The sequence below is a fragment of the Ruegeria sp. L12 genome (assembly GCF_056531745.1).
The window spans coordinates 1-49,752 of record NZ_JBQFMH010000018.1; the positions used below are offsets into that span (position 1 = coordinate 1).

Sequence of the window (49,752 nt, forward strand, 5' to 3'; positions counted from 1 at the left end):
CAACCAAGACCATGCTGGACCGGGTAGAGGACAAGTTCGATCTGCATCCCGAACGCCTGATCGCGGACACCGCCTACGGAACCGGGCCGCTCCTGAGTTGGCTTGTAGATCGCAACATCGCCCCGCACATTCCGGTCTTCGACAAGTCCGGGCGCAACGATGGCACCTGGACGCGGGCGGATCTCGAGTGGGATACAGAGAACGATCAGTACATTTGCCCTGAGGGCCAGGAACTCAAGCAGTTCCGCCGCAACTATTCTGACCCAAACCGAGGGCCAACTGACAAGGGCACGGCCCGCTACCGCGCCCTGAAAGACGTTTGCCAGGCCTGTCCATCAAAAGCCAAATGCTGCCCTAATGCCGATGCGCGCAAAATCACCCGCGAAGAGCACGAAGACGCTCGCCAGGTCGCCCGCGAGATCGCCAAAACCCGCCAATACGACATCTCGATGAAACTCAGAAAGAAGGTCGAGATGCTCTTTGCCCACCTCAAACGCATCCTCGGTCTGGAACGGCTCCGACTACGCGGACCATGCGGCGCAAATGACGAATTCCTTCTCGCCGCCACAGCCCAGAACCTCCGCAAATTGGCCAAGATCATTCCTGCACCGCAGCAAACGCGAAAAGCCTGATCAGAAAGGCGCTCGCGCCGTGCTCAATACCGTCAATTCTGCGTCAGCAACACGTTGTTTTTCCACAGAATCGGCTCAAAACCGACATTGCATCACAATCGCCCCAACAACTCCTCCGTCGGCCACGCATCTGCTGGCAAGCCTAAACGCACCTGTTCGGCTTGTACTGCGGCCCGCGTTCCTGCGCCCAGAATGCCGTCGATCTTGCCCACGTCATATCCGCGCGCCTGCAGTTTGCTTTGCAGCTGCTTCATCTGCGCACCGGACAGTCCGGGGGCCGGATTGCCTGCGTCGTAGATCTGACCGCCCTTCAGCCTTGTGCCGAAATAGGCGGCGGTCAGGACGTAGACAAAGCTCTGGTTCCATTCGAAATAGACGTCGAAATTCGGATAGGCCAGAAACGCAGGCCCCTTGTGCCCCTGCGGCAGGATAAGCGAGGCGGGCAGGTTGGCCAGCGATCCGCTGCGCGCCTGCACGCCCATCGCCTGCCAGTCCGCGATCGACCGTGGCTTGCCGGGGCCGGACAGGGACCAGTCCATCTGTGCGGGCACCGTCACCTCCTGCAGCCACGGCTGGCCCGGTTGCCAGCCCAGATGCGACAGCATCTTGCCCGCCGACATCAGCGCATCAGGGGCCGAGGTTTTCAATGACACGGTGCCGTCACCATCGCCGTCGACGCCGTTGTCCAGAATGTCCTGCGGCAGCATCTGTACCATGCCGATCTCGCCCGCCCAGGCACCAGTGGTGCGGGCAGGGTCGAAATTGCCCTGACTGTACAGTTCGATGGCCGCAAACACCTGTGGTCGGAACAGCTCGGGGCGGCGGCAGTCATGGGCCAGCGTCACCAGCGCATTGCGGGTGTTGAAATCACCCTGAAACGCGCCGTAATCGGTCTCGAACGCCCAGAAGGCGAGCAGCACCCCACGAGAGATGCCGTATTCCTGCTCGATCCGGTTGAATACCGCATCGTATTTGCGCGACATGGCTTGGCCGCGGTCGATGCGGTTTTGCGAGATCAGGCGGCGCGAGAACTCGATGAACGGTTTCTGAAACACACCCTGCGCGCGGTCGGCTTTGAGCACCGCGCCATCCTGCTGCACGCCTTTGAAAAACGCGTTGACGGTGGATTTATCGAACCCCCGCTGCACCGCTTCGGATTTCAGGCCCTTCACAAAACCGTTGAAGCCTCCACCACATTGGGCGAAAGCGGGTGAGGTCAGCAGGGCGGCGGCCACGAGGGCAGAGAGAAAGCGCATGGAACGGGTCCGTCAGAAAATGAAGTCCAGCCCAACCCACACCGACACGAGGCCAAGCGCAAGCCCCCAGACACGCCACAGCAGGTCACATGCGCGGAAAACCTCCGGCGCGCCGATCTCTTGCCGGGCGTCACCATTGACCCAGGCCAGATCGCGCATCTGCCCGTCATAGCTGCGCGGCCCGGCCAGTGCCACGTTCAGCGCGCGCGCCATTGCGGCCTCGGGCCAGCCTGCGTTGGGCGAGATATGGCGGCGCGCATCCGCCACCATCTCGATCCAGCGCGCCCATTGACCGGACAGCGCCACGATCATCAGGAAGGTCAGCCGCGCCGGGATCAGGTTCAGCACATCGTCCAGCCGCGCGGCGGCCCAGCCGAAGGCGCGGTAGGTTTCGGTGCGGTAGCCGATCATGCTGTCGGCGGTGTTGACGGCCTTGTAGATCAGCAGCCCCTGCAGACCCGCGACCAGAAACCAGAAGGCAGGGGCAATCACCCCGTCACTCAGGTTTTCGGCGGCACTTTCGATGGCGGACCGGGCGACCTGCGCCTCGGTCATGTCCCGCGTATCGCGTGAGACGATCATGGCCACCTGCGTCCGCCCCTCGGCCAGCGAGGTGCGTAGGCCGTCACCCACGGCGCGCACATGCTCGACCAGCGATTTCTGGGCCAACAGGATCGCGCAGATCACAAGCTCGGCGACGGGTCCCAGCAGTGCAAGAGCACGGCCCAGCAAGCAGGCGCCCAGCACCAGCAGCAGGACAACGGCAACCCCCTTGATCTGCCGGTGCGCGCCATGGTTCAGGCGCTTGTCTAGCCAGCCGATCACATTGCCGATCATCACCGCCGGGTGGCGGACACGCGACCACAGCCAGCCGGGCTCGCCCAATGCGGCGTCCAGACACAGCGCGCAGACCAGCACGAACGTAGTGCTCACAGGGCCGCCTCCAAGCGCGCCCAACCCTCTGCTGGCGGCAATCCAAGGCGCAGATAGGTGTCGGAATAGGGGAAAATGCGATTCCAGACATGCGCCTGCGCCAGCCGGTCCTGCCACGCGGTAGCGTTGTCCACATCATAAAGGCGGAACAGGCTGGTACCGCCGACCAGTCGCGCACCCCTGGCCGTCACAAGCCGGTCCAATCGCGCGGCCTCGTCGACCAGACGCACGCGGGTTGCCTCGGCCCACGCGGTGTCGCGCAGCGCCTGCGCGCCGACCCGCAGGGCAGGGCCAGACACCGCCCATGGGCCGGTCAGGTCGTTCAGCCGTGCGATAAGATCCGGCTGGCCAATGGCAAAGCCCAGCCGGAGACCGGCCAGACCCCAGAATTTTCCGAAACTCTTCAGCACGATCACGCCGGGCCTTTCGGCGAGATGGATCAGAGAGGCTTCGGGCGCGATATCGCAGAAGCTTTCGTCGATCACAGTCAGCGGGGCATCGACGTCGGCCTCCTGCCAGATGTGCCCATCGGGGTTGTTGGGATGCACGATCACCTGCGCCTCGGCCGGACCATCGTCCTGCACCTGCCAGCCCTGAGCGGTAAAGGCTGCGGCGTGTTCATTATAGGTGGGCGTGGTGATCCGCACCCGGCCCACTGCCGCCAATGCGGGAATGCGCGCAATCACCGCCGATGCGCCGGGCGCGGGCAGGATATCGGCGCCGTCCGGCACGTTCCAAAAGCCGCGCGCGGCCTCGGACAGCCGCGTAAACGCTCCATGATCGGGCAGTTCCATCCAATCTGCGGGCTGCAGCCCGGACACCTTGTAGGGATGCGGGTTGATTCCGGTCGACAGGTCGATCCAGTCAACCCGCGCCCCGCCATAGCGCGCCATAGCCCCGTCCAGCCCGCCGCCATGATCGCGCGCGGCCCGCGGGTTCAATCTGTCATCCTGTCCAACCATGTGCCCCTGCCGGAATCGCCGTGTTGCGCTGCTTCAAGCGGATTTTTGCCTCTCATACAAGCGAATCCGCCGGATAACGGCTCTGTGCGGCTGTCGTTAACACTTTGTTAAGGAAATCGCGTGATCACGGACTACGGGGGTCGGCACCACTCACCCATATCACGTGCCGAGGTTGTTGCAAATGAAAGTACTGATTGTTGAGAGTAACCCCGACCTTGGTCGGGTCTGGCAACGGCATCTGCAAAGGCAGGGTGCCGAAGTCACACTGGTCGAAACGCAAGAGGCCGCGATCCTGGCGCTCTATGGGACCGACTTTGAAATTATCGTGTTGGATCTGGTTCTGGAAACCGGCAGCGCGCTGGCAGTGGCGGATTTCGCCAGCTACCGTCGGCCTGACGCGCGGGTGATCTTTGTCACCAACACCACCTTCTTCTCGGACGGGTCCATCTTTGCCCACAGCGCCAATGCCTGCGCCTATGTCCAAAGCTCGACCCCGCCCGAGGATCTGGCGGCGATGGTCGAACATTACGCAGCCGGGCGCTGATCCCGCCCATGCGGTTCTGAATAATCCAGCACCGGGTTTGTCGGAATGATCCGGTGCGGATTGATGCTGTCATGGCTAAAGTGATAGTGGCGCACGATGTGGTTCATGTTCACCGTCCCCGCCACGCCGGGCCACTGATACAGCTCGCGCGTATAGGCCCAGAGGTTGGGGTAATCCACCAGCCGCCGCCGGTTGCATTTGAAATGCAGGTGATAGACCGGATCGAACCGGATCAGGGTGGTGAATAGCCGCCAGTCGGCCTCGGTGATGCGATCACCCATCAGGTAACGGTTATGGGCCAGACGACCCTCGAGCCAGTCCAGCGTGTCGAACAGTGGGCCAATGGCGGCGTCATAGGCCTCTTGCGAGGTGGCAAAACCGCATTTGTAGACGCCATTGTTGATGTCGGAATAAATGCGCGCGTTGACCTCTTCGATCTCATCGCGCATTGCCTCAGGCCAGTAATCGTCCGAATTGCCGGTGATCCCGTTGAAGGCCGAATTGAACATGCGGATGATTTCCGAGCTTTCGTTCGACACGATGGTCTTTTCCACCTTGTCCCACAGGATCGGCACGGTGACGCGGCCTGAATAGCTGGGGTCGGCCCGGGTATAAATCTGGTGGGCAAACTCTGACCCGAACAGCCGGTCCCCCGTCGCGCCATGGGCATCCGCCTCAAAGGTCCAGCCCTTGTCCAGCATGTCAGGATGCACGACCGAGACCGCGATATGGTCGCTCAGACCCTTCAGCTCGCGAAAAATCAAAGTGCGATGCGCCCACGGGCAGGCATGCGAGACATAGAGATGATAACGCCCGCTTTCCGCCTGAAACCCGCCGCGCCCCGACGGGCCGGGGGCACCATCGGCGGTGATCCAGTTGCGAAACTGCGCGGCCGAGCGTTTGAAGGCCCCGCCGGTGGATTTGGTGTCATACCAGGTGTCGTGCCAGACGCCGTCGACAAGCAGGCCCATCGTCATTCCTCCGCATTGCGATTGCGCCAAAGATAGGCTGCGTTGTGCCGCCTGCCTATTTCAGCGCGCGCGCATCTGGTCTGCATGCGTGCACAGTGCTGAAGGTTATGTGACGCTGTTCACTGGATTTTTACACAACATCCGCCAGAATAGAGGGTGTTAAGGGGGGAAATTGATTATGAGTACCTATGTTTCCAAGGAAATTCGCGCCGAATTGGACGCCGCCCGAATCGCCACGTTGAAGAAATCCAGCCGTTTGCGGGTGGAGGTTGGCGACAATAGCTTCAAAATTCTCACATTGTGGAGGGATGGGTTCACCGTCGAGGCCGCGACCACGCCGCGCTTGCGTGGGCTGGTCGATATCTATGATGGTGCGAACCACATGTACCAATGCCTGATCATCGCGGATGAGGAAGCGGTGGGCGAGATGCGCTATGAGTTCAAGCGCAACACCGTCGCCGCCGACAAGGCGCCGCTGGATTTTTACCGCCCGCCGGATGCACCGATCGCGCTGCTCGAATCCCCCGACTGACGCGCGCAACGCTTGACCCATGATGCGAACGCCCCGCTGCGCCTTCGGCGTTCCGCAGGCATTGGTGTCGCAAGATTTTCAGGCACTGGACGGGGCGGTTCAGCCCGGGGCTGTCAGGGTCAGGTTCACGGGGGCCAGACCATCGATAGCCCCTTCGATTTGATCCCCCGCGACCACGGGTCCGACCCCGGCGGGCGTTCCGGTCAGGATCAGATCACCGGGGCGCAAATGATAGAAACCCGACAGATGGCAGATCAGTTCATCTATCTTCCAGACCAGCTCCGACAATGTGGCGTCCTGTGCCATCCGCCCATTGACGCTCAGACAGATGCGCTTGTCATCCGATGGGCTCCAGTCATCGGCGCGGGTCAGCGGAGCGAAGACCGCGCCGTTTTCCACATCCTTGCCCAGATCCCAGGGGCGCTGTTTGTTGCGTTCGCGGATCTGCAGGTCGCGGCGCGTCATGTCCAGCGCGCACCCATAGCCAAAAATCGCCGCGCGAGCCTCAGCGACTGTGGCGTGGAACACAGGCTTGCAGATGGCAACGGCCAGTTCCATTTCGTGATGATAATCCTCGGTGCCTGCCGGATAAGGCACTTGTGCCCCGGTCAAAACCGCGTTGGGCGCGGATTTGGTGAAGTAAAACGGTGTCTGGCGATCCACCTCATGCCCCATTTCGGCAGCGTGGGCAGCATAGTTGCGGCCCACGCAGAAAATCCGCCCGATCGGATAGGTCGCCTGCTCCCCTTGAACCGGGATGCCTGGGATGTCCGGAAGCGCAAAAAGATGGTTGGGCATGACGGGCCTCCGTTTGTTCTTGGACGGGGTTTATTGCAAATCGCCAAACGCGGCCTTTAAGCGCGCACAGGCTTCTTCCACCCGCGCGCGTTGTGTGGCCAGATTGAACCGTTCGAACGTCTCGCCGCCGGTGCCGAACCCGGGGCCCGAGGATGTCGCGATCCGTGCATCCTCGCGCAGACGGCGGACAAACTCTTCGTGGCTCATACCGGTGCCCGAGAAATCGACCCAGGCCAGATAGGTTGCCTGCAGCGGCATCGACCACAGGCCGGGAATGTCGGCAATGGTGGCATCGAACAGTTTCCGGTTTGCGTCTAGGTGCGCGATCTGTGCGTCGACCCATTTCGCCCCTTCCGGGGAATAGGCGGCGGTGATCATCGCCACACCCAAGGCGCCGGGGTCATAATCCAGCGTTTGCAACCGGTGCTTCATCTCAGCCCGCAGCTTGGCATCCGGAATGATCATGTTACCGGTGCGCTGGCCTGCGATGTTGAAGGTTTTCGACGGGGCGCTCAAGGTCAGGGCCCATGGCCTTGAATCAGGCGCGGCCACATCCATTGGCACGAATGTGTTGCCCGAATAGATCAGGTCACTGTGAACCTCATCCGAGACCAGGATCAGCCCGTTTCGCTCGGCAAATGCCGCCACCGCACGCAGCTCATCCGGCGTCCACACCCGGCCCGAGGGGTTCTGCGGCGAGCACCACAGCAGCAATTTCTCGGACCCGTCGAGCCGCGACTGCGCATCCTCCAGATCCAGCCCATAGCTGTCGCCCTGCCGCACCAGCGGGCATTCCACCACCCGGCGGCCTGCCTTGTTCACCTTGTGCGCAAACTCATGATAGACGGGCGAGAAGATGACGACGCCATCGCCCGGCTCGCTCCAGACATCCAGACACAGGGCGATGGCGTTGCCCAATCCCTGCGAGGTCAAAATCCAGTCGGTGTCGATCTGCCAGTCATGCCGGGTCTTCATCCACCACTGGATCGCGTTCAGATAATCCGGGTGCATCCACGAATAGCCAAACGCGCCATGATCGGCGGCCGCGCGCACCGCCTCGATCACGCAAGGGGCTGTGGCATAGTCGGAATCGGCCGTCCACATGGCCAGCCCATCCTCGGGCGAGACGCCATACAGACGCTCCATCTTGTCCCATTTCGAAGCATTGGTGCCCCGGCGGTCGATCAGGTCGTTGAAAGTCATGTCATCTCCATCTGTCGAGGCGAAAGCTAACCACAAATCCATCAGGTGCAAGGGGGCCGTTGCGGTGGCGGGCGCGATGGCCTAAATCAGCCTCATGAAACGCAATATCCTGATCCATCCCGACCCCCGCCTGAAAAAGGTCTGCGCGCCGGTAGCCGACATCACCGACGATCTGCGCAAACTGGCCGATGACATGCTGGAGACGATGTATGACGCGCCCGGCATTGGCCTTGCCGCGCCGCAGATCGGCGTGCTGGACCGGCTGATCGTGGTGGATTGCGTCAAGGAAGAGGGCGAAGCACCGCGTCCGCTGGTGATGTTCAACCCCGAGGTCATCGCGTCGTCGGACGAGACCAGTGTTTACGAGGAAGGCTGCCTGTCGATCCCTGACCAATATGCCGAGGTGACGCGTCCCAAGGTGGTGGATGTCACTTGGCTGGACCGTGACGGCAACCTGCAACAGGAAACCTTCGACGATCTGTGGGCCACCTGCGTTCAGCATGAGATCGACCATCTGAACGGCAAGCTGTTTATCGACTATCTCAAACCGCTCAAACGTCAGATGATCACCCGCAAGATGCAGAAGCTGAAACGCGAAAAGGCCCGCACATGAGCGTGCGCACTTGCCTGCCATGGCCTGATAAACGCCTGCGCACCAAGGCTGATGACGTCACCGAGATCACGGACGAAATCCGCGCCATCTGGGACGACATGATCGACACGATGGAGGCGATGCCCGGCGTCGGCCTTGCCGCGACCCAGATCGGCGTGATGCTGCGGCTGGCGGTCGTCGATGGCTCGACCCAGCGGGGCAAGGCGGTGCGTCTGGCCAACCCGGAAATCCTGCACGCCTCGGTCGAACTGCGCGAGCATGAAGAGGCCAGCCCGAACCTGCCCGGTGTCTCTGCCACGGTCAAACGTCCCCGCGCGGTGACGGTCAAGTTCCTCAACGAACAGGGCCAGATCGACCGCCGCGATTTCGTCGGCATCGAGGCCACCAGCGTTCAACATCAGATCGACCATCTGAACGGGCGGATGTATTTCGACCGGCTCAGCAAGGTCAAACGCGACATGCTGCTGCGCAAGGCGAAGAAGATGGGGTGAAACCCCATCCTACGGAGGGACGGATGCGTATCATCTTCATGGGAACACCCGATTTCTCGGTGCCGGTACTGGATGCGCTGGTCCGTGCCGGGCACGAAATCGCCGCCGTCTATTGCCAACCGCCACGCCCCGCCGGTCGCGGCAAGAAAGACCGCCCGACCCCGGTGCACGCCCGCGCCGAGGCGCTGGGTCTGGAGGTGCGCTATCCCACCTCGCTGAAATCCCCTGAAGAGCAGGACGGCTTTGCCGCGCTGAATGCCGATGTGGCGGTGGTCGTGGCCTATGGTCTGATCCTGCCGCAACCCATTCTGGACGCGCCGACCCATGGCTGCCTGAACATCCACGCCAGCCTGCTGCCACGCTGGCGCGGGGCCGCGCCGATCCATCGTGCGATCATGGCAGGCGACGCGCAGACTGGCATCTGCATCATGCAGATGGAGGCCGGGCTGGACACCGGCCCCGTTCTGCTGCGCGAAGCCACTGAAATCGGGATCGAGGAAACCACAGCCCAACTCCATGACCGGCTGTCGGACATGGGCGCGGCGCTGATCGTTGAAGCGCTGGCAAAACTGCCCGATCTGATCCCCGATCCGCAGCCCGAGGATGGCGTGACCTATGCCGCCAAGATCGACAAATCCGAGGCGCGCATCGACTGGTCAGCGCCCGCCGCCGAAGTCGACCGGAAAATCCGCGGCCTCTCGCCGTTCCCCGGCGCTTGGACCGAGGTTGAAGGTGACCGGATCAAACTGCTTGCCTCCCGGTTGGCGGAAGGGCAGGGCACTCCGGGCGAGGTTCTGAACGATACACTGCGCGTCGCCTGCGGCGACGGCGCTGTAGAACTGCTGCGCTTGCAACGGGCGGGCAAAGGCGCGCAGGATAGAGAAACCTTTCTGCGGGGCTGGCCCATCCCGGTCGGCACCCGCCTGTCATCGGAGTAAGCCATGTTCATGATCCTGATGGGCACCGTCGTGATCGCCGGGATCGTCGGTTATCTGTCAGAAAAGACCGGCTTTACCCATAACGGCTATCTGCAATCCATCATCATCTGCGTGGGCGGTGCCTTCCTGTTCTATTTCCTCCGCATCATGTTCGGCATCAGTTTTGGCCCGCCGGGCCTGGACGCGGTGCTGTCATCCATCGGCGCGCTGATCATCGTGCCGACGCATTGGAGGAAATGACATGCCCATCGTCGTTCTGATCATCATTGGCGCCGCCGCAGGCTTCCTCGCCACCCGCCTGATGCGGATCGAGGCCGACATCCCAACCACGATGCTGATCGGTATCGTCGGCGCTCTGATCGGCGGGCTGATCCTGCGCACGCTTGTCACGGTGATGGGCTGGCTGTCGGGCTTTGTCGGGGCGGTGCTGGGGGCGCTGTTGGTGATCTGGCTCTGGCAGACCTACTTCCGCCGCTGAGCGCTTGACCATCCCCTGGTCTGCGACCAGTGTCCCGGGAAAACACTATCGAAAGGTCTCTCATGTCGCACGATCTGACCACGGGTGACGTCGCCCTGATGGGGGTCCCTCTGGACCTGCATTCCTCGTTCCTGCAAGGCCCCGCCTTCGCGCCGGGTCGCATCCGCGAGGCGTTGCATTCCGGTGCCGCCAACCTGACCGCCGAGGATGGCACCGATCTGGGCGCGACCGAGCGTTTCAAGGATACCGGCGATCTGGATGTGTTCGAGATGATGGGGCAGGAGCCCATCGACCGGATCGAGACAGGCGCCGCCGCCCGGATCGAAACCGGCGCGCGGGTCCTGTCGCTGGGCGGTGATCACTCGGTTGCCTATCCGCTGATCAAGGCCCATGCCGACCGGTATGAGGGGTTGAACGTCCTGCATATCGACAGCCACCCCGACCTCTATGACAGCCAGCAGATCGGCCCGCTGGGCCACGGCTGCCCGTTTGCGCGGGTGATGGAGACCGGCAAGATCAACCGCCTGGTGCAGGTCGGCATCCGCACCATGAACGCGCATCAGCAGGAACAGGCCGACAAATTCGGGGTCGAGGTGATCGACATGCGCAACTGGCGCCCCGATCTCGAGATCAGCTTTGACGGCCCGGTCTACCTGTCGCTGGACCTCGACGCGCTGGATCCGGCCTTTGCTCCCGGCGTCTCGCATCACGAACCCGGCGGGCTGAGCACGCGAGAGGTGATCGACCTGATCCACCGGTTCAAGGGCCAGTTGGTCGGCGCGGATATTGTCGAGCTGAACCCGCACCGCGACCCCTATGGCATGACCGCCATGGTGGCGGCGAAATTCGTCAAGGAAATCGGCGCGCGGCTGCTCAGCTGTTAACGTGCGTCGCAGATCGCAGCGGCCCCAAGTCCAGGGGCCGCGCGTGTCGTCATGCCGAACCGGTTGGCCTCGGATGCGGTCATCCAGTGCATCTCATCTTCCGAGGCAACATCCAGCGTGAACCAATAGAACGCGGGGTCGACGCCGATATCCTCGAAATAGTCGAGGTATCGGTGATGCTCATGATGATCTTCGGGCAGCTCTGCCGCGATATACCCGCCGCCGCCCCAACTGTGGACACCGACGCAGGCACCGGGCTCCAGCACGCGCCGTTTGCCGGCCAGAAACAGATCAGTCCCGCCCGAGGCCACCAGCCCATTGGACGGCACCACCGTATCGAACCCTTCTTCCCGCACCATCCGGCTGAAGACCACATTGGCATAATCATCCACCGAGCCTGAGATATTCTGCAGCACCAGCGTCCTGATGTCAGGGTTTTCGGCGATGGCCTGTTCAAACGCGCTGAGCGTTGTGTGGTCGATCGTTCCGCTCGCCACAATCCGATCACCCTCGGCGGTGAAGCGGACCGGGTTGTACGTGTCCGCACATGCCGCCAGCAGCGGTAATGCGGCGACCAGATAACGAAGCCGGGGGGTCACGGAAGCTGCCTCATTGCCGGGGTGGTCGGGTTTTGTAGACCGGCAATTGCCAGCCAAACAACAGCGACCCGGCCCGCAGCGCCCAGCAGGTCAGCGCGCATAATCCCAGCGCGGGCAGGCCCGACAGCCCAAAGCGCGTCACCAACACCGCCATCAGCGCCCCGGCAAACGCGCACGAGACATAGAGCTGCCCCTGTTTCAGCACCAGCGGCACCTCGTTGCAGACCACATCGCGCATCAGCCCGCCCAGACACCCGGTGGTCACGCCCATCAGCACCACGATGACGCCGGACTGGCCCAGTGCCAGCGCCGCGCCGGTGCCCGCCGCGACGGCGATGGACAGGGCGAAACTGTCCAGCCAGACCAGCCAGTTGTACCGGCTTTCCACCAGATGCGCGGTGAAGAACACCAGCACCGCCGCGCCGCAGGCGATCAGGATGTAGTCGGGCTGGCCGACCCAGAAGACGGGATGCCGGTTCAGCAACAGGTCGCGCACGGTGCCGCCGCCCACTGCGGTGAGGCAGGCGATGAAGGCAAACCCCACCAGATCCAGCTGCGCCCGGCTGGCCACCAGCGCCCCGGTCAGCGCAAAGACCAGTACCGAGGCATAGTCCAGCAGGGCCAGCCCGTTCACGCCTGTTCCTTCTTGGGTTTGAACGGGGCCATGCCCGCGCGCGCCAACTCGTCGGCGCGTTCATTCTCGGGGTGACCCGCATGGCCCTTGACCCATTCCCAGGTCACCTGATGTCGCTCTTGCGCCGCATCCAGCCGCTGCCACAGATCGACATTCTTGACCGGTTTCTTGTTCGACGTCTTCCAGCCGTTCCGCTTCCAGCCGAAAATCCAGCCGGTGACACCGTTTTTCACATAGGCGCTGTCGGTGACGATGGTGATGGCCGAAGCGCGCTCCAGCGCCTCAAGCGCGTTGATCGCCGCCAGCAGTTCCATTCGGTTGTTGGTGGTTTCGGCCTCGCCACCCTTCAACTCGCGTTCCTTCAGAACGGTCTCACCCTCCATCGCGCGCAGCAGCACGCCCCAGCCGCCGGGGCCGGGATTGCCGGAACAGGCGCCATCGGTATACGCAAACAAATCAGGCATGGGCAAACACCAGAATGAACCCGTCATAGGACCCCGCCAGACCCTTGCCCATGCCCTTCACGGAACGGTCTACGGTGAACCCGGCAGCGATCAGGGCGTTCGTGATCTCGGTTTCGGAATAATAGGTATAGTAGCGGTCAAGATCGTCGCGATGCTCACCTGTGCCCAGTTTCATACCCAGAAACAACTGGCCGCCGGGCTTCAAGGCCCTGTGGATCGCGGCCAGATGACGGGGGAAATCGGCGCGTGGGGCGTGCAGCAGCGAGAAGCTGGCATAGACCCCGTCATATTCCGCCACCTCGGTGACATCATCGAAACTGCCCAGATGCGCATCCACGCCGTTTTCACGCGCGTGTTCGACAAAGGCGGGCGTGGCGTCCAGCGCCCGCACCGTCAGCCCTTGCCGCATCAGAAACGTGCTGTCCGATCCGGGACCCGAGCCCAGATCCAGCACATGGCCCGTGCCGACGGCATCGGCAAAGGCCTGCCGCGCCTGCACCTGCTCGGGCGGCAGCGGAATTCTCAGATAATCCGCGATCCGTGCCGTATAGGCGTTGATCGTGCGTTCATCACTCACAGGTATACTCCCACCGCAAGACAGGCCAGCACGACGGCGGTCAGCAGGATGCGCAGCCGCATCCACCAGACCGGGGTCAGCCGCCAGTATGAGAACACGGCGTCCAGCAAAAGCAACCCGGCAAAGCCATACATAAGGTTCGTGCCCGCCGTGACCGGCCCGCCGCCGGTCATAAAAAACGCCCACAGCGCGGGCAGGATCGACAGCGTGTAGCAGGTCGTCGCCTTGCTGCCCGAGGTCTTGGTGGCAAAGCCCCACAACACGCCGGACATGAAGCTCAGAATGACCGAGCCATAGAACAGCTGGATATACGGCCCCACGAACCGCGACCCCAGCGCCTGTCGGCCCCAGTCGTTCAGATCACCGCTCAGATAGGTCAGCGCGCCCCAGACAAACGGGATCAACCCCGCCAGCCCAAGAAACAGCGGCGCGCGGGGGATGCCGCTCATGCCGGTTGCCGCAACACGCGGGGCACCTTGAACTCGACGTTTTCGACGGCGGTCTCGACCAGTTCGACCGTCACGTCATAGCGGTCGCGGAAGGCGTCGATCACCTCGTTCACCAGCACTTCGGGTGCCGAGGCTCCGGCGCTAAGCGCGATGCTGGAGATTCCCTCCAGCGCGCGCCAGTCGATCTCGGTGGCGCGCTGTACCAGCTGCGCATAGGTGCAGCCCGCGCGCGACGCCACTTCGACCAGACGGCGCGAGTTTGACGAGTTCGGTGCGCCCACCACCAGCAGCGCATCGGATTTCGGTGCGACCGCCTTCACCGCCTTTTGCCGGTTGGTGGTGGCATAGCAGATGTCTTCCTTATGCGGGCTGACGATAGCCGGGAACCGGGCCTTAAGCGCTGCAATGATATCCTTGGTGTCATCCACCGACAGGGTGGTCTGGGTGACAAAGGCCAGCTTTTCGGGGTTGCGCACGGCAACCTGCGCCACATCCTCGACCGTTTCGACCAGCAGCACCTCACCTTCGGGCAGTTGCCCCATGGTGCCGATGGTTTCGGGATGCCCCTTGTGGCCGATCATGATCATCTGCAGGCCCTGATCGGCGTGACGCTGCGCCTCGACATGCACCTTGGACACCAGCGGGCAGGTGGCGTCGACATAGATCATCTCGCGCTGGGCTGCCGCCGCAGGCACCGATTTCGGCACCCCATGCGCCGAGAAAATGACAGGCCGGTCATCGGGGCATTCGTCCAGTTCCTCGACAAACACCGCACCCTTGGCGCGCAGCCCGTCGACGACGAATTTGTTGTGCACGATCTCATGGCGCACATAGACCGGCGCGCCCCATTTCTGCAGCGCCATTTCGACGATCTTGATGGCGCGGTCGACACCGGCGCAGAACCCGCGCGGGGCGGCCAGATAAAGTGTCAGCGGTGGCTTGGTCATTGGGCGATCTCCTGGACCGAACACCTAGGTCTTTTCATCGCCATGGTCCAGACAGCAGAGCGTCATTTCCCTGACATGAATCGCTGCTAGCAAAGGGGCGTTTTCAGCACCTATCCCTTTAAAATAAGTGCGGCCAGGGCTTCTGGCCCTGGCCGCACATAGTCTTGTCCCCATGAGTGTGTGAGTGGTGGGGCTTGTTGGTCTTCAGTGTCCGCCGGCAGCCGCAACGCTGCGCGGCTCGGACGGCATTTCACGCGGAGGGCGCCCGATCACGTCACGCAGGTCCTCCAGCTCGATGAAATTGTCGGCCTGGCGGCGCAACTCGTCCGAGATCATCGGCGGCTGGCTGCGGATGGTCGAGACGACCGAAACGCGCACGCCCTGACGCTGCAGGCTGGCAATCAGCGGGCGGAAATCCCCATCGCCCGAAAACAGCACGATATGATCGACGCGCGGCGCCAGTTCCATGGCATCGACGGTCAGCTCGATATCCATGTTTCCTTTGACTTTCCGACGCCCCATGCTGTCGGTGTATTCCTTGGCCGGTTTGGTGACCATGGTGAAGCCGTTGTAATGCAGCCAGTCCACCAGCGGTCGGATCGGGGAATACTCGTCATTTTCCAGTAGCGCTGTGTAGTAGAAAGCTCTAAGCAGTTTGCCTCTGCGCATGAATTCCTGGCGCAGCAACTTGTAGTCGATGTCAAACCCCAGCGCTTTGGCGGCTGCATAAAGATTCGAGCCGTCGATGAACAGCGCTAGCCGTTCGTCCTTGTAAAACATAAAAATGGTCCTTCCGGTATAAGCCACCGCACCGTGAGTTCCGTGAGTGTAAAGTAATTGGTCAGTGCAATGGTGACCCTAAAATAGGTCTTTTTGCCTGCATCGCAAGCATTCTCTGTATGGAATATGGGGTTAAAAGTGGTCAAATCCTTGTCAAAAGCCGTCATCGCGCTGGGCGCAAATCTCAGTCTGAGAGATAATGGACCCAAGGTGACACTTGAGCAATCGCTGATGGCGATGGCGGGTGCGGGTCTGGTGATTCGCGCCACCAGCCGGTTTTTCGCCACGCCGTGCTTTCCGGCAGGGGCAGGGCCGGATTACGTCAATGCCGCGGCTTTGATCGAAACGGACCACACGCCGCAGCAGGTGCTGGAGCGGCTGCATCGTATCGAACACGACTTTGGCCGTGCCCGCGAACAGCGCTGGAGCATGCGCACGCTCGACCTTGATCTGGTCTGCTGGGGTGACCGGGTTTTGCCGGACCGTGCGGAATACGACCGCTGGCGCACCCTGCCGCTTGAGGATCAGATCAAAGCCGCACCTGATCGGTTGATCCTGCCGCATCCGCGTCTGCAGGACCGCGCGTTTGTGCTGGTTCCGATGGCCGATGTCGCCCCCGATTGGCGCCATCCTGTGCTGGGGCGCACGGTGACGCAGATGGTTGCCGCGCTGCCGCCCGGGGACGCGGCAGCGGTCACGCCGCTGTGATCCTCGCATTTGCGGTATTTCCTGCTTGTCAAGGCGGGGATTCGCGCTTAGATAAACTCCTTCCTGCCACGGATTCATTTACGGAGAGCGCCCCATGGCCCGCGTTACGGTCGAAGATTGTGTAGACAAGGTCCCGAACCGGTTCGAACTGGTGATGCTTGCAGCCCACCGGGCGCGCGAGATTTCCGCTGGTTCCGCGATCACCGTTGACCGCGATAACGACAAGAACCCCGTCGTTTCGCTGCGCGAAATTGCGGACGAGATGCAAAGCGCGGACGACCTGCGCGAACGCCTGATCGAAGCCAACCAGACCCAGATCGAAGTTGACGAGCCGGAAGAAGATCAGATGGCGCTGCTGATGGGTGCGGAATCCGACAAACCGGCGGATGACGACATGTCCGAAGAAAAGCTCCTGCGCGCGCTGATGGAGGCTCAGGGCCAGGGGTAAGCCCCAAGACGAAGGTGCGGACCGGATGATTTCTGCAGAAGACCTGATTGCGCTGGTCCGCAATTACAATCCCAAGACAAATGCTGAACGCATCGCCCGGGCTTATGAGTTCGGCCAGCAGATGCATGACGGGCAGTTCCGCCATTCCGGCGAGCCCTATTTTTCGCACCCCGTTGCCGTTGCAGCCATCCTGACCGAACAGCGTCTGGATGATGCCACCATAATCACCGCCCTGCTGCACGACACGATCGAGGACACCAAGGCGAATTACGGCAAGGTATCCGAACTGTTCGGGGATGAGGTCGCCAAGCTGGTCGATGGCGTCACCAAACTGACCAACCTGCAACTGTCCAGCCGCGAGACCAAGCAGGCCGAAAACTTCCGCAAGCTGTTCATGGCCATGTCCAAGGACCTGCGGGTTATCCTCGTCAAACTGGCCGACCGTCTGCACAACATGCGCACCATCAAGGCGATGCGCCCCGAAAAGCAGGTACAGAAGGCGCGCGAAACGATGGATATCTACGCGCCGCTTGCGGGCCGCATGGGGATGCAATGGATGCGCGAGGAGCTGGAAGACCTCGCTTTTCGCGTCCTCAACCCTGAAGGCCGCCAGTCGATCATCCGCCGCTTTATCACCTTGCAACGTGAAACTGGCGACGTGATCCACCGCATCACCGGCGACATGCGGCACGAGCTGGAAAAGGCCGGGATCGAGGCCGAGGTGTTCGGCCGCGCCAAAAAACCCTATTCGATCTGGCGCAAGATGCAGGAAAAGGATCAGGGCTTTTCGCGCCTCTCCGACATTTACGGCTTCCGCATCATCACAAGGACCGAAGAAGACTGCTATCGCACCCTCGGCGCGATCCACCAGCGCTGGCGCGCGGTGCCGGGACGGTTCAAGGATTATATCAGCCAGCCGAAATCGAACGGCTACCGCTCGATCCACACCACGGTGTCGGGCCGTGACGGCAAGCGGGTCGAGGTTCAGATCCGCACCCGTCAGATGCACGACGTGGCCGAAACCGGCGTGGCGGCGCACTGGTCGTATCGCGACGGTGTCCGGTCCGAGAACCCCTTCGCCGTCGACCCGGCCAAGTGGATTTCCAATCTCACCGAACAGTTCGACAGTGAAGAGGATCACGAGGATTTCCTCGAAGCCGTCAAGCTCGAGATGTATTCGGACCAGGTGTTCTGCTTCACCCCTAAGGGCGACGTGGTGAAACTGCCGCGCGGGGCAACACCGATCGACTTTGCCTATGCCATCCACACCCGCATCGGCCACTCGTGTGTCGGGGCCAAGGTTGACGGCATTCGCGTGCCGCTCTGGACGCGGCTGAAAAACGGGCAATCGGTCGACATCATCGCCGCCGATGGCCAGACGCCGCAGGTGACGTGGCTGGAAATTGCGGTCACCGGCAAGGCCCGCACTGCCATTCGCCGCGCGCTGCGCGAGGTCGACCGCGAGCGGTTCATCAAGCTGGGCAAGGAACTGGCCCGCGCCGGGTTCGAGAATCTGGGCCGCAAATCCACCGACAAGGCGCTGGATACCGCCGCCAAACACCTGCGCCTGAAGGACCGCCACGAATTGCTGGCCCGTCTGGGCAGCGCCGAGCTGACCGCCCATGAGGTGGTCGAGGCCGTCTATCCCGAGCTGACCAAGGATGACGGCGACGCCATCTCGCCCCGCCGCGCGGTGATCGGGCTTGAACCGGGGCAGAAATTTGAACGCGCGCCCTGCTGTCAGCCGCTGCCGGGCGAACGCATCGTCGGCATCACCTATCGCGGCAAGGGCGTGGTGGTGCATGCCATCGATTGCGACCGTCTGACCGATTACGAAAATGAACCGGACCGCTGGGTCGACCTGCACTGGCAGGCAGGCACGCACCCTGCCGTCTACGGGGCGACGCTTGATCTGACCATCGGCAACGATGCCGGTGTGCTGGGGCGTATTTGCACATTGATCGGCGAGAAAAAGGCCAATATCTCGAACCTTGAATTCGTTGACCGCAAACCGGATTTTTACCGCCTGATGATCAATGTCGAGCTGCGCGACCTTGAACAGTTGCACTCGCTGATGCTGATGCTCGAGGCGGAAAGCGATGTGGCTGCGGTTGAACGGTACCGGGAAAGTGCGAAACCCGCCGTCGCGGCTGGCTGAGAAGGGGTGATCACGAGTGGTTTTCAAGCGCCGAGATCGCCGCTCAGCCGTTCAGATCGCGTCAGAGTTCGTCTATCCGCGTGGCGGCTGGACCCGCGCCTTTCACTACGTCAAACACCGGGTGCGCCGCCTGCCTGACAGCCCCGAACGCATCGCGCGCGGTATCGGGGCAGGGGTGTTCGCCTCGTTCACGCCATTCTATGGTCTGCATTTCGTGGTCGCTGCCGTACTGGCGCGCCTGCTGAACGGCAACATTCTGGCCGCGCTCAGCGGCACGTTCTTCGGCAACCCGCTGACTTATGTGCCGATCGGCGTGGTCAGCCTGCAAACCGGGCATTTCCTGCTGGGCACTAAGTTCCGCAAGGATGACACCGACGGGCTGATGGGCAAGTTTGCCGATGCGATGGGCGATCTCAAGGACAATTGCATCGCCATGTTCACCGACCGTCAGGCCGACTGGCACGGGCTCAGCCGGTTTTATGACGATGTATTCTTTCCCTATATGGTGGGCGGTGTCATCCCCGGCATCGTGGCGGGGGTGATTTGCAGCTATCTCAGCCTGCCGCTGATCCGCACCTACCAACAACGCCGCCGGGCCCGGATCAAGGCGAAGTTCGAACAAATCAAACGTCTGGCACAGGCAGAGGCTGACGTTCCCCCGACAAAACCACTAGGCTCGGCCTCAGGGACAATGAAGGATTCGAAAGATGTCTGACAACCGTTTGCGTCTGGGCGTGAATATCGACCACGTGGCCACCGTGCGGAATGCGCGCGGCGGCGCCTATCCCGACCCGCTGCGCGCCGCCCGGATCGCGGAAGAGGCTGGGGCCGACGGCATCACAGCGCATCTGCGCGAAGACCGCCGTCACATCTCGGATGCCGATATCGACGGGCTGATGGAGATCCTGTCGGTGCCGCTGAACTTTGAAATGGCCGCGACGGACGAGATGCAGAAAATCGCCTTGCGCCACAAGCCGCACGCCGTCTGCATCGTCCCCGAAAAGCGCGAGGAGCGTACCACCGAAGGCGGGCTAGAGGTCGCGCGCGAAGAAAACAAGCTGGCCCATTTCATCGCGCCTTTGCGCGAAGCAGGCTGCCGCGTGTCGATCTTCATCGCCGCCGACCAGCGCCAGATCGACGCCGCCCATCGCATCGGGGCCGAAGTGATCGAACTGCACACCGGCGCCTATTGCGACTTCCACGCCGAGGGCAAACCGGACGATGCCGCGCGTGAGCTGGAAGCCCTGCGCGAGATGTCCGCCTATGCCCATTCGCTGGGGCTCGAGGTGCACGCGGGCCACGGCCTGACCTATGACACCGTGCGGCCTGTGGCCGCCTTCCCCGAGGTGCGCGAGCTGAATATCGGCCATTTCCTGATCGGCGAGTCCATCTTCCGCGGCCTCACCCCGGCAGTCCACGAAATGCGCCGCCTGATGGACGAGGCGCGGGCATGATCACCACGGGTTTTGTGGCAATCTGGCTCGCCTGGCTGATGGCCGGCGGCTCTCCCGGACCTGCCACCATGGGCATCGCCGGAACCGCCATGAACGAAGGCCGCACCGCCGGTCTGGCCTTCGCGCTGGGCATCTGCGCCGGATCCGCCGCGTGGGGCATTGCCGCCGCGCTGGGACTGTCGGCGATCATGCTGGCCAATGTCTGGGTGTTCGAGGTGATCCGCTATGTCGGCGTCGCCTATCTGGGCTGGCTGGCCTTCAAGGCCCTGCGCCGCGCGCTCAGCTCGGATGAGGTGGCGCTGGGCAACTCGGTTACCGGTTCACTGAACACCATCTTTGCCAAAGGGGCGGCGATTCACCTGACCAACCCCAAGGCCATTCTCAGCTGGGGCTCGATCTACGCCATCGTCGCCCCAAACGACGCCAGCCTGTCGATGCTATTGGGTTACTTCGCCATGCTTTACGCGGGCTCCCTGCTGATCTTCATCGGTTACGCTTTCCTGTTCTCGTCCGCACGCATGGTCAACGCCTATCGCCGCGCCCGCCGTTGGTTCGATTTCGCCTTTGCCGGGTTCTTCAGCGTCGCCAGCTACAAAATCCTCACGGTGAGGGTGTCATGAAAGCAATCACCTATCGCGGTTTTGGCGCGGCAGCGGATGTTCTCGACCTGATCGACCTGCCCACACCAGACCCTGCCCCGGGCGAGGTGCTGGTGCGCGTCCACGCCAGCGGCATCAACCCCTCTGACGTCAAGCTGCGCGGCGGCGCGCGGCCCGGTGCGGTGATGCAATATCCGATGGTCATTCCCCATTCCGACGGGGCCGGGGTGATCGAGGCGGTTGGCGCTGGTGTCGATCCCACCCGCGTGGGTCAACGTGTCTGGATCTGGAACGGCCAGTGGCAGCGTGCCTTTGGCACGGGGGCGGAATATATCGCCTTGCCCGCTGAACAGGCCGTCCATCTGCCCGACAGCACCAGCTTCGCCGAGGGTGCCTGCTTTGGCATCCCCGCGATGACCGCGTGGTACGCGCTCTATCGCGACGGGCCGATCACCGACCAGACCGTGCTGGTCACCGGCGGTGCGGGCACGGTCGGTCGCTATGCCTGCCAGATGGCCGCGCTGGGTGGCGCGCGGGTGATCACAACCGTCAGTTCTGATGAAAAAGCCGCCCATTCCGGCGCGCCCGAATGGATCAACTACCGCACGCAGGACGTGACACCGGTGGTGATGGATATGACCAATGGCGCAGGCGTCGACCGCATCGTTGAGGTCGATTTCGCTGCCAACCAAGCCGAATCCCTGTCGCTGATCCGGCCCGGCGGCACCATCGCCAGCTACGCCTCGGTCTCGCAAATGAAGCCCGAACTGGATTTCTACGGCTTCATGTTCAAGAACATCCGCCTGCATATGCTGATTGTCTACCAACTCGACCCCGCCGCCCGGCGCCGTGGCGAGGCGCAACTGGCCGCATGGCTGGAGCAAGGCGCACTGTCCCACACCGTCATTCCCGGAGGCGGGCTGCAGGACGCCGCGACCGCCCACCAGATGGTCGAGGCCGGGCAAAAGTTGGGTACAGTGGTGTTGGAGGTTTAAGATGATCCTCGGCATCGGCACCGACCTCGCAAATATCGACCGCATTCAGGGCACGCTCGATCGCTTCGGCGACCGGTTCCGCAATCGTGTCTTCACCGAAACCGAACAGCGCAAAGCCGAACGCCGCGCTGACACGGCGGGCACCTACGCCAAGCGCTGGGCCGCAAAAGAGGCGTGTTCCAAGGCGCTGGGCACCGGCCTGCGCATGGGTATCGCGTGGAAGGATATGGCGGTGACCAACCTGCGCACAGGACAGCCCGTCATGCATGTCACCGGCTGGGCTGCCGAGCGTCTGCGCGAAATGACCCCCGAGGGCCACGAGGCGATCATCCACGTCACACTTACCGATGACCACCCCTGGGCGCAGGCCTTTGTGGTGATCGAGGCGCGCCCGCTTCAAGAACCCGCCACACAGCCTTGACTTGCCCCCAACCGACCCGCATGTAGCACCCCAACAACGCAAGGACCGGAGAGCAGCATGGCCGAGGAAGCCAAATCAGGAAACGCCGTCTGGGAGACGATCAAAACCATCGTCTACGCCCTGCTGATCGCGGGCGTTTTCCGCACCCTGTTCTTTCAGCCGTTCTGGATCCCCTCGGGTTCGATGAAGCAGACCCTGCTGATCGGCGATTTCCTGTTCGTCAACAAGATGGCCTATGGCTATTCCTACGCCTCGTGTCCCAGCCTGATCATCCCCAGCTTCGGCCTGAACATCGACGCCGAGGATATCTGCGGCTGGATGCAGGGCGACGGCGACACCCGCATCCTGGGCGGTGAGCCTGAACGCGGCGATGTCATCGTCTTCCGCCACCCGGTCACGGGCCGCGACTATATCAAGCGCCTGATCGGTATGCCGGGCGACCGGATTCAAGTCCGTCAGGGTCAGATCATTCTGAACGGTACGCCAGTGCCTCAGCAACCCGATGGAGTGTTCACCGAGATCGCTGAACCGCAAGGCCCGCAACGCCTGCGCCCGCGCTGCGAAAACGGCCCCGTCGGGATCGGCGGCACCTGTGAAAAGACCCGCCTGATCGAAACCCTGCCCAATGGCGTGTCCTATGACGTGCTCAATATCGGCAATCAGGGCTCGGACAATACCGGCGTCTATACAGTGCCCGAGGGCCACTATTTCTTCATGGGCGACAACCGCGACAACTCGGCCGACAGTCGTCTGCCGCAATCTGCCGGCGGCGTGGGCTTTGTGCCCTACGAAAACCTGATCGGGCGCGCTGACCGGATCATGTTCTCTTCCGCGGGTCGGTCGATGCTGTTCTTCTGGACCTGGCGCAGTGATCGTTTCTTCAAGGCGGTCAATTGAAGCTATCGTCTGAGATAAAGGTGTTCCAGCAGCGGTTGGGGTATGAATTCTCCAACCCCGAACTGCTGCTGCGCGCGCTGACGCACGGCTCGGTCTCATCGCCCACGCGGCCCGACAATCAGCGGCTCGAGTTTCTGGGCGACCGGGTGCTGGGCCTTGTCATGGCCACCGCGCTGCTCGAGGCTGACAAGAAAGCCTCCGAAGGCCAGCTTGCCCCCCGCTTCAACGCGCTGGTCCGCAAAGAGGCATGCGCTGACGTTGCCCGGCAAATCGATCTTGGCGCAGTGCTGAAACTGGGCCGGTCCGAGATGCTGTCGGGCGGGCGCCGCAAACAGGCCCTGTTGGGCGACGCGATGGAGGCGGTGATTGCCGCCATCTACCGCGATGCCGGGTTCGAGGCTGCCAGTACGGTCATCCTGGCCCTGTGGGGCGATCGCATCCACAAGGTCGAGGCCGACGCACGTGACGCCAAAACCGCGCTGCAGGAATGGGCGCAGGCCCGCGGCCAGAAACCACCCAGCTATGTCGAGGTCAAACGCAGCGGTCCCGACCACGCCCCCGTGTTCACCATCGCCGCCCGCCTGCAGGACGGGACCGAGGCGCAGGCCACCGCAGGCTCCAAGCGTCAGGCCGAACAGGCGGCAGCCAAGGCCCTGCTGGACCGGCTGTCTTGACGCCGCCCGCGGTCCGAGGTTCCCGATGACGATCAGACCGGTGCGCCGGTCGGACGCGGCCAGCCTGGCGGCCCTGTCGATCGAAGTCTGGATCGGAACCTATCTGCGGCAGGGCGTGAATGCCTTTTTTGCCGACTACGTTCTGTCAGAATTCACCAGATCCCGGTTCGAAGCCTTGATCGCCGATTCCGACCAATATCTAGTGGTGTCCGAAAACACAGACGGGATCGACGGCTTTCTGCGCCTGACCCGGGGCAGCCCGGCCCCGATCACCGGCCTGTCCGGGCTCGAGATCTCCACGCTTTACATCCAACCGCGCCACCATGGCAAAGGTATCGGCAAGGCCCTGTTGCAGATCGCCAGAGAGCATTGCCGAACACACGGCGAGCCCTCCGTCTGGCTGACCACAAATTCCGAAAACACGCCGGCGATCCGGTTTTACCTTTCTCAAGGATTCAGGCAGGTCGGGGTCACCGAATTTCGCATTCAGAATCAGTCCTACCCGAACCACGTCCTGTCGCTGACGGTAAACACGTCATCCCAATAGCGGCATCAAACCGGATCCACACTTCATCTGGCCAAAAATAACTCGGGGGTGAGCCCGGATAATATCCGGGCGAGGGGGCTGGCCCCCTCCCGGTCGGATTGGCGCAGCCAATCCGATCCTCGTACTACCCGCGGGCGCATCAGCCCGGCGCTTGTGCCACAATGCGACAAATCCCTCTGGCCCGAGCGTGCTTTCTGCGATAGGGGTGCGCACCTGCAAACAGGATCGCAACACACATGACCACACGCGCCGGATTCATCGCACTGATCGGAGAGCCCAACGCAGGCAAATCCACCCTTCTGAACCGCATGGTCGGGGCCAAGGTCTCGATCGTGACCCACAAGGTGCAAACCACCCGCGCCCGCATCCGCGGCGTCGCAATGGAAGGTGACGCGCAACTGGTCTTTGTCGACACGCCGGGCCTATTCAAACCCCGCCGCCGCCTCGACCGCGCCATGGTCGCCGCCGCCTGGGGCGGGGCCGCCGATGCAGATGTGGTGGTGCTGATGGTCGAGGCCCATCGCGGCATCACCGAAGGGGTGGAACGCATCCTTGAAGGTCTGGCGGAGATCGGGCAGGGCCGCACCATCGCGCTGGCCATCAACAAGATCGACAAGGTGCCCTCCGAGAAGCTACTGGTCCTGACAAGCGACCTGAACGCGCGGTATCCCTTTGCCGAAACCTTCATGATCTCGGCTGAAAAAGGCCACGGCGTCGACGATCTGCGCAGATGGCTCGCCTCTGAACTGCCCGAAGGTCCATGGCTCTACCCCGAAGATCAGATCGCCGACCTGCCCATGCGCATGATCGCGGCTGAGATGACGCGCGAGAAACTGACCCTGCGCCTGCATCAGGAACTGCCCTACCAACTGACCGTCGAGACCGAGAACTGGGAGGAACGCAAGGACGGGTCCGCCAAGATCGATCAGGTCATCTATGTCATGCGCGACGGCCATAAGGGCATCGTGCTGGGCAAACGCGGCGAGACCATCAAGGCCGTCAGTCAGGCGGCGCGGGCGGAGCTGGAAGAATTCCTCGACCGCAAGATCCACCTGTTCCTGCAAGTCAAGGTACGCCCCAACTGGCTGGAGGAATCCGAGCGCTATTCCGAGATGGGTCTGGATTTCAAAGACGGCAACGCATGACCCGCCTGACCGCTGAATTCTGGGTCCACGCCTATCTGGCGCGGCTGCGGTTTCAGGACATCCCCGCCTTTGTCGTGTCCCATGGCGACAACACGGCAGGCGCAGTGCTGGTCAAGCTGAACACACTGGACGGTCAGGCAGTGGCACTCCAGCGCAGTTTCGACTTGCTCAGCGGCGAGCGCACATGGGTCGAGCTGTCCAGCGGCCCCGAGGCAGACGTGGACGCCGCAATCGCCAGACAACGCACCTTTGATCCCGACCTCTGGGTGATCGAGGTCGAAGACCGGCTGGGGCGGCATCTGCTGGGCGAAGAGGGCCTTGAATAAGGGTCTTTGACGCGCCGATCAAAGCGACTATTTTACCACCGTAATCGACGGGTGCCGACGGGGCTATCCGGGGAACATCAACAGGATGAGGGTTTTGCGTGGCTGAAACGCTTGCTGAAAAGCTGGAAAAATCCGAACTCGGCCACTGGATGCAGCGGTTTGAGGGTTTCATGGTCTTTGTCGGCATCGTCGGCCCCTTCGCCACGCTGCCGCAGCTGATCAAGCTCTACTTCACCCATTCCCAGCACGCGACCGGCCAGTCGCTGCTTTCGTGGTCGCTCTATGCCGCGCTGTCGTTTCTGTGGTTCGCCTATGGTTTGGTGGTGGGCAAGCTGCCCATCTATGTGGGCAACGGTATCTCGATGGTACTGAACCTGCTGATGGTCATCGGCATCCTGATCCACGCCGGTGTGACGTTCTGAACGGTTAATCAGCCCGCATCGCCCAAATAAACAAAGCTCATCTTGTTGCCATCGGGGTCGCGCGCATAGGCGCCAAAGAAGTTGGGACCATATTGCGGCCGTTCACCGGGTTCGCCTTCGTTCGTTCCACCATTGGCAAGGGCCGTTGCATGTGCTTCGCGAACTTCCGCTTCGCTTTCGCACAGCAGACCCACCATGTTGCCGTTTCCAACGGTCGCAGCCTCTTTATCAAACGGCATTGCGACCCAAATGGATCCGCCACCGCGCAGCTCATAGCAGACTGCGTGGGGCATGTATTCTGCGATGATCTTGCCACCGATTTTGGGCACAACCGCATCGTAATAGGCGCGGGCCTTGGGTACATCATTTGAACCGATCATGACATAGTTAAGAGACATTCTTGGACTCTCCCCGGCAAGAACATAAAGCGAACATTAACGCCCAGTCCGATTTCACGCAACGTGTTTTTTGGGTTTGTCACAAAACCGACCAGACCTGTTTGTGCCTTGAACCTGCAACGGCCATAAGATTTCCTGCGGACATATCTGATGACTGAACGAGGCCAATAGGTGGACTGGCGTGATCACGGCATACTTCTGACTTCTCGCCGCCACGGCGAGACAGCGGCGATCATCGAGGTGTTCACCGAAGCCCATGGCCGTCACGCTGGCATTGTGCGTGGCGGCACCAGCCGCAAGATTGCACCGATCCTGCAACCCGGTGCGCAGCTCGACGTGCTCTGGCGCGCCCGACTTGAGGAGCATCTGGGCACCTTTCAGGTTGAACCCCTGCGCTCGCGTGCCGCGGCAGCATTTTCTGGACGGCTGGCGCTGGCAGGATTGAATGCGGTGGTGGCGCTGCTGTCCTTCTGCCTGCCCGAACGCGAACCGCACCCGGCCATCTACAAGCAGACCGAACAGCTGATGGACCTGCTTGGGCAGGATGAGGTCTGGCCGCTCGCCTATCTGCGCTGGGAACTGGCGCTGCTGGAGGAGCTGGGCTTTGGCCTCGACCTGTCGGCCTGCGCGGTGACCGGCACGCGTGAGGGGCTGGTCTATGTCTCGCCGAAAACCGGTCGCGCGGTCAGCGCGGCAGGGGCAGGGGAATGGGCCGACAAGCTGCTGCCGCTCCCCCCCTGTTTGCGCGGCGAAGGCGCGGCCCCGGATGTCGAGATTGCCGATGCCCTGCGCACCACCGGGTATTTTCTGGAAAATCATCTGGCCCCATCGCTGGGCCATACACCTTTACCGGACGCCCGCGCGCGGTTCGTGGCGCAGTTTACTCGACGTCTTTGAACACCATCTCGTGCCCGTCCTCATTGCGCAGGATCAGCACATCGCCTGAAACTTCGGATTGCGTCATCGCCATCAGCGCGGCGAAATAGAACCCCTCGGCCTCAAGCCCGGCACAAGCCGCACGAGTGGCGGCCAGATCGGCGACCTCGAACCACGGATAAGGCGCGTTCAGCGTGCCCGAATAGGTGTTGCAAGGGGCATTGCCTGCGATCCGCCCTTCCTCGGGAAACCGCAGCAGGGCAGTGGCCTCAAAGGGCTGCCCATCAATTTCCTGCAGCGCCCATGTCTGATCCGCCGCACCATAGGCGGCGACGGTTTCGTCCTTGTCACATTGGAACAGCGTAAGCAGAGGCAGGATCAGGGCAAGTCGCATCATCGCAGCATCCTATCAGTAAGGGTTCACACCGCTGATCAGCTCTTCGCGCACCTCAAGCCGGGGTCGCCAGTTGTATTTGGTGTCCTCGCGCACCGGAGCCCAGTGCAGCACACCGCTGTTCCGCCACGGGTCGAGGATGATGCCATCATACATCGAATCGCCCTTGGCACTGATCAGGGCCGAATGGTGGATGATCCGGAACGCGGTCGGCGGCGAGGTGGCCCAATGCAGGTCCAGCGTGCGGAAATTTTCCTGCTTCAGACGTGTGGTCATCGCCTGTGCCCAGTCGTTGCACAGACCCTTTTCGCGAAAGCCGTTGATGACCTTGGCGTTGTGAATGATGGCCGGGTCGTTGACGTTCCACTGCTGCTTCAACTGACTGGAATAGGCATAGGATATCTGGGCGGCGCGCCGCGCCTCGGCCGGGTCGACTTCGGGGCCGAGTTGCTGGATCGCCTGCGCCAACTGGTCTACATCGTTGGGCCCGGTACTCGGGGCCATGGCACATCCGGCGAGGGCCAGACAGGTGGCCAAAACTGCGATGATGGATTTCACGCTCGATTCTCCTCTGGCCAGCTTGGGCGCTGGTTTCGATTGATGCCCTTTACCCGATTTCCGCAGCCGATCCGAGGGGGAAGTTTAGCCCTCAGGATCACAAAACAATGTTGTACAACTCGGAAGATCGAGGCCTGCCGGTCTGTACAACACGGAAGAAAAAGAAAACCCGGCGCAGGGCCGGGTTCAGTTGGGGAAACCGCATCGAACCGGGCGTCAGCCCAGCAATCGACGCGCGATGACCTGCGCCTGAATTTCAGCAGCGCCTTCAAAGATGTTCAGGATGCGTGCGTCACACAGCACACGGCTGATCTTGTACTCCAGCGCGAAACCGTTGCCGCCATGGATTTGCAACCCGTTATCCGCCGCCGCCCAGGCAACCCGCGCGCCCAGCAACTTGGCCATCCCGGCCTCAAGGTCGCATCGCTGACCGTGGTCTTTTTCCCAAGCAGAATAATAGGTTAGCTGCCGTGCGATCATGATCTCGACCGCCATCATCGCCAGCTTTCCCGAGACGCGCGGGAAGTTGATCAGAGATTTGCCGAACTGCTTGCGGTCCTGCGCGTATTGCATGGCAATGTCCAAAGCGCTCTGCGCCACGCCAATGGCGCGGGCGGCAGTCTGGATGCGGGCAGACTCGAAGGTTTCCATTAATTGCTTGAAACCTTTGCCTTCTTCGCCGCCCAGCAGGTTCTCGCCCTTGACCTCGAAACCGTCAAAACCCAGCTCGTATTCCTTCATCCCGCGGTAGCCAAGCACCTCAATTTCCCCGCCGGTCATGCCCGGAGTGGGGAAGGGGTTCTCATCGGTTCCGGGCGTCTTTTCGGCCAGGAACATCGACAGCCCACGGTGATCGGTGCTGTCGGGATTGGTCCGCGCAAGCAGGGTCATCACATGGGTGCGCGCGGCGTGCGTGATCCATGTTTTATTGCCTGTTATCTTATAGTTACCATCTTCTCCCTTGACGGCCCGGGTGCGCAGGCTGCCCAGATCCGAGCCGGTATTGGGTTCAGTAAACACCGCTGTCGGCAAGATCTCGGCGCTGGCCAGCTTGGGCAGCCAGTTGGCCTTTTGTTCATCCGTGCCGCCCGCGATAATCAGCTCTGCCGCGATCTCGGACCGGGTACCCAGCGAACCCACACCGATATAGCCGCGCGACAGCTCTTCGGACACCACGCACATCGAGGCTTTGGACAGGCCGAACCCGCCATACTCCTCGGGGATAGTCAGGCCGAATACGCCCATTTCGGCCAGCTCTTCGATGATCTCGATCGGGATCAATTCGTCTTTCAGGTGCCAGTCATGCGCATTTGGTTCAACCTTTTCAACGGCATAGCGGCGGAACTGGTCGCGGATCATCTCAAGTTCGTCGTCCAGACCGGAGGCGCCGAACATGGTGGCGCCGGGCTGATCCTGCATCAGCTCAACCAGACGCGTGCGCGCGGCCTGAGAGTTGGCCTGCGCCATCAGGGTCTGCACTTCGCTGCACTGGAACCCTGACAATGCGTCCCAGCCAAGGTCAAGGTCCTGTAAACGCAGGATTTCCCCCTGGTTCATCGGAATGCCGCCGGCGATCTGGTGTAGGTATTCTCCGAATGCGATCTGGTGCAGCAATTGCTCCATCTCACCGAATTTTCCTTCGGCCTGAAGCGCCTCGGCCCAGCGTTGCATCTGCTGCAGCGACTGGTGATAGGTCGCCAGCCACGCCAGCCCATGCGCCGCCGTCTGATGCGCTTCGATCAACGCGCCCGAGACACGCCCCTCGCTTGTCACCATCGCGCGCACGGATGCGCGCGCTTTTTCGAAAACAGCCTCGACAGCGGGCAAAGCCGCCGCACTGAGTGTCAGAAGGTCGGGCAATACCGCTGGCTGCGTCATGTTCGTCACATCCTGTCCGTCATGGGCCATGAATCACGTCCTCTGCTGGGTTGTCTGGTCATACCATGCTGCACGTGCAGCGCAACAAAAATACGCAAAAAGGCCTAAAATAGTTCAAAAATTGCCCGACCAATTTTGCAGTGCAGAATAATCCCGGGGTGATATGAAGGCCGAATGGAACTGTTTTCGCTCATGACACCGCAGGAATTTTACCTGTCTTTGCTTGTGGCCTTTATTGCTGGCTGGGTCAAAGGCATGGTCGGCTTTGCCATGCCGATGGTACTGGTTTCGGGCCTCAGCATGATGTTGCCCCCCGAGTTGGCGCTGGCGGGTCTGATCCTGCCCACCATGGTCACTAACGGCGTTCAGGCACTGCGCGAGGGGGCGTCCGCTGCAGTCGCCTCGGTGCGCCAGTTCCGCGTGTTTCTCGGGGTTGGACTGGTTTGTCTTCTGGCCAGCGCGCAGCTGATCAACGTATTGTCGCCAAAGGCTTTTCTTCTGATCCTCGGTGCGCCTGTCTCGTTCTTTGCCTTGGTGCAACTGTTGGGCTTGAAGTTGACGCTGCAAGCACCTTCGACCCGGGTTGAGGCCATGGCGGGCGCGGTGGCCGGGGCTGTCGGAGGTATCTCGGGCGTGTGGGGCCCACCGACTGTGGCCTATCTGACCGCGCTGAATACACCGAAGAAGGATCAGATGCGGGTGCAGGGGGTGATCTATGGCCTGGGGGCTGTGGCGCTGGTGGTGGCGCATCTGGGCTCGGGCATTCTGCGGGCCGAGACCGCGGTGTTTTCTGCGCTGCTGGTTATTCCGGCGCTGGCCGGTATGCGCGGCGGGCAGTTTCTGCAGGACCGCATCGATCAGGCGCAGTTCCGCAAGCTCACGCTGCTGGTGCTGCTGGTTGCCGGTCTGAACCTGCTCAGACGCGGCATCATGGGTTAACTGCGGCTTTCGGCAAAGCGAAAGGCATAATGCAAACCCAGCATCAGGAAAAACAGGCCCGAGATATCACCGATCAGATAGGCGACATATTCGACGGTTGCGCTGCCGAACGCCATGTTGGTCAGGCCCGCAACCAACAGCGAAGTCACGATTCCGACCCCCATGATACAGGCCCAGCACGGGTTTCGGTCGGCGCGTGGGAACAGATCCCAACCAAGCGCTTTGCAGGCATAAAACACAATCGGGACTGTCGTGACCGCAATGGCCATGGCCAGCAACCGGCTGGGTAGAAAGACATCCCAGCCGCCAACCATGGCGAAGACGATAAAGACGCCCGGAAGCAGCGCGAAGATTGCCCGCCATCCCAGCAGCCATGCCGTCAGAACACGTACCCCGTGGGGCAGGAACAGCAGGCTGGCCCGGCTGGGATATTCCGGAAAGAACATATTCTGCAGGGGCATCAGCACTTCAAACGTGAAGAGTGATGCCGCCACATAGGCCAAAGAGGCGAAAAAAGTGTCAGAGGCCCATCTTCGCACGGAGATTAGCCGATTCCATTAGACAGGCAAAAATCACCTGGGCGCATGAACCACATAGCGCCCACGGTTGGCGCTGCCGCTTTGCGAAAGATATCCTTTCTGCACCAGCGATTTCAGGGCGCGAAAAAATGTCGGGCGCGAAACGCTTTGAACCAGAGTGTGTTCGATCAGACCGAAAGTGCGTACTTCAGTGTCAGCTTTGGAAAGCTCTTCCGCGGCGTAATAAATGTCACGCTCAACCGGCGAAAGCTCTTCCAGCCCCAGGGTGCGCTCCATACTTTGCATCAATTTGCGCAGTTCCGTCAGTTTTGAAATTTCGGTCATGGTCTACCTGTCGTGTTCCATGTCTGACCGATGCATGTTGTCAGGCCAATTCCTTTGCAACTCATCAATCCGACACCCATCCCCATAGGAAATAATAGTTACTTTGAAAGACGTCCCGAAGCGTTGTTGAGTGAGTGATATGCTCGGAGCGCCCAATTTCAGATGAGGGAATGAAATAGCTCAAGTTGCGCATTCTCGCAACGCACTTGTCTGTGTGTTTGCTGTTTCCGCTACGTAAGCAGGGGGTGATCTGGGGGCCGAAACGGCCCCCAATCCCGATCAGCCGATGGCGACGGCTTTGATATCTTCGTCGATAAAGGGCAGATACTGCTCGAAGTTCTCGGCGAACATCTGCACCAGCTTTTCCGCCTGCTTGTCAAAGGCCGCCTGATCGTCCCAGGTGCGGCGCGGGTCCAGCAGGACCTCGGGCACGCCGGGCACAGACACAGGTACGTCAAAGCCGAAATTGGCGTCCTTGCGGTATTCCGCGTCAGCCAACGAGCCTTCCAGCGCGGCGGTCAGCAGCGCGCGGGTGGCCTTGATCGGCATCCGGCTGCCCACGCCATAGGCACCGCCGGTCCAGCCGGTGTTGACCAGCCAGCAGGTGGCGCCGTGCTGGGCGATTTTGTCACGCAGCAGGTTGCCATAGGCTTCGGGGCGGCGCGGCATGAAGGGTGCCCCAAAGCAGGTCGAGAAGGTGGGCTGCGGCTCGGTCACGCCACGTTCGGTCCCGGCTACTTTCGAGGTGAAGCCCGACAGGAAGTGATACATCGCCTGTGCGGGCGTCAGCCGCGCGATCGGAGGCAGAACACCGAACGCGTCACAGGTCAGCATGATGATGTTCTTCGGATGCCCGCCCAACGCGCTGCTGGATGCGTTCGAGATGTATTCCAGCGGATAGGCGCAGCGCATGTTGGCGGTCAGCGAGTCGTCGTTGAAATCCAGTTCCTTGGTCTCGGGGTCGAAGACCATGTTCTCGATCACGGTGCCGAATTTCGAAGTGGTCGCGTAGATTTCAGGCTCGGCTTCGGCGTTCAGATTGATCGTCTTGGCATAGCAGCCGCCCTCAAAGTTGAAGGTGCCGCGATCCGACCAGCCATGTTCGTCATCACCGATCAGCACGCGGGCCGGGTCGGCGGACAGGGTGGTCTTGCCGGTGCCCGACAGGCCGAAGAAGACGGCGGTGTCGACCGGATTGCCAACGGCGTGGTTGGCCGAGCAGTGCATCGGCATCACGCCTTTTTCCGGCAGCATGTAGTTCAGCAGGGTGAACACGGATTTCTTGTTTTCGCCCGCATATTCCGTGCCGCCGATCAGGATCAGTTTGCGGTCGAAGTTCAGCGCAATCACGGTCTCGCTGCGGCAGCCGTGTTTGGCGGGATCGGCCTGGAAGCTGGGGCAGTTGATGACGGTGAAGTCCGCTGTGAACTCATCCAGATCCTCACGATCCGGGCGGCGCAGCAGATGGCGGATGAACAGGTTGTGCCAGGCTAGCTCGGTGACCATGCGCACGTTGATCGAATAGCTGGGATCAGCCCCGCCGACGAGGTCCTGCACGAAATAGTCGCGGCCTTTCATATGGGCCAGCATGTCTTCATACAGCGCGTCAAAGCCCTCAGGGCTCATTTCAGCATTGTTTTCCCACCAGATGCTTTCGGCAACACTGTCGGTTTTGACGACATGCTTGTCCTTGGGCGACCGGCCGGTGAATTTGCCGGTGGTGACCAGAAAGGCGCCACCATTGCCAAGGGTGCCTTCGCCGCGCTTCAGCGCCTCTTCGATCAGCGCCGGTTCCATGAAGTTGTAATAGACATTGCCCAGACCCTCGATGCCCTGATCTTCGAGGCGGAATTGCGGGTTAACCCGTCCAGATGTCATGTGTGTCTTCTCCTGTGGCGGCGCCTTGGCGGTTGAACCGAAAGTGCCATTGGGGGCGGAAACCGGAAAGAATCCGGCGGTCAGGCGCCTCTTATCATGGTATTTTAGAACATGAACAGGAGGGTTGGGAGGAGTTAGCGCAACCAAGTTCAGGTTTAGCGCCATCACCAATTGCCTGCCTCAAATCAAGGCAGCAATTAGAAGCCAGAAAGGCAAATTTGCCGCAGACCTGCCGCAAGAATGGCACGTTTCGCGGTTACGAGTTGATTCGGTGGCTCAAAACCGCCAACAATGCCTTACAAAAAAGCGTATTATTGCGCAGTGAGCAGGAATAGGGGTGAACCCGATGTCAAAGATTGCACTAGTGGACGACGACAGAAATATCCTGACGTCCGTGTCTATGACACTCGAAGCCGAAGGGTTCGAGGTCGAAACATATAACGATGGTCAGGCTGCGCTGGACGCTTTCAACAAGAAGCTGCCGGACATGGCCGTGCTGGATATCAAGATGCCGCGTATGGATGGCATGGATCTGTTGCAGAGACTGCGGCAGAAAACACAGATGCCGGTGATTTTCCTGACCTCCAAGGATGACGAGATCGACGAGGTACTGGGCCTGCGTATGGGCGCGGATGACTACGTCAAAAAGCCGTTCTCGCAACGATTGCTGGTCGAACGCATTCGCGCCCTGCTGCGCCGTCAGGAAGCTGTTGAAGGTGACGCAGGCAGTGTTGCCACCGGCGACACCAAGGTGATGGAGCGCGGAGATCTGCGGATGGACCCGCTACGTCACGCCGTGAGCTGGAAAGGCAATGATGTCTCGCTGACCGTGACAGAATTCCTGTTGCTGCAGGCGCTGGCACAGCGTCCGGGTTTTGTCAAAAGCCGTGATCAGCTGATGGATGTGGCCTATGACGATCAGGTCTATGTGGATGATCGGACCATCGACAGCCATATCAAGCGACTGCGCAAGAAAATGCGGGCCGCGGATTCAGAGTTCTCGGCCATCGAAACGCTTTATGGTATCGGATATCGGTATAACGAAGAATAGGCGCGGCCGTTTTTAGGGGGTGAAAGGGTCTCGTGCGCGATACGGAACACTCTGATCAAGTGCGCGACGCGGATGTCGTAATTGGGGATGACTGGGTCATTCCCCAAGACCCTCAGGCTGCCGAGCTCAGCGCCAAGCGATCGCGCCGCAACCTGTTCTCGCTGCGCCATTCGGCGCTGGCACGCCGGATTATCACCTTCAACCTGATCGCGTTGGTCATTCTTGTGGCCGGGCTTCTTTATCTCGATGACTCGCGAAAGGAACGCGTGCAGCAGACCGCGCGCAATCTGGTTGGCGATGTCCAGCTTGTCAGCAACGTATTCGAAACGCAGCTGCGCCGACCTGCCCCCGGCGGCGCAGCTGCGCTGGACGTGCGCGATACGCTGGCGGGTCTCAGCCTGCCAGAGGGCGGTGAAGTTTTCGTCTATGATGGCACCGGTACGCTGATCGGCTGGACGCGCGGCGCGGCGGGTGCTGCGGAATTGCCCAGCCTGTTGCGCCAAAACATCGACAGCTCGACCGGCAGCACGCTTATCAGCGATGCGCTGAACGCAGTCTGGACTGGTATTTCTGCCATTTTCAGTGGCTCTTCCGATATTGATCCGCCCACTTTGGCGCAGCGCGTGCAAGAGATGATTCCGCAGGCTCTGGACGGTGGTATGCAGGTGCAGGCGGTCAAGGATGATATGGGTCAAACCGTGATCGTGTCTGTGGCGCCGATCATGCTGGACGGCGCGCCGGTGGGCGCAGTCGCAATGGCCGGTCCGTCGGGTGAGATCGACGCGTTGGCCCGCAAAGAGCAAGAGCGGATTCTGCAGATGTTCATCGTGGCGCTGCTGGTTTCAATCGGTCTGAGCCTGGTTCTGGCTTCGACCATCGCCAACCCCCTGGCGGATCTGGCCGCAGCAGCCGAGACGGGTAAGGATCGCGGGGCCGGGGTCAATCCCGGGCGCATCCGCATTCCGGATCTGAGCGCCCGCCCGGATGAGATCGGGCGCCTCAGTCAGGCGCTGCGCGGTATGGTGACTGCGCTTTACAACCGTATCGATGCCAATGAGCAGTTCGCGGCGGATGTAGCGCATGAGATCAAAAACCCTCTGGCCAGTTTGCAATCGGCTGTCGGCACCATGCGCATGGTCAAGCGCGAGGATCAGCGTGAAAAACTGCTGGGTGTGATTGAACATGACGTAAGGCGGCTGGACCGGCTGGTCAGCGATATCTCAAACGCCTCAAGGCTGGATGCAGAGCTGGTGAAAGAGGAAGAACAACCTTTCGATCTTCTCAACCTGCTGAACAATATCGGCCAGTTTCTTGGGGAAGACGCGCGTTCGCAGGGGATTGATTATATCACTGATCTGCCCTCTGAGCCCATCGTGATCAACGGGCTCGAGGCGCGTTTGGCACAGGTTTTCGTCAATTTGATCACCAACGCCATTTCGTTCTGCGAGGACAAGGACGCGATCCGCGTCTGGGTGCGCCGCAGGGACAACCGTGTGTTGGTTGTGGTCGAGGATACCGGCCCCGGCATTCCCGATCAGGCGCTGACCAAAATTTTCAAACGCTTTTATTCTCAGCGCCCCGAGGAGCATTTCGGCAACAATTCTGGCCTCGGACTGGCGATCTCGAAACAGATCGTCGAAGCGCATGGCGGGGTGATCTGGGCCGAGAATATTCGCCCGACCGAGGCCGATGTCACCTCGGAGCCGCTGGGGGCGCGGTTCGTGGTCGGGCTGCCCGTCTAGGCCATGGGGGCAGCGCTTTTCTCTGACATTGCAGATCAGGACGAGGCGTGTGTTCACGCCACCTGTGTGTCCGTTGAGGATGCTGGTTTACTGATCATCGGCGCATCCGGCACCGGCAAATCGGCGCTGGCGTTGCAGATGATGGCACTGGGCGCTCGGCTGGTGGCGGATGATCGCGTCACGTTGACCGCACACGGAATGCGGGTCGTGGCCGAAGCGGTTCCGCATTTGCGCGGCCTGATCGAAGCGCGCGGAGTGGGCCTGTTGCGGGCCAAAGCGGTCGAGGCCGTTCCGCTGGCCTATGTGGTCGATCTGGATCAGACTGAGCCGGCGCGTCTGCCTGATCCCATCGACGTGAAGGTGCTGGGGCAAACTGTTCCCTTGCTTCGCGCCGCGACCGTACCAAATCTACCGGCAGCATTGCTGCAACTTCTGAAAATGGGACGCGTAAGCCCCGAATGGCCGATCTCATGACCGCGCAACGTCGCACCGTTTTGGTAACCGGACCTTCGGGCGCGGGCCGGTCGACCGCGATCCACGTCCTTGAAGACCTTGGGTTCGAGGCCATCGACAACCTGCCAATGGGCCTGCTGTCGCGCCTGATGGACAGCTCCGAACCGGGCAGCCCGATGGCGCTGGGCATCGATGCGCGCAACCGCGATTTTTCGACCATCGGGTTCATCGAGCTGGCGGCGAAACTGGGCAGGATGGCGCAGGTCGATCTGACCATCCTCTATCTGGATTGCAGCGACGAGGTGCTGCTGCGCCGATTTTCGGAAACCCGCCGCCGCCACCCAGTGGCAGCCGATGCCAGCCCCGAAACCGGAATACGTCAGGAAAAGGAACTGCTGGCTCCGATCCGCGAGATCGCCGATACCCTGATCGATACGACCGCACTGAACGTCCACCAGCTGCGCGAAGAGGTCGAGCGCTGGTTCGCCCCCGAAGGCGGACGGCATCTGGCGGTTTCGATCGATTCCTTCTCGTACAAACGCGGCTTGCCGCGCGGCCTGGATATGGTTTTCGACTGCCGCTTTCTGACCAATCCCTATTGGCGGCCCGAATTCCGCGCCGCAGATGGTCGAAACCCGGAGGTGGCGGCCTATGTTCAATCCGATATGAACTATCGTGCGTTCTTCGACCGGGTCGTGGACCTGCTGATCGAGCTGCTTCCGGCATTCCGGGCCGAGGGCAAGGCGCATCTGTCGGTGGCTTTCGGATGCACCGGCGGCCAGCACCGCTCGGTCGCGGTGGCGGAAGCCGTTGCAAAGGCCCTTGCAGAAGCGGGCCAGCAGGTGTCAATAAGGCATCGCGAAATAGAACGTCGTTCTTTGAATGTGAGGCCGGGTTGATCGGGATCGTAATCGTTGCACATGGCGGGTTGGCGCAGGAATACCTGTCTGCCACGCAGCATGTGGTTGGTAAACAGCCCGGGCTGCTCGCCATCCCGATCGCGGCTGATCATAATCGCGAAGAAAAGCAGGCCGAGATTTGCCGCGCCGCTGATGAGGTTGATCAGGGCGATGGTGTTGTCGTGGTAACCGATCTTTATGGCGGCAGCCCGTCGAATCTCAGCCTGCGGGCCTGCGCACCGCAGGACCGGCGAATCCTTTATGGCGCCAACTTGCCCATGCTGATCAAATTGGCCAAAAGCCGCCACCTGCCGCTGGCCGAGGCGGTGCGTTTGGCACTGGAAGCTGGACGAAAATACATCAATGCGCAAAATGTGACGCTGGATTGATACCGGATAGATTCATATGACGACCAAGAGTTTGAAAATTATCAACGAAAAGGGCCTGCACGCCCGCGCCTCGGCGAAGCTGGTCGAGGTGGTCGAAGGCTTTGACGCCCGCGCCGAGGTGTCGCGCGAGGGGCTTTCCGCCTCGGGCGACAGTATCATGGGCCTTTTGATGTTGGCAGCGTCGCGCGGAACCACTATTGACGTCGAGACGTCCGGCCCGGATGCTGAGGCGTTGGCAGAAGCGTTGGAAACCCTGGTGAACGACAAGTTCGGCGAAGGGTTCTGACTGCCGCGACATCAAGGACGGAAAGACCAGGCAATTGGCGGAAACCACGCACGATACCAAGACAGGTCCTGTAGTGGATCAGGACACCGATCAGGGTGAGATTTACGACCGCAGAACCCTGACCTACGCCAACTCGTTTGACGATGCCTGGACGTCGACCGCCATCCGGGCCATCGAATGGTGCACCGGCAAGCTGACCATTCTGCGTATGGTCAATAAGTTCGAAAAGCGGAACGAGCATTACCGGGGCCAGAAATTCTGGGGCGGCGCGCTCAGGACCATGGGGATCGAGCTGACCACCCCGGCCGAGCAGATCGCCCGAATTCCCAAGGATGGCCCGGTTGTGGTTGTCGCCAACCATCCTCACGGCATGGTCGATGGTATGATTTTTGCCGAGCTCATAGGCCGGGTCCGCAGCGATTATCGCATCCTGACCCGTTCGGTTCTGACCGGTCTGGATGAGGCCGCGACCTCTTTCATGATCCCTGTGCCGTTTCCGCACGACCCCGAAGCGCAGGCGAAAATGCTGGAAATGCGCAGCAAGGCGATGAACCATCTGGCTGATGGCGGTGTCGTGGCGCTGTTTCCGTCGGGCGTTGTGATGTCGTCGGATGACTGGTTTGGTCCTGCAATCGAACGCGAATGGAATGTCTTCACCGCCAAGATGATCCGCCGCTCGGGTGCCAAGGTGGTGCCGATTTTCTTCCCGGGCAGCAATTCGCGTTGGTACCAGATCGCCAACCGGATTTCACCGATCCTGCGTCAGGGCCTGCTGCTGCACGAGATCGTCCGATCCTGCAACAAGCCGCAATCCCCGGTTATCGGCGAGCCGATCCCGGACGAAGACATGGCGCTGCTGGAACGCGACCCGCGTGGTTTCATGGCCTGGCTCCGCGATCATACACTCGCCCTTGGCAAGCGCTGATCCGCTCTTCATCTGGCCAAAAATATCTCGGGAGTGAATTGAGCCGCAGGCTCAAGAGAGGGCTGGCCCTCTCAATTCCTACCGTGTTGGCACCGGAACCTCGCCGCGATAATCGTAGAACCCGCGCTCGGTCTTGCGCCCCAGCCAACCGGCCTCGACATATTTCGTCAACAGCGGGCAGGGGCGGTATTTGGTGTCGGCCAACCCGTCATGAAGCACGTTCATGATCGCAAGACAGGTGTCCAGGCCGATGAAATCCGCCAATTCCAGCGGCCCCATCGGATGATTCGCACCCAGCTTCATCGACTGGTCGATGGATTGCACATTCCCGACGCCTTCATAGAGCGTATAAACCGCCTCGTTGATCATTGGCATCAGGATACGGTTTACGATAAAGGCGGGGAAATCTTCGGCGCTGGCCGCTGTTTTGCCCAACCGGTCCACCACCGTTTTGCAGGCACTGAAGGTCTCTTCATCGGTGGCAATGCCCCGGATCAGTTCCACCAGTTGCATCACCGGTACTGGGTTCATGAAATGGAACCCCATGAACCGCTCGGGCCGATCCGTGCGGCTGGCCAGGCGTGTGATCGAGATCGATGAGGTGTTCGAGGTCAGAATCGTATGCGGCTGCAGATGTGGCAGCAGGTCTTCGAAAATGGCCTGTTTGACCGTTTCCCGTTCGGTTGCGGCCTCGATCACCAGATCGGTCTGCCCGATATCCGGCAAGTTGAGCGTGGTCGTGATCCGTCCCAGCGCGGCCTGAAGTGCGGCATCGGTGATTTTCCCGCGCGAGGCCTGCCGCGCCAGATTGGCCTCAATCGTCGCCACCGCACTGTCCAGCGCCTCTTGGCTGATGTCATTGAGCAGAACATCATATTCCGCCAGGGCCATGACATGGGCGATGCCGTTGCCCATCTGCCCGGCGCCGATCACTCCGACTGATTTTACATCCATGTTCCGGTGCCTTTGCTCGCAGGTTACGCGCGACATTATCGGCAGTTCCGGGCAGGCGGCAAGGGGATCGGACCGATCAAATTCGCTTCAAATGCGCGCATTAGGGTTTTCTCAACATCTGCGGCGGCAAGATGGCAACCGGGTGAAAATTTGGGTGAGTGATATGTGCTATCAAACGATCGGCGTGGGGGGCCCCGCTGAGCTTACGTGCAGCTATGCTGCGTCGAAACTGCGCTTTCGGGGCCCTGAACGGGCTTTGGACCGGCCATATGTGGCCTGTTTGGGCGGCAAAGAGACGTTTGGCCGATTCGTGGATCGCCCTTATCCGGCGATCCTGCAACAGAGCCTCAACCAGCGCTGCATAAACTTTGGCAGCCTTTATTGCGGGGCCGAAGCTCTGGTGCAGGATCCCGGTCTGCTGGCCCTTGCCAACGCGTCAGAGCTGTGTGTGCTGCAGCTTCCCGATCTGGGCGGGCACTCCAACCGGTTCTATCGCGTGCATCCCCGTCGCAACGATCGTTTCGTGGCTCCGACACCCGAATTGGTGCAGCTCTATTCCGAAGAGGATTTTACAGATGTGCATTTCATCGGACATCTGCTCGGGCGTTTGCAATCGCATCGGGACACGCGGTTCGAAACCGTTCTTCAGGAACTACGCCAGAGCTGGCTTGGCCATCTCAAGTCGTTTCTCGAACAGATCGTTCCACCAGTCGTGATACTGGCGCTTGAGGTTGAAGAAGGCGAAACGGGTCATGTCGCGTTGCCGGTTGGGGCAGCACTGCTCAAATCTCTCGGGCCTCTTTGCGCGCAGATCGTGCAAATGCGTGCTCAGATATCTGGCGTGTCCGATGATCTTGAGGATGTGCTGTTCGGCACATTACAGCAGCCGATAGCGGAACACATGCTTGGCCCGGCCACCCATCGCCGGATCGCCGGTATACTATCCCGTGCAATTCAGGAATTGACGGTCTGACGAAAAAGGCCCGCCAATGGCGGGCCTTCCAAGGGAATATCGACGAAAGCCGTCGTCAGATCAGCCGAGTTTCTCGGTCAGTTCCGGTACCGCCTGGAACAGGTCGGCAACCAGTCCGAAATCGGCAACCTGGAAGATCGGCGCTTCTTCGTCTTTGTTGATCGCAACGATGACCTTCGAGTCCTTCATACCCGCCAGGTGCTGGATCGCGCCCGAGATGCCGACAGCGACATACAGGTCGGGGGCAACAACCTTACCGGTCTGACCGACCTGCCAGTCGTTCGGAGCATAGCCCGAATCCACGGCGGCGCGCGATGCGCCAACGGCAGCGCCCAGCTTGTCGGCCAGAGTTTCGATCAGTTTGAAATCGTCTTCCGAGCCGACACCACGGCCGCCCGAAACAACAACGCCAGCCGAGGTCAGCTCGGGGCGGTCGCTTTCGGCAACCTTGTCTTCGACCCACGACGACAGGCCAGGGTTGTCGCCGACCGAGATGGTCTCGACCGCTGCCGAACCACCTTCGCCCGCCGCGTCAAAGCTGGCGGTCCGGATGGTGACGACTTTCTTGGCGTCGTTCGATTTCACGGTCTGGATCGCGTTGCCCGCATAGATCGGGCGTTCAAAGGTCGATCCGTCAACCACACCCGACGCATCCGAGATCACCATCACGTCCAGCAGCGCGGCAACGCGCGGCATCACGTTCTTGGCGTCGGTGGTGGCGGGGGCAACGATATGTTCGTAGCCATCGGCCAGGCCCACGATCAGGGCTGCGGTCGATTCCGCAAGGCGGTGCCCCAGCGAGGCATCTTCGGCGACCAGAACCTTGGACACACCATCGATCTTGGCTGCGGCTTCACCAGCGGCGGCGGCAGAACCGCCGGCGGCCAGAACGGTGATGTCGCCCAGCGATTTGACGGCGGCAACGGTCTTGGCGGTGGCGTCAACCGACAGCTCGCCGTTGTTAACCTCTGCGAGAAGAAGAACAGCCATTACACAGCCCCCGCTTCTTTGAGTTTCTCGACCAGCTCATCAACCGAGCCCACGATGATACCAGCAGCGCGCGCCGGCGGCTCATCGGTCTTGACGATTTCCAGACGCGGGGTGACGTCGACGCCGTAATCGGCGGCGGTTTTCTCATCCAGCGGCTTTTTCTTCGCCTTCATGATGTTGGGCAGCGACGCATAGCGCGGCTCGTTCAGGCGCAGGTCAACGGTCACGATGGTCGGCATCTTGACGCTGATGGTCTGCAGGCCGCCATCCACCTCGCGGGTGATCTTGGCGGTGTCGCCTTCGATGTCCAGTTCGGACGCGAAGGTGCCTTGCGACCAGCCCAGCAGTGCCGACAGCATCTGGCCGGTGGCGTTCATGTCGTTGTCGATCGCCTGCTTGCCCGCCAGAACGATGCCCGGCTGCTCTTCCTCGACCACTTTGGCCAGGATTTTCGCAACGGCCAGAGGCTCGATATCGGTGTGCACGTCGTCGGCCGCAACCACCAGAATGGCGCGGTCCGCACCCATGGCTAGTGCGGTACGCAGAGTTTCCTGCGCCTGCTTGACGCCGATCGAAACGGCAACGACTTCGTCAGCCTTGCCCGCTTCTTTCAGGCGGATCGCCTCTTCCACTGCAATCTCGTCGAACGGGTTCATCGACATTTTGACATTGGCGAGATCAACACCGCTGCCATCCGCTTTGACGCGAACTTTCACGTTGTAGTCGATCACGCGCTTGACAGGCACAAGTACCTTCATTTTTGCGTATGCTCCTTACAAAAACGGCAAGCCGCGTCGCGACTCCACCAATGCTCTCGCTGGCCTAGATAACGGGTCGCGATGGCCTGCAACAGAGCAAAATCGTCACGTCATGGTTTCGGGACGTCGCGTTTCGTCATTTTTCGACAAGAAACGAAATTTTGTTTCCCTGAGGCGGGCGCAATCAGCGGTTCGTGCCGCCTTTCGGGCCGGGGCTTCGCCCTTTCGGTCGCCATCACGTCCGCAGGACGTGCTGCCGCTTTCAGCGGTTCGCGCCCGGAACCCACAATACATCGTCGCGACCGCCGTTATTGGCGCAGCGGGCTGCGACAAAGAACCAGTCGCTGAGACGGTTCAGGTATTTCACCGCCGTTTCGTTCACAGGTTCCATGTTGGTCAGTTCCACAGCCAACCGCTCGGCCCGGCGCGAGACGGTGCGGCACACATGCAGATGCGCCGCCAGCCGCGACCCGCCGGGCAGAATGAAGCTGCGCAGCGGCTCCAGCGTTTCGTTCATCGCGTCGATCTCGGCCTCCAGCCGGTCGATCTGGGCCGGTACGATGCGCAGCGGCGGATAGTCGGCTTCGGCATCCTTGTCCATGTCCGGGCGGCAGAAATCGGCGCCCAGATCGAACAGATCGTTCTGGATGCGCGCCAGCGCGGCCTCGACCTCTCCTTCGGCTTCGGTCCGCGCCACGCCGACAAAGGAATTCAGCTCGTCCACCGTGCCATAGGCGGCAACGCGTCCGGAGTATTTGGCCACACGTTCGCCGTTGCCCAATGCGGTTTTGCCGTCATCCCCGGTGCGTGTGTAGATTTTGTTGAGTACGACCATCGCTTACCCTCCCTGTCCGCGCAGGTAGACGTAGAGCACGATCAAAACCACGGCAATGAACTGAAACAGGATACGCAGGCGCATCATCTTGTTGCTTTTCATCGCGGCGTCCTTGCCGGGTTTTCCGAAGTTGGCAATGCCCATCACCAGCACAGCGACAACCGCCGCCATGGCCAGAAGCAATATGACCATCAACAGGTCCATAAGATCACCGTCCGTGTTTTCTGTCTCTTTGGCCTTCATCTAGCGCCGATGGGGGCAAAAGCGAACGGGTAATTTCGCCTCAGACGTCCGACAGGATGCGGTCGATGGTGCGGGTTGGAAGGATCCGGCGCAGATAACCGGCGATATAGGTGGGTGTTGTCACATAATACCGGCTGCGCGGCCGCCTTGCCTCGACCGCATGAGCCAGCTTGGCGGTCACCGCAGATGCGGGCAGCTCGAACGTGTCGGGGCCCGAGGATTCGTAGAGCCGTTTGAGCAGGTTATCCTCGTACCGTTTGCGCAGGGCCGAGTTTTGCCAGTCGATAAACCGTTCGAACATCGGAATGGCGTTTTCGCGGATTTTCGAGGTGATAGGACCGGGTTCGATCAATATGACCTTGATGTCGGTGTCCCGCAGTTCCAGCCGCAAAGTGTCCGAAAGCCCCTCGATGGCGTATTTGGTCGCCACGTAAGCGCCGCGCCACGGATAGGCCACCAGCCCCAGAACGGACGAGTTCTGTACAATCCGCCCGTGCCCTTGCGCCCGCATGACCGGAATCACCTGACGGGTCAGTTCGTGCCAGCCGAAAACGTTGGTTTCGAAGATCTGTCGCAACCCGTCAGTCGGGACATCTTCGACCGCGCCGGGCAGACCGTGGGCACCGTTGTTGAACAGCGCATCCAGCGTGCCACCCGTCGCCTCAAGCACCTGGTGCAGGCCCGAGGTGATGCTGTCGGCATCGGTGTAATCGATCAGCGGGCTGTCGAAACCCTGCGCGCGCAGCCTGTCACAGTCGCGCTGCTGTCGGCACGAAGCAAAGACGCGCCAGCCGCGCGCGCGCATCCCATGCGCCGCATCCAGCCCTATTCCGGATGAACAGCCTGTGATCAGAATCGATTTCTGCATATCGCCCCCGCCTGTGTACCTCGCCCATAGCTATGGCGTGGTTCTGGTCAGGACAATGACACAGTTGCGTCAGTTTGTGGGCTTTCGCACCAGCGATGCGGCGATCCATCCCACTCGCTGGTCCGGCAGCAGGCGCAAGCGCAGCCAGCCGGTGCCCGAATCGCCCAGCACCTCGACCCGCTGGCCGATCACGCCTTTGGCGATGATTGGATAGATCGTGCCGGGGCCGTCGCGCATGTTTACGCGGGTGCCCGAAATCTCGCGGATGTCCTTCTCGGGTTCGATCACCTGAGATGTGGGTGTCACATCATCCTGAACTTCGACCGGAACCTGACTGAGCCCGGCAAGACCATCTTCCAGCGATGCCAGCGTGAAGCTCGCGCCCTGATTGTCAAATGCGGTGGGTTGCGTCAGCGGATCGTTGGCGACCTGCGTCAGCAGGACGACGGCATCCGCCTCGGCCTTGGGTTCGGGCTGCACACGCGCAGGCACAGCGCGGGCTGCGACATTGGTCACCAGCTCTTCGGCCTGCGGTGCGGGGGCAGGCGCGGGGGCTGAGGCAACGCGGGCAGGCTGTTCGGCGCGGGTTCCGCGCGGCTCGAATTCGGGGCCTCCGCTCATCACGTAGAAGCTCCAGCCGAGCATGGCGAAAGTGATAACAATAACGCGCGTCATGGCGCACCCCCTGGCAATCGTAACATCAATAAAAGGCAGCAGACTTAATGTTCGGAAGCTTACCATAGATTGGGTGCCGAGTCGAAAAACCGGGGAATTCCGATACTTGTCTCCCCCTGTTGCAAAAAGCCCGACTTGTCCCCAGCAAAATATGCGCCGATTGCTTTACCCGCGCGCGCTTGCGTCGTATCACATCATGTATGAACGACACGATCGACGACCCCAACATGGAGACCCCCGAGGGTGGGGGCGAGATAGCCGAACCGCTGCGCCGCGCGATTGGCGAGCGTTATCTGACCTATGCGCTGTCCACCATCATGCACCGCGCCCTGCCGGATGCGCGCGACGGTCTGAAGCCGGTTCACAGGCGAATCCTTTACGCCATGCGCGAACTGCGGCTGAGCGCATCTGGCGGCTTCCGTAAGTCTGCGAAAATCTCGGGCGACGTGATGGGCAACTATCACCCGCATGGCGACGCCGCGATCTATGACGCGATGGCGCGTCTGGCGCAGGAATTCAACGTCCGATACCCGCTGGTCGACGGGCAGGGGAATTTCGGCAATATCGACGGCGACAACCCGGCGGCCTCGCGCTACACCGAGGCGCGGATGACCATCGTGGCCGAAGCGCTGCTTGAGGGTCTGAACGAGGACGCTGTTGATTTCCGCGACAATTATGACGGCACGCTGACCGAACCGGTTGTGCTGCCCGCGCAGTTTCCAAACCTGCTGGCCAACGGTGCCAGTGGTATCGCCGTGGGCATGGCGACGAACATCCCGCCGCATAACATATCGGAACTCTGCGACGCTTGTCTGCATCTGATCAAGACACCGGATGCGCGCGACGATACGCTGCTGAACTACGTGCCGGGCCCGGACTTCCCGACCGGCGGTGTGATCGTCGAGCCGCCTGAGAATATCGCGCAGGCCTATCGCACCGGGCGCGGCTCGTTCCGGCTACGCTGCAAGTTCGAGGTCGAGGATCTGGGTCGCGGTCAATGGCAGATCGTTGTTACCGAGATTCCCTATCAGGTTCAGAAATCCAAGCTGATCGAAAAGATCGCCGAGCTGATCCAGACCAAGAAAATCCCGATCCTCGCCGATGTCCGCGACGAATCCGCCGATGACATCCGCCTGATCCTTGAGCCGCGTTCCAAGAACGTGGACCCCGAAGTTCTGATGGGGATGCTCTATCGCAACTCGGACCTTGAGGTGCGGTTCAGCCTGAACATGAACGTGCTGATCGACGGGGTGACGCCCAAGGTCTGTTCGATGAAGGAAGTGTTGCGCGCCTTCCTCGATCACCGGCAAGAGGTGCTGATCCGCCGGTCGCGTCACCGTCTGGGCAAGATCGACCATCGTCTGGAGGTGTTGGAGGGCTTTATCGTCGCCTTCCTGAACCTCGACCGCGTCATCGACATCATCCGCTATGACGACGACCCCAAGGCCGCGCTGATGCGCGAAGACTGGGGCATCGACCATGTCCGCGCCACAGATGAATCCGACTACGTCACGCCCAAACCGGGCGAGGGCGAGTTGTCCGAGGTTCAGGTCGACGCCATCCTCAACATGCGCCTGCGCAGCTTGCGCCGTCTGGAAGAGATGGAGCTGGTCCGCGAACGTGACGAGCTGATGCTGGAACGCGCCAACCTCGAAGATTTGCTTGCCGATCCCGCCCTGCAATGGGCCAAGATCGCCGAACAGTTGAAAGAGACCAAAAAAACCTTCGGCAAGGACTATGAAGGTGGTGCGCGGCGCACCCGATTTGCCGAAGCCGGGCAAGTCGAAGAGGTCCCGCTTGAGGCGATGATCGACCGCGAGCCGATCACGGTTGTCTGCTCTCAGATGGGCTGGATTCGCGCCATGACTGGTCATATCGACCTGAAGCGTGAGTTGAAGTTCAAGGATGGCGACGGCCCGCGTTTCATTTTCCATGCAGAAACCACCGACCGCCTGCTGGTCTTTGCCTCCAACGGGCGTTTCTACACCGTCAGCGCCGCCAACCTGCCCGGCGGGCGCGGCATGGGCGAACCGCTGCGCCTGATGGTCGACCTGCCGAACGAGGCGCAGATCATCGACATCCTGATCCATAAGCCGGGGCGCAAGCTGCTGGTGGCCTCGGATGCGGGTAACGGCTTTATGGTGCCCGAGGATGACGTTCTGGCGCAGACCCGCAACGGCAAACAGGTACTGAACGTCAAGGGCGATGAAACGGCGATGATCTGTAAGCCGGTTGAAGGGGACCACGTGGCCGTCGTCTCGCAGAACGGCAAGTTCCTCGTGTTCCCGACCGAGGAACTGCCCGAGATGACGCGCGGCAAGGGCGTGCGCCTGCAGAAATACAACATGGCGCGCGGGCGCCAGGGCACTCTGGAACTGGATGGCGGGCTGTCAGACATCACCACCTTCAATTGGGAAGAGGGCCTGAAATGGTCCATGGGCGGCGACAAGACCCGGCATGAGGCCGATATGTCCCAGTGGCTGGCCAAGCGTGCAGGGGTTGGTAAAAAGCCCCCATATGGCTTCCCGCGGGATTATAAGTTCTCGTGATCGGGGCGCGTGTTAGGTGAAAATCTGCCGATACGGCTTGGCACAACCCGTATCGGTGCGCTACATCCAAAGAAAAACAGGCCTATCGAGACGAGAGACATGCTGCGCATTCTGACCCTGATCACCGGACTGGCCCTGATGGGCGCGTGTACGCAAACACAGGTTTATGAGGAACCCGAAAGCCTGGGTGAATTCAAGCTGCGTGTGAATTATGCGTTTGCGGAAAAAGCCAAACAGGGGCCGGTTTCCCGCGATGCGACGCCCCAGGAATGGGAAGAGGCCATCCAGAACGCGGTTGATATTCGTCTGGGCCGTTACGAGGGCGCGCAGGAATACGACATCGGCATCAGCCTCGAAGGCTATATGTTGGCCCCTCCGGGCATTCCGGTGATCTACAACCCCAAAAGCACCGCGATCGTTCTGGTGAATGTCTATGACGTCGAGAAGAAAGAGTTCCTTGCCAAGGGCAAGCAGTTCCAGGTGCTCGAAGATACCACCGGTGAAAGTGCCCTGACCGGGTCCGGAAATGTACGCACCAGAGAAGAGCAGATGAACGGTCTGGCCCTGAAAGTTGCCGACCGGGTAGAGGAGTGGCTGGCCGAGGAACACAAGGACGATGGCTGGTTCGACAAGCGCCCCGACCTGATCCAGCCGCTCGATTCCGAGGCCGTCACGCAAAATCCGGCGTCCTGATCCGCATTTCCCTCAGGATGTGCTTGATTTTCCCCCCTGAACCAAATATCTTGCGCGCGCAGATGTAACCTACGGGACCACGGGTCCCCCAAATTGCAAAAAGGGCGCCTGAGGAATGGCAAAGGAAAAGTTTGAGCGTAATAAGCCGCACGTCAACATTGGTACAGTTGGCCACGTTGACCACGGCAAGACCACGCTGACCGCAG

63 protein-coding genes are annotated in these 49,752 nt (G+C 61.1%); 36 read left to right on the forward strand and 27 right to left on the reverse strand.

The window, feature by feature from the left end; translation table 11 throughout:
- On the forward strand, positions 1–632 hold a 632-nt coding region (locus ACR0K9_RS19175), incomplete at its 5' end, for a transposase (protein ID WP_480825571.1).
- Between the two features lie 92 nt (positions 633–724).
- Here the strand turns inward: ACR0K9_RS19175 and ACR0K9_RS19180 are convergent.
- From ACR0K9_RS19180 to ACR0K9_RS19190, 3 genes are read right to left on the reverse strand one after another with little or no spacing between them, the layout of a single operon-like run.
- On the reverse strand, positions 725–1,888 hold the full coding sequence (locus ACR0K9_RS19180; protein WP_480825573.1) for a lytic murein transglycosylase: 1,164 nt from the start codon (positions 1,886–1,888) through the stop codon (positions 725–727).
- Between the two features lie 12 nt (positions 1,889–1,900).
- Complete coding sequence (gene cbiB, locus ACR0K9_RS19185) at positions 1,901–2,821, reverse strand: adenosylcobinamide-phosphate synthase CbiB (protein ID WP_480825575.1); 921 nt, start codon at positions 2,819–2,821, stop codon at positions 1,901–1,903.
- On the reverse strand, positions 2,818–3,783 hold the full coding sequence (locus tag ACR0K9_RS19190; protein ID WP_480825577.1) for a threonine-phosphate decarboxylase: 966 nt from the start codon (positions 3,781–3,783) through the stop codon (positions 2,818–2,820). Before ACR0K9_RS19190 ends, cbiB begins: the two co-directional genes overlap by 4 nt.
- A gap of 181 nt (positions 3,784–3,964) precedes the next feature.
- On the opposite strand from ACR0K9_RS19190, the gene ACR0K9_RS19195 reads away from it, so the two are divergent.
- Positions 3,965–4,327: a response regulator transcription factor gene (locus ACR0K9_RS19195; protein ID WP_480534714.1), complete on the forward strand. Its 363-nt coding sequence runs from the start codon at positions 3,965–3,967 to the stop codon at positions 4,325–4,327.
- Here the strand turns inward: ACR0K9_RS19195 and ACR0K9_RS19200 are convergent.
- Positions 4,309–5,298: a glutathione S-transferase family protein gene (locus ACR0K9_RS19200; protein WP_480825579.1), complete on the reverse strand. Its 990-nt coding sequence runs from the start codon at positions 5,296–5,298 to the stop codon at positions 4,309–4,311. The two genes, ACR0K9_RS19195 and ACR0K9_RS19200, sit on opposite strands and share 19 nt — an antisense overlap.
- A gap of 178 nt (positions 5,299–5,476) precedes the next feature.
- On the opposite strand from ACR0K9_RS19200, the gene ACR0K9_RS19205 reads away from it, so the two are divergent.
- Entirely contained in the window at positions 5,477–5,830 is a 354-nt protein-coding gene (locus ACR0K9_RS19205; RefSeq protein WP_480534718.1) for a hypothetical protein, read from the forward strand.
- Between the two features lie 99 nt (positions 5,831–5,929).
- Here ACR0K9_RS19205 and ACR0K9_RS19210 read toward each other — a convergent pair whose 3' ends face one another.
- Positions 5,930–6,628, reverse strand: a complete 699-nt coding sequence (locus ACR0K9_RS19210) for a fumarylacetoacetate hydrolase family protein (protein ID WP_480825581.1) — start codon at positions 6,626–6,628, stop codon at positions 5,930–5,932.
- 30 nt (positions 6,629–6,658) lie between these two features.
- Positions 6,659–7,831: a MalY/PatB family protein gene (locus tag ACR0K9_RS19215; protein ID WP_480825583.1), complete on the reverse strand. Its 1,173-nt coding sequence runs from the start codon at positions 7,829–7,831 to the stop codon at positions 6,659–6,661.
- A gap of 94 nt (positions 7,832–7,925) precedes the next feature.
- On the opposite strand from ACR0K9_RS19215, the gene def (ACR0K9_RS19220) reads away from it, so the two are divergent.
- The 6 genes from def (ACR0K9_RS19220) (at position 7,926) to speB (ending at position 11,235) form a co-directional block, all read left to right on the forward strand.
- The gene (gene def / locus ACR0K9_RS19220; protein ID WP_480534724.1) at positions 7,926–8,444 is read left to right on the forward strand and encodes a peptide deformylase; all 519 of its coding nucleotides are present in this window, start codon (positions 7,926–7,928) and stop codon (positions 8,442–8,444) included.
- A complete protein-coding gene (gene def, locus ACR0K9_RS19225) occupies positions 8,441–8,935 on the forward strand; it encodes a peptide deformylase (RefSeq protein WP_480534726.1) in 495 nt (164 codons plus the stop codon). Before def (ACR0K9_RS19220) ends, def (ACR0K9_RS19225) begins: the two co-directional genes overlap by 4 nt.
- Positions 8,936–8,958: 23 nt before the next feature.
- Positions 8,959–9,873: a methionyl-tRNA formyltransferase gene (fmt, locus tag ACR0K9_RS19230; RefSeq protein ID WP_480825585.1), complete on the forward strand. Its 915-nt coding sequence runs from the start codon at positions 8,959–8,961 to the stop codon at positions 9,871–9,873.
- Between the two features lie 3 nt (positions 9,874–9,876).
- Complete coding sequence (locus tag ACR0K9_RS19235; RefSeq protein ID WP_170781080.1) at positions 9,877–10,113, forward strand: hypothetical protein; 237 nt, start codon at positions 9,877–9,879, stop codon at positions 10,111–10,113.
- 1 nt (position 10,114) lies between these two features.
- On the forward strand, positions 10,115–10,351 hold the full coding sequence (locus ACR0K9_RS19240) for a GlsB/YeaQ/YmgE family stress response membrane protein (protein ID WP_480825587.1): 237 nt from the start codon (positions 10,115–10,117) through the stop codon (positions 10,349–10,351).
- 62 nt (positions 10,352–10,413) lie between these two features.
- Positions 10,414–11,235 (forward strand): agmatinase, encoded by an 822-nt coding sequence (gene speB / locus ACR0K9_RS19245; RefSeq protein WP_480825589.1) that lies wholly within the window; start codon positions 10,414–10,416, stop codon positions 11,233–11,235.
- Here the strand turns inward: speB and ACR0K9_RS19250 are convergent.
- From ACR0K9_RS19250 to ACR0K9_RS19280, 7 genes are all read right to left on the reverse strand, one after another.
- Positions 11,232–11,834, reverse strand: coding sequence for a COG3904 family protein (locus ACR0K9_RS19250; RefSeq protein ID WP_480825590.1), 603 nt, complete (start codon positions 11,832–11,834; stop codon positions 11,232–11,234). The two genes, speB and ACR0K9_RS19250, sit on opposite strands and share 4 nt — an antisense overlap.
- A 10-nt stretch (positions 11,835–11,844) precedes the next feature.
- Positions 11,845–12,468, reverse strand: a complete 624-nt coding sequence (locus tag ACR0K9_RS19255) for a trimeric intracellular cation channel family protein (RefSeq protein WP_480825592.1) — start codon at positions 12,466–12,468, stop codon at positions 11,845–11,847.
- Positions 12,465–12,932 carry a ribonuclease HI gene (rnhA, locus tag ACR0K9_RS19260; RefSeq protein WP_480534738.1) on the reverse strand — a complete coding sequence of 156 codons (468 nt, stop codon included), beginning with the start codon at positions 12,930–12,932 and terminating at the stop codon, positions 12,465–12,467. Before rnhA ends, ACR0K9_RS19255 begins: the two co-directional genes overlap by 4 nt.
- Positions 12,925–13,509, reverse strand: coding sequence for a class I SAM-dependent methyltransferase (locus ACR0K9_RS19265; RefSeq protein WP_480825594.1), 585 nt, complete (start codon positions 13,507–13,509; stop codon positions 12,925–12,927). The genes rnhA and ACR0K9_RS19265 overlap by 8 nt, the downstream gene beginning before the upstream one ends.
- Positions 13,506–13,958, reverse strand: a complete 453-nt coding sequence (locus tag ACR0K9_RS19270; protein WP_480825596.1) for a DUF3429 domain-containing protein — start codon at positions 13,956–13,958, stop codon at positions 13,506–13,508. Before ACR0K9_RS19270 ends, ACR0K9_RS19265 begins: the two co-directional genes overlap by 4 nt.
- Positions 13,955–14,905, reverse strand: a complete 951-nt coding sequence (gene ispH, locus ACR0K9_RS19275) for a 4-hydroxy-3-methylbut-2-enyl diphosphate reductase (protein ID WP_480825598.1) — start codon at positions 14,903–14,905, stop codon at positions 13,955–13,957. The genes ACR0K9_RS19270 and ispH overlap by 4 nt, the downstream gene beginning before the upstream one ends.
- Positions 14,906–15,109: 204 nt before the next feature.
- Entirely contained in the window at positions 15,110–15,685 is a 576-nt protein-coding gene (locus ACR0K9_RS19280) for a LabA-like NYN domain-containing protein (RefSeq protein ID WP_298388428.1), read from the reverse strand.
- A 126-nt stretch (positions 15,686–15,811) separates the two neighbouring features.
- Here ACR0K9_RS19280 and folK point away from each other — a divergent pair, with 126 nt between their 5' ends.
- The 14 genes from folK to ACR0K9_RS19350 all read left to right on the forward strand — a co-directional run bounded on the left by folK (position 15,812) and on the right by ACR0K9_RS19350 (position 26,479).
- Positions 15,812–16,393, forward strand: a complete 582-nt coding sequence (folK, locus tag ACR0K9_RS19285) for a 2-amino-4-hydroxy-6-hydroxymethyldihydropteridine diphosphokinase (RefSeq protein WP_480825600.1) — start codon at positions 15,812–15,814, stop codon at positions 16,391–16,393.
- Positions 16,394–16,487: 94 nt separating this feature from the next.
- Positions 16,488–16,841, forward strand: a complete 354-nt coding sequence (gene rpoZ / locus ACR0K9_RS19290) for a DNA-directed RNA polymerase subunit omega (protein WP_480534749.1) — start codon at positions 16,488–16,490, stop codon at positions 16,839–16,841.
- Between the two features lie 25 nt (positions 16,842–16,866).
- Positions 16,867–18,999, forward strand: coding sequence for a RelA/SpoT family protein (locus ACR0K9_RS19295; RefSeq protein ID WP_480534751.1), 2,133 nt, complete (start codon positions 16,867–16,869; stop codon positions 18,997–18,999).
- Positions 19,000–19,015: 16 nt separating this feature from the next.
- Positions 19,016–19,714 (forward strand): DUF2062 domain-containing protein, encoded by a 699-nt coding sequence (locus ACR0K9_RS19300; protein WP_480534752.1) that lies wholly within the window; start codon positions 19,016–19,018, stop codon positions 19,712–19,714.
- Positions 19,707–20,453, forward strand: a complete 747-nt coding sequence (locus ACR0K9_RS19305) for a pyridoxine 5'-phosphate synthase (RefSeq protein ID WP_480825602.1) — start codon at positions 19,707–19,709, stop codon at positions 20,451–20,453. Before ACR0K9_RS19300 ends, ACR0K9_RS19305 begins: the two co-directional genes overlap by 8 nt.
- Positions 20,450–21,073, forward strand: coding sequence for a LysE family translocator (locus tag ACR0K9_RS19310; protein WP_480825604.1), 624 nt, complete (start codon positions 20,450–20,452; stop codon positions 21,071–21,073). Before ACR0K9_RS19305 ends, ACR0K9_RS19310 begins: the two co-directional genes overlap by 4 nt.
- Positions 21,070–22,047 (forward strand): NADPH:quinone reductase, encoded by a 978-nt coding sequence (locus tag ACR0K9_RS19315; RefSeq protein WP_480825606.1) that lies wholly within the window; start codon positions 21,070–21,072, stop codon positions 22,045–22,047. The genes ACR0K9_RS19310 and ACR0K9_RS19315 overlap by 4 nt, the downstream gene beginning before the upstream one ends.
- 1 nt (position 22,048) lies before the next feature.
- On the forward strand, positions 22,049–22,468 hold the full coding sequence (gene acpS, locus ACR0K9_RS19320) for a holo-ACP synthase (protein ID WP_480534761.1): 420 nt from the start codon (positions 22,049–22,051) through the stop codon (positions 22,466–22,468).
- Positions 22,469–22,525: 57 nt separating this feature from the next.
- A complete protein-coding gene (lepB, locus tag ACR0K9_RS19325; RefSeq protein ID WP_480534763.1) occupies positions 22,526–23,365 on the forward strand; it encodes a signal peptidase I in 840 nt (279 codons plus the stop codon).
- The gene (gene rnc, locus ACR0K9_RS19330) at positions 23,362–24,039 is read left to right on the forward strand and encodes a ribonuclease III (RefSeq protein WP_480825608.1); all 678 of its coding nucleotides are present in this window, start codon (positions 23,362–23,364) and stop codon (positions 24,037–24,039) included. The genes lepB and rnc overlap by 4 nt, the downstream gene beginning before the upstream one ends.
- A 25-nt stretch (positions 24,040–24,064) precedes the next feature.
- Positions 24,065–24,586, forward strand: coding sequence for an N-acetyltransferase family protein (locus ACR0K9_RS19335; protein ID WP_480825610.1), 522 nt, complete (start codon positions 24,065–24,067; stop codon positions 24,584–24,586).
- Positions 24,587–24,822: 236 nt separating this feature from the next.
- Positions 24,823–25,731, forward strand: a complete 909-nt coding sequence (era, locus tag ACR0K9_RS19340; protein ID WP_480825612.1) for a GTPase Era — start codon at positions 24,823–24,825, stop codon at positions 25,729–25,731.
- Positions 25,728–26,057, forward strand: a complete 330-nt coding sequence (locus ACR0K9_RS19345; protein ID WP_480534771.1) for a DUF1491 family protein — start codon at positions 25,728–25,730, stop codon at positions 26,055–26,057. Before era ends, ACR0K9_RS19345 begins: the two co-directional genes overlap by 4 nt.
- Positions 26,058–26,155: 98 nt before the next feature.
- Positions 26,156–26,479 (forward strand): SemiSWEET transporter, encoded by a 324-nt coding sequence (locus ACR0K9_RS19350; protein WP_480534773.1) that lies wholly within the window; start codon positions 26,156–26,158, stop codon positions 26,477–26,479.
- Between the two features lie 8 nt (positions 26,480–26,487).
- On the opposite strand, the gene ACR0K9_RS19355 is transcribed toward ACR0K9_RS19350, so the two are convergent.
- Complete coding sequence (locus ACR0K9_RS19355) at positions 26,488–26,877, reverse strand: VOC family protein (protein ID WP_480534775.1); 390 nt, start codon at positions 26,875–26,877, stop codon at positions 26,488–26,490.
- Between the two features lie 171 nt (positions 26,878–27,048).
- On the opposite strand from ACR0K9_RS19355, the gene recO reads away from it, so the two are divergent.
- Positions 27,049–27,774 (forward strand): DNA repair protein RecO, encoded by a 726-nt coding sequence (gene recO / locus ACR0K9_RS19360; protein WP_480825614.1) that lies wholly within the window; start codon positions 27,049–27,051, stop codon positions 27,772–27,774.
- Here the strand turns inward: recO and ACR0K9_RS19365 are convergent.
- From ACR0K9_RS19365 to ACR0K9_RS19375, 3 genes are all read right to left on the reverse strand, one after another.
- Entirely contained in the window at positions 27,758–28,150 is a 393-nt protein-coding gene (locus ACR0K9_RS19365; protein ID WP_480534779.1) for an META domain-containing protein, read from the reverse strand. The two genes, recO and ACR0K9_RS19365, sit on opposite strands and share 17 nt — an antisense overlap.
- A 12-nt stretch (positions 28,151–28,162) precedes the next feature.
- A complete protein-coding gene (locus tag ACR0K9_RS19370; protein ID WP_480825616.1) occupies positions 28,163–28,705 on the reverse strand; it encodes a hypothetical protein in 543 nt (180 codons plus the stop codon).
- Between the two features lie 216 nt (positions 28,706–28,921).
- Positions 28,922–30,613, reverse strand: coding sequence for an acyl-CoA dehydrogenase family protein (locus ACR0K9_RS19375; RefSeq protein WP_480825618.1), 1,692 nt, complete (start codon positions 30,611–30,613; stop codon positions 28,922–28,924).
- 144 nt (positions 30,614–30,757) lie between these two features.
- Here ACR0K9_RS19375 and ACR0K9_RS19380 point away from each other — a divergent pair, with 144 nt between their 5' ends.
- Positions 30,758–31,522 carry a sulfite exporter TauE/SafE family protein gene (locus tag ACR0K9_RS19380; protein ID WP_480825619.1) on the forward strand — a complete coding sequence of 255 codons (765 nt, stop codon included), beginning with the start codon at positions 30,758–30,760 and terminating at the stop codon, positions 31,520–31,522.
- On the opposite strand, the gene ACR0K9_RS19385 is transcribed toward ACR0K9_RS19380, so the two are convergent.
- The 3 genes from ACR0K9_RS19385 to ACR0K9_RS19395 form a co-directional block, all read right to left on the reverse strand.
- Positions 31,519–31,983 carry a hypothetical protein gene (locus ACR0K9_RS19385; RefSeq protein ID WP_480825621.1) on the reverse strand — a complete coding sequence of 155 codons (465 nt, stop codon included), beginning with the start codon at positions 31,981–31,983 and terminating at the stop codon, positions 31,519–31,521. The genes ACR0K9_RS19380 and ACR0K9_RS19385 overlap by 4 nt on opposite strands.
- Before the next feature lie 111 nt (positions 31,984–32,094).
- Positions 32,095–32,385 carry a hypothetical protein gene (locus ACR0K9_RS19390; protein ID WP_480534789.1) on the reverse strand — a complete coding sequence of 97 codons (291 nt, stop codon included), beginning with the start codon at positions 32,383–32,385 and terminating at the stop codon, positions 32,095–32,097.
- Between the two features lie 279 nt (positions 32,386–32,664).
- Positions 32,665–34,263 (reverse strand): phosphoenolpyruvate carboxykinase, encoded by a 1,599-nt coding sequence (locus ACR0K9_RS19395; RefSeq protein ID WP_480534791.1) that lies wholly within the window; start codon positions 34,261–34,263, stop codon positions 32,665–32,667.
- Positions 34,264–34,609: 346 nt separating this feature from the next.
- On the opposite strand from ACR0K9_RS19395, the gene ACR0K9_RS19400 reads away from it, so the two are divergent.
- Genes ACR0K9_RS19400 through ACR0K9_RS19430 form a run of 7 tightly spaced genes read left to right on the forward strand, consistent with a single transcriptional unit; the run spans position 34,610 to position 40,008 of the window.
- On the forward strand, positions 34,610–35,314 hold the full coding sequence (locus ACR0K9_RS19400) for a response regulator transcription factor (RefSeq protein ID WP_480534793.1): 705 nt from the start codon (positions 34,610–34,612) through the stop codon (positions 35,312–35,314).
- A gap of 32 nt (positions 35,315–35,346) precedes the next feature.
- Positions 35,347–37,056: a sensor histidine kinase gene (locus ACR0K9_RS19405; protein WP_480825623.1), complete on the forward strand. Its 1,710-nt coding sequence runs from the start codon at positions 35,347–35,349 to the stop codon at positions 37,054–37,056.
- Between the two features lie 3 nt (positions 37,057–37,059).
- Positions 37,060–37,530: an HPr kinase/phosphorylase gene (locus ACR0K9_RS19410; protein WP_480825625.1), complete on the forward strand. Its 471-nt coding sequence runs from the start codon at positions 37,060–37,062 to the stop codon at positions 37,528–37,530.
- Complete coding sequence (gene rapZ, locus ACR0K9_RS19415; RefSeq protein ID WP_480825627.1) at positions 37,527–38,408, forward strand: RNase adapter RapZ; 882 nt, start codon at positions 37,527–37,529, stop codon at positions 38,406–38,408. Before ACR0K9_RS19410 ends, rapZ begins: the two co-directional genes overlap by 4 nt.
- Positions 38,405–38,797, forward strand: coding sequence for a PTS sugar transporter subunit IIA (locus ACR0K9_RS19420; RefSeq protein ID WP_480534801.1), 393 nt, complete (start codon positions 38,405–38,407; stop codon positions 38,795–38,797). Before rapZ ends, ACR0K9_RS19420 begins: the two co-directional genes overlap by 4 nt.
- Positions 38,798–38,813: 16 nt before the next feature.
- The gene (locus ACR0K9_RS19425) at positions 38,814–39,083 is read left to right on the forward strand and encodes an HPr family phosphocarrier protein (RefSeq protein ID WP_480534803.1); all 270 of its coding nucleotides are present in this window, start codon (positions 38,814–38,816) and stop codon (positions 39,081–39,083) included.
- A gap of 34 nt (positions 39,084–39,117) precedes the next feature.
- Positions 39,118–40,008, forward strand: coding sequence for a lysophospholipid acyltransferase family protein (locus ACR0K9_RS19430; RefSeq protein WP_480534805.1), 891 nt, complete (start codon positions 39,118–39,120; stop codon positions 40,006–40,008).
- Between the two features lie 78 nt (positions 40,009–40,086).
- On the opposite strand, the gene ACR0K9_RS19435 is transcribed toward ACR0K9_RS19430, so the two are convergent.
- Positions 40,087–40,962 (reverse strand): 3-hydroxybutyryl-CoA dehydrogenase, encoded by an 876-nt coding sequence (locus tag ACR0K9_RS19435; protein WP_480825629.1) that lies wholly within the window; start codon positions 40,960–40,962, stop codon positions 40,087–40,089.
- Between the two features lie 163 nt (positions 40,963–41,125).
- On the opposite strand from ACR0K9_RS19435, the gene ACR0K9_RS19440 reads away from it, so the two are divergent.
- Positions 41,126–41,935 carry a DUF6473 family protein gene (locus tag ACR0K9_RS19440; RefSeq protein ID WP_480825631.1) on the forward strand — a complete coding sequence of 270 codons (810 nt, stop codon included), beginning with the start codon at positions 41,126–41,128 and terminating at the stop codon, positions 41,933–41,935.
- A gap of 60 nt (positions 41,936–41,995) precedes the next feature.
- On the opposite strand, the gene ACR0K9_RS19445 is transcribed toward ACR0K9_RS19440, so the two are convergent.
- From ACR0K9_RS19445 to ACR0K9_RS19470, 6 genes are all read right to left on the reverse strand, one after another.
- The gene (locus ACR0K9_RS19445; protein WP_480534811.1) at positions 41,996–42,925 is read right to left on the reverse strand and encodes an electron transfer flavoprotein subunit alpha/FixB family protein; all 930 of its coding nucleotides are present in this window, start codon (positions 42,923–42,925) and stop codon (positions 41,996–41,998) included.
- Positions 42,925–43,683 carry an electron transfer flavoprotein subunit beta/FixA family protein gene (locus tag ACR0K9_RS19450; RefSeq protein ID WP_480534813.1) on the reverse strand — a complete coding sequence of 253 codons (759 nt, stop codon included), beginning with the start codon at positions 43,681–43,683 and terminating at the stop codon, positions 42,925–42,927. Before ACR0K9_RS19450 ends, ACR0K9_RS19445 begins: the two co-directional genes overlap by 1 nt.
- 262 nt (positions 43,684–43,945) lie before the next feature.
- Positions 43,946–44,518 (reverse strand): cob(I)yrinic acid a,c-diamide adenosyltransferase, encoded by a 573-nt coding sequence (locus ACR0K9_RS19455; RefSeq protein ID WP_480534815.1) that lies wholly within the window; start codon positions 44,516–44,518, stop codon positions 43,946–43,948.
- Between the two features lie 3 nt (positions 44,519–44,521).
- Positions 44,522–44,722, reverse strand: a complete 201-nt coding sequence (locus ACR0K9_RS19460; RefSeq protein WP_480534836.1) for a twin transmembrane helix small protein — start codon at positions 44,720–44,722, stop codon at positions 44,522–44,524.
- 79 nt (positions 44,723–44,801) lie between these two features.
- Positions 44,802–45,629: an SDR family NAD(P)-dependent oxidoreductase gene (locus tag ACR0K9_RS19465; protein ID WP_480825633.1), complete on the reverse strand. Its 828-nt coding sequence runs from the start codon at positions 45,627–45,629 to the stop codon at positions 44,802–44,804.
- Positions 45,630–45,698: 69 nt separating this feature from the next.
- The gene (locus ACR0K9_RS19470) at positions 45,699–46,304 is read right to left on the reverse strand and encodes an SH3 domain-containing protein (protein WP_480825635.1); all 606 of its coding nucleotides are present in this window, start codon (positions 46,302–46,304) and stop codon (positions 45,699–45,701) included.
- Between the two features lie 200 nt (positions 46,305–46,504).
- Between ACR0K9_RS19470 and parC the strand changes: the two genes are divergently transcribed.
- The 3 genes from parC to ACR0K9_RS19485 all read left to right on the forward strand — a co-directional run.
- Positions 46,505–48,853, forward strand: coding sequence for a DNA topoisomerase IV subunit A (parC, locus tag ACR0K9_RS19475; RefSeq protein WP_480825637.1), 2,349 nt, complete (start codon positions 46,505–46,507; stop codon positions 48,851–48,853).
- Positions 48,854–48,952: 99 nt separating this feature from the next.
- Positions 48,953–49,546, forward strand: a complete 594-nt coding sequence (locus tag ACR0K9_RS19480; protein WP_480534826.1) for a hypothetical protein — start codon at positions 48,953–48,955, stop codon at positions 49,544–49,546.
- 115 nt (positions 49,547–49,661) lie between these two features.
- Positions 49,662–49,752: GTP-binding protein (locus ACR0K9_RS19485; RefSeq protein WP_480534500.1), on the forward strand; the 91-nt coding region annotated here is incomplete at its 3' end.

Bases quoted from the DNA above. Each gene is read 5' to 3' on its own strand.
- ACR0K9_RS19180 (WP_480825573.1), bottom strand. From the start codon at position 1,888: ATGCGCTTTCTCTCTGCCCTCGTGGCCGCCGCCCTGCTGACCTCACCC.
- ACR0K9_RS19190 (WP_480825577.1), bottom strand. From the start codon at position 3,783: ATGGTTGGACAGGATGACAGATTGAACCCGCGGGCCGCGCGCGATCAT.
- ACR0K9_RS19195 (WP_480534714.1), top strand. From the start codon at position 3,965: ATGAAAGTACTGATTGTTGAGAGTAACCCCGACCTTGGTCGGGTCTGG.
- ACR0K9_RS19200 (WP_480825579.1), bottom strand. From the start codon at position 5,298: ATGGGCCTGCTTGTCGACGGCGTCTGGCACGACACCTGGTATGACACC.
- ACR0K9_RS19205 (WP_480534718.1), top strand. From the start codon at position 5,477: ATGAGTACCTATGTTTCCAAGGAAATTCGCGCCGAATTGGACGCCGCC.
- ACR0K9_RS19210 (WP_480825581.1), bottom strand. From the start codon at position 6,628: ATGCCCAACCATCTTTTTGCGCTTCCGGACATCCCAGGCATCCCGGTT.
- ACR0K9_RS19215 (WP_480825583.1), bottom strand. From the start codon at position 7,831: ATGACTTTCAACGACCTGATCGACCGCCGGGGCACCAATGCTTCGAAA.
- def (WP_480534724.1), top strand. From the start codon at position 7,926: ATGAAACGCAATATCCTGATCCATCCCGACCCCCGCCTGAAAAAGGTC.
- def (WP_480534726.1), top strand. From the start codon at position 8,441: ATGAGCGTGCGCACTTGCCTGCCATGGCCTGATAAACGCCTGCGCACC.
- fmt (WP_480825585.1), top strand. From the start codon at position 8,959: ATGCGTATCATCTTCATGGGAACACCCGATTTCTCGGTGCCGGTACTG.
- ACR0K9_RS19235 (WP_170781080.1), top strand. From the start codon at position 9,877: ATGTTCATGATCCTGATGGGCACCGTCGTGATCGCCGGGATCGTCGGT.
- ACR0K9_RS19240 (WP_480825587.1), top strand. From the start codon at position 10,115: ATGCCCATCGTCGTTCTGATCATCATTGGCGCCGCCGCAGGCTTCCTC.
- speB (WP_480825589.1), top strand. From the start codon at position 10,414: ATGTCGCACGATCTGACCACGGGTGACGTCGCCCTGATGGGGGTCCCT.
- rnhA (WP_480534738.1), bottom strand. From the start codon at position 12,932: ATGCCTGATTTGTTTGCGTATACCGATGGCGCCTGTTCCGGCAATCCC.
- ACR0K9_RS19270 (WP_480825596.1), bottom strand. From the start codon at position 13,958: ATGAGCGGCATCCCCCGCGCGCCGCTGTTTCTTGGGCTGGCGGGGTTG.
- ispH (WP_480825598.1), bottom strand. From the start codon at position 14,905: ATGACCAAGCCACCGCTGACACTTTATCTGGCCGCCCCGCGCGGGTTC.
- ACR0K9_RS19280 (WP_298388428.1), bottom strand. From the start codon at position 15,685: ATGTTTTACAAGGACGAACGGCTAGCGCTGTTCATCGACGGCTCGAAT.
- folK (WP_480825600.1), top strand. From the start codon at position 15,812: ATGGGGTTAAAAGTGGTCAAATCCTTGTCAAAAGCCGTCATCGCGCTG.
- rpoZ (WP_480534749.1), top strand. From the start codon at position 16,488: ATGGCCCGCGTTACGGTCGAAGATTGTGTAGACAAGGTCCCGAACCGG.
- ACR0K9_RS19295 (WP_480534751.1), top strand. From the start codon at position 16,867: ATGATTTCTGCAGAAGACCTGATTGCGCTGGTCCGCAATTACAATCCC.
- ACR0K9_RS19305 (WP_480825602.1), top strand. From the start codon at position 19,707: ATGTCTGACAACCGTTTGCGTCTGGGCGTGAATATCGACCACGTGGCC.
- ACR0K9_RS19310 (WP_480825604.1), top strand. From the start codon at position 20,450: ATGATCACCACGGGTTTTGTGGCAATCTGGCTCGCCTGGCTGATGGCC.
- ACR0K9_RS19315 (WP_480825606.1), top strand. From the start codon at position 21,070: ATGAAAGCAATCACCTATCGCGGTTTTGGCGCGGCAGCGGATGTTCTC.
- acpS (WP_480534761.1), top strand. From the start codon at position 22,049: ATGATCCTCGGCATCGGCACCGACCTCGCAAATATCGACCGCATTCAG.
- lepB (WP_480534763.1), top strand. From the start codon at position 22,526: ATGGCCGAGGAAGCCAAATCAGGAAACGCCGTCTGGGAGACGATCAAA.
- ACR0K9_RS19335 (WP_480825610.1), top strand. From the start codon at position 24,065: ATGACGATCAGACCGGTGCGCCGGTCGGACGCGGCCAGCCTGGCGGCC.
- era (WP_480825612.1), top strand. From the start codon at position 24,823: ATGACCACACGCGCCGGATTCATCGCACTGATCGGAGAGCCCAACGCA.
- ACR0K9_RS19345 (WP_480534771.1), top strand. From the start codon at position 25,728: ATGACCCGCCTGACCGCTGAATTCTGGGTCCACGCCTATCTGGCGCGG.
- ACR0K9_RS19355 (WP_480534775.1), bottom strand. From the start codon at position 26,877: ATGTCTCTTAACTATGTCATGATCGGTTCAAATGATGTACCCAAGGCC.
- ACR0K9_RS19365 (WP_480534779.1), bottom strand. From the start codon at position 28,150: ATGATGCGACTTGCCCTGATCCTGCCTCTGCTTACGCTGTTCCAATGT.
- ACR0K9_RS19375 (WP_480825618.1), bottom strand. From the start codon at position 30,613: ATGGCCCATGACGGACAGGATGTGACGAACATGACGCAGCCAGCGGTA.
- ACR0K9_RS19380 (WP_480825619.1), top strand. From the start codon at position 30,758: ATGGAACTGTTTTCGCTCATGACACCGCAGGAATTTTACCTGTCTTTG.
- ACR0K9_RS19385 (WP_480825621.1), bottom strand. From the start codon at position 31,983: ATGCCCCTGCAGAATATGTTCTTTCCGGAATATCCCAGCCGGGCCAGC.
- ACR0K9_RS19390 (WP_480534789.1), bottom strand. From the start codon at position 32,385: ATGACCGAAATTTCAAAACTGACGGAACTGCGCAAATTGATGCAAAGT.
- ACR0K9_RS19395 (WP_480534791.1), bottom strand. From the start codon at position 34,263: ATGACATCTGGACGGGTTAACCCGCAATTCCGCCTCGAAGATCAGGGC.
- ACR0K9_RS19400 (WP_480534793.1), top strand. From the start codon at position 34,610: ATGTCAAAGATTGCACTAGTGGACGACGACAGAAATATCCTGACGTCC.
- ACR0K9_RS19410 (WP_480825625.1), top strand. From the start codon at position 37,060: ATGGGGGCAGCGCTTTTCTCTGACATTGCAGATCAGGACGAGGCGTGT.
- rapZ (WP_480825627.1), top strand. From the start codon at position 37,527: ATGACCGCGCAACGTCGCACCGTTTTGGTAACCGGACCTTCGGGCGCG.
- ACR0K9_RS19425 (WP_480534803.1), top strand. From the start codon at position 38,814: ATGACGACCAAGAGTTTGAAAATTATCAACGAAAAGGGCCTGCACGCC.
- ACR0K9_RS19435 (WP_480825629.1), bottom strand. From the start codon at position 40,962: ATGGATGTAAAATCAGTCGGAGTGATCGGCGCCGGGCAGATGGGCAAC.
- ACR0K9_RS19440 (WP_480825631.1), top strand. From the start codon at position 41,126: ATGTGCTATCAAACGATCGGCGTGGGGGGCCCCGCTGAGCTTACGTGC.
- ACR0K9_RS19445 (WP_480534811.1), bottom strand. From the start codon at position 42,925: ATGGCTGTTCTTCTTCTCGCAGAGGTTAACAACGGCGAGCTGTCGGTT.
- ACR0K9_RS19450 (WP_480534813.1), bottom strand. From the start codon at position 43,683: ATGAAGGTACTTGTGCCTGTCAAGCGCGTGATCGACTACAACGTGAAA.
- ACR0K9_RS19455 (WP_480534815.1), bottom strand. From the start codon at position 44,518: ATGGTCGTACTCAACAAAATCTACACACGCACCGGGGATGACGGCAAA.
- ACR0K9_RS19460 (WP_480534836.1), bottom strand. From the start codon at position 44,722: ATGGACCTGTTGATGGTCATATTGCTTCTGGCCATGGCGGCGGTTGTC.
- ACR0K9_RS19465 (WP_480825633.1), bottom strand. From the start codon at position 45,629: ATGCAGAAATCGATTCTGATCACAGGCTGTTCATCCGGAATAGGGCTG.
- ACR0K9_RS19470 (WP_480825635.1), bottom strand. From the start codon at position 46,304: ATGACGCGCGTTATTGTTATCACTTTCGCCATGCTCGGCTGGAGCTTC.
- parC (WP_480825637.1), top strand. From the start codon at position 46,505: ATGAACGACACGATCGACGACCCCAACATGGAGACCCCCGAGGGTGGG.
- ACR0K9_RS19480 (WP_480534826.1), top strand. From the start codon at position 48,953: ATGCTGCGCATTCTGACCCTGATCACCGGACTGGCCCTGATGGGCGCG.